This window comes from Priestia sp. JV24, assembly GCF_025910025.1.
GTDB lineage: Bacteria > Bacillota > Bacilli > Bacillales > Bacillaceae_H > Priestia > Priestia megaterium.
This window is the reverse complement of record NZ_JAPCIN010000015.1, coordinates 57,672-115,342: the sequence shown is the minus strand read 5'-3', so window position 1 is coordinate 115,342 and position 57,671 is coordinate 57,672. Positions and strand designations below refer to the sequence as shown.

Annotated in this window: 49 protein-coding genes and 1 pseudogene (2 of these 50 cut by a window edge); 11 read left to right on the top strand and 39 right to left on the bottom strand. The window is 37.7% G+C overall.

Annotated features, from left to right (window positions below; all coding sequences use genetic code 11):
* The 11 genes from OK414_RS09870 to OK414_RS09820 form a co-directional block, all read right to left on the bottom strand.
* A protein-coding gene (locus OK414_RS09870; RefSeq protein WP_205662746.1) for a heavy metal translocating P-type ATPase crosses the window boundary here: on the bottom strand, positions 1–2,390 show its 5' portion. It extends 28 nt beyond the left edge of the window; the window shows 2,390 of its 2,418 coding nt (coding positions 1–2,390); its start codon is at positions 2,388–2,390; its stop codon lies beyond the left edge, outside the window.
* Positions 2,391–2,475: 85 nt separating this feature from the next.
* Positions 2,476–2,682 carry a copper chaperone CopZ gene (copZ, locus tag OK414_RS09865; RefSeq protein WP_013082796.1) on the bottom strand — a complete coding sequence of 69 codons (207 nt, stop codon included), beginning with the start codon at positions 2,680–2,682 and terminating at the stop codon, positions 2,476–2,478.
* Between the two features lie 14 nt (positions 2,683–2,696).
* Positions 2,697–3,029 carry a metal-sensitive transcriptional regulator gene (locus OK414_RS09860; protein WP_013056612.1) on the bottom strand — a complete coding sequence of 111 codons (333 nt, stop codon included), beginning with the start codon at positions 3,027–3,029 and terminating at the stop codon, positions 2,697–2,699.
* A 113-nt stretch (positions 3,030–3,142) separates the two neighbouring features.
* Complete coding sequence (locus tag OK414_RS09855) at positions 3,143–3,823, bottom strand: response regulator transcription factor (protein WP_016763786.1); 681 nt, start codon at positions 3,821–3,823, stop codon at positions 3,143–3,145.
* A gap of 1 nt (position 3,824) precedes the next feature.
* The gene (locus tag OK414_RS09850; protein WP_263045556.1) at positions 3,825–5,201 is read right to left on the bottom strand and encodes a sensor histidine kinase; all 1,377 of its coding nucleotides are present in this window, start codon (positions 5,199–5,201) and stop codon (positions 3,825–3,827) included.
* A gap of 376 nt (positions 5,202–5,577) precedes the next feature.
* The gene (locus OK414_RS09845) at positions 5,578–5,997 is read right to left on the bottom strand and encodes a universal stress protein (protein ID WP_013082793.1); all 420 of its coding nucleotides are present in this window, start codon (positions 5,995–5,997) and stop codon (positions 5,578–5,580) included.
* A 226-nt stretch (positions 5,998–6,223) separates the two neighbouring features.
* A complete protein-coding gene (locus OK414_RS09840) occupies positions 6,224–6,421 on the bottom strand; it encodes an IDEAL domain-containing protein (RefSeq protein ID WP_013082792.1) in 198 nt (65 codons plus the stop codon).
* 368 nt (positions 6,422–6,789) lie between these two features.
* The gene (locus OK414_RS09835) at positions 6,790–8,286 is read right to left on the bottom strand and encodes a CoA transferase (protein ID WP_263045555.1); all 1,497 of its coding nucleotides are present in this window, start codon (positions 8,284–8,286) and stop codon (positions 6,790–6,792) included.
* A 242-nt stretch (positions 8,287–8,528) separates the two neighbouring features.
* Entirely contained in the window at positions 8,529–8,774 is a 246-nt protein-coding gene (locus OK414_RS09830; RefSeq protein WP_016763783.1) for a DUF2164 domain-containing protein, read from the bottom strand.
* 117 nt (positions 8,775–8,891) lie between these two features.
* Positions 8,892–10,256, bottom strand: a complete 1,365-nt coding sequence (locus OK414_RS09825) for a glycoside-pentoside-hexuronide (GPH):cation symporter (protein ID WP_263045554.1) — start codon at positions 10,254–10,256, stop codon at positions 8,892–8,894.
* An 84-nt stretch (positions 10,257–10,340) separates the two neighbouring features.
* Positions 10,341–12,296, bottom strand: a complete 1,956-nt coding sequence (locus OK414_RS09820; RefSeq protein WP_205662742.1) for a beta-galactosidase — start codon at positions 12,294–12,296, stop codon at positions 10,341–10,343.
* Positions 12,297–13,342: 1,046 nt separating this feature from the next.
* Here OK414_RS09820 and OK414_RS09815 point away from each other — a divergent pair.
* Together OK414_RS09815 and OK414_RS09810 are read left to right on the top strand one after the other, a co-directional pair.
* Positions 13,343–13,537, top strand: a complete 195-nt coding sequence (locus tag OK414_RS09815; protein ID WP_013082787.1) for a twin-arginine translocase TatA/TatE family subunit — start codon at positions 13,343–13,345, stop codon at positions 13,535–13,537.
* Positions 13,538–13,646: 109 nt separating this feature from the next.
* Entirely contained in the window at positions 13,647–14,738 is a 1,092-nt protein-coding gene (locus tag OK414_RS09810) for an AI-2E family transporter (RefSeq protein ID WP_016763781.1), read from the top strand.
* Between the two features lie 295 nt (positions 14,739–15,033).
* Here the strand turns inward: OK414_RS09810 and OK414_RS09805 are convergent, their stop codons facing one another.
* Positions 15,034–15,384, bottom strand: coding sequence for a VOC family protein (locus OK414_RS09805; protein ID WP_263045553.1), 351 nt, complete (start codon positions 15,382–15,384; stop codon positions 15,034–15,036).
* A 376-nt stretch (positions 15,385–15,760) separates the two neighbouring features.
* Between OK414_RS09805 and OK414_RS09800 the strand changes: the two genes are divergently transcribed.
* Together OK414_RS09800 and OK414_RS09795 are read left to right on the top strand one after the other, a co-directional pair.
* Positions 15,761–17,191 (top strand): hypothetical protein, encoded by a 1,431-nt coding sequence (locus tag OK414_RS09800; protein ID WP_013082784.1) that lies wholly within the window; start codon positions 15,761–15,763, stop codon positions 17,189–17,191.
* Positions 17,192–18,091: 900 nt separating this feature from the next.
* Positions 18,092–19,231: a hypothetical protein gene (locus OK414_RS09795; RefSeq protein WP_263045552.1), complete on the top strand. Its 1,140-nt coding sequence runs from the start codon at positions 18,092–18,094 to the stop codon at positions 19,229–19,231.
* A 605-nt stretch (positions 19,232–19,836) separates the two neighbouring features.
* Here OK414_RS09795 and OK414_RS29905 read toward each other — a convergent pair.
* From OK414_RS29905 to OK414_RS09745, 10 genes and pseudogenes are all read right to left on the bottom strand, one after another.
* Positions 19,837–19,971 (bottom strand): DUF3231 family protein, encoded by a 135-nt coding sequence (locus OK414_RS29905; RefSeq protein WP_317620591.1) that lies wholly within the window; start codon positions 19,969–19,971, stop codon positions 19,837–19,839.
* Between the two features lie 337 nt (positions 19,972–20,308).
* Positions 20,309–20,887, bottom strand: coding sequence for an HTH-type transcriptional regulator Hpr (locus tag OK414_RS09785; RefSeq protein WP_205662740.1), 579 nt, complete (start codon positions 20,885–20,887; stop codon positions 20,309–20,311).
* Positions 20,888–21,119: 232 nt separating this feature from the next.
* The gene (locus tag OK414_RS09780) at positions 21,120–22,334 is read right to left on the bottom strand and encodes a cystathionine gamma-synthase family protein (protein WP_263045551.1); all 1,215 of its coding nucleotides are present in this window, start codon (positions 22,332–22,334) and stop codon (positions 21,120–21,122) included.
* Positions 22,335–22,462: 128 nt separating this feature from the next.
* A pseudogene (locus OK414_RS09775) lies at positions 22,463–22,659 on the bottom strand (hypothetical protein).
* A gap of 128 nt (positions 22,660–22,787) precedes the next feature.
* Entirely contained in the window at positions 22,788–23,837 is a 1,050-nt protein-coding gene (locus OK414_RS09770) for a 2,3-butanediol dehydrogenase (RefSeq protein ID WP_263045550.1), read from the bottom strand.
* 54 nt (positions 23,838–23,891) lie between these two features.
* A complete protein-coding gene (locus tag OK414_RS09765) occupies positions 23,892–25,769 on the bottom strand; it encodes a sigma-54-dependent Fis family transcriptional regulator (protein WP_263045549.1) in 1,878 nt (625 codons plus the stop codon).
* A 264-nt stretch (positions 25,770–26,033) separates the two neighbouring features.
* Entirely contained in the window at positions 26,034–27,413 is a 1,380-nt protein-coding gene (gene lpdA, locus OK414_RS09760; RefSeq protein WP_263045548.1) for a dihydrolipoyl dehydrogenase, read from the bottom strand.
* 15 nt (positions 27,414–27,428) lie between these two features.
* Positions 27,429–28,655, bottom strand: coding sequence for a dihydrolipoamide acetyltransferase family protein (locus OK414_RS09755; protein WP_016763770.1), 1,227 nt, complete (start codon positions 28,653–28,655; stop codon positions 27,429–27,431).
* A 25-nt stretch (positions 28,656–28,680) separates the two neighbouring features.
* Positions 28,681–29,715: an alpha-ketoacid dehydrogenase subunit beta gene (locus tag OK414_RS09750; protein ID WP_013082775.1), complete on the bottom strand. Its 1,035-nt coding sequence runs from the start codon at positions 29,713–29,715 to the stop codon at positions 28,681–28,683.
* 18 nt (positions 29,716–29,733) lie between these two features.
* On the bottom strand, positions 29,734–30,726 hold the full coding sequence (locus OK414_RS09745) for a thiamine pyrophosphate-dependent dehydrogenase E1 component subunit alpha (RefSeq protein WP_034652824.1): 993 nt from the start codon (positions 30,724–30,726) through the stop codon (positions 29,734–29,736).
* A gap of 473 nt (positions 30,727–31,199) precedes the next feature.
* Here OK414_RS09745 and OK414_RS09740 point away from each other — a divergent pair, with 473 nt between their 5' ends.
* The gene (locus OK414_RS09740; protein ID WP_013082773.1) at positions 31,200–32,534 is read left to right on the top strand and encodes an ArsB/NhaD family transporter; all 1,335 of its coding nucleotides are present in this window, start codon (positions 31,200–31,202) and stop codon (positions 32,532–32,534) included.
* Between the two features lie 79 nt (positions 32,535–32,613).
* Here OK414_RS09740 and OK414_RS09735 read toward each other — a convergent pair whose 3' ends face one another.
* The 3 genes from OK414_RS09735 to OK414_RS09725 form a co-directional block, all read right to left on the bottom strand.
* Positions 32,614–33,990, bottom strand: coding sequence for an NCS2 family permease (locus tag OK414_RS09735; RefSeq protein WP_263045547.1), 1,377 nt, complete (start codon positions 33,988–33,990; stop codon positions 32,614–32,616).
* A 255-nt stretch (positions 33,991–34,245) separates the two neighbouring features.
* Positions 34,246–34,572, bottom strand: coding sequence for a Na-translocating system protein MpsC family protein (locus tag OK414_RS09730; protein WP_205662733.1), 327 nt, complete (start codon positions 34,570–34,572; stop codon positions 34,246–34,248).
* Positions 34,573–34,608: 36 nt separating this feature from the next.
* Positions 34,609–36,045, bottom strand: coding sequence for an NAD(P)-binding domain-containing protein (locus tag OK414_RS09725; protein ID WP_263045546.1), 1,437 nt, complete (start codon positions 36,043–36,045; stop codon positions 34,609–34,611).
* 390 nt (positions 36,046–36,435) lie between these two features.
* Between OK414_RS09725 and OK414_RS09720 the strand changes: the two genes are divergently transcribed.
* Complete coding sequence (locus OK414_RS09720) at positions 36,436–37,338, top strand: COX15/CtaA family protein (RefSeq protein ID WP_263045545.1); 903 nt, start codon at positions 36,436–36,438, stop codon at positions 37,336–37,338.
* A gap of 56 nt (positions 37,339–37,394) precedes the next feature.
* Here the strand turns inward: OK414_RS09720 and OK414_RS09715 are convergent, their stop codons facing one another.
* The 9 genes from OK414_RS09715 to xylA form a co-directional block, all read right to left on the bottom strand.
* Entirely contained in the window at positions 37,395–38,279 is an 885-nt protein-coding gene (locus OK414_RS09715) for an SDR family oxidoreductase (RefSeq protein ID WP_016763765.1), read from the bottom strand.
* A 346-nt stretch (positions 38,280–38,625) separates the two neighbouring features.
* Positions 38,626–39,120 (bottom strand): universal stress protein, encoded by a 495-nt coding sequence (locus OK414_RS09710; protein WP_026106550.1) that lies wholly within the window; start codon positions 39,118–39,120, stop codon positions 38,626–38,628.
* A gap of 150 nt (positions 39,121–39,270) precedes the next feature.
* Positions 39,271–39,567, bottom strand: coding sequence for a cytochrome o ubiquinol oxidase subunit IV (cyoD, locus tag OK414_RS09705; protein ID WP_013056574.1), 297 nt, complete (start codon positions 39,565–39,567; stop codon positions 39,271–39,273).
* Positions 39,568–40,167 carry a cytochrome o ubiquinol oxidase subunit III gene (gene cyoC / locus OK414_RS09700; protein ID WP_205662730.1) on the bottom strand — a complete coding sequence of 200 codons (600 nt, stop codon included), beginning with the start codon at positions 40,165–40,167 and terminating at the stop codon, positions 39,568–39,570. It abuts the gene before it with no gap.
* Position 40,168: 1 nt separating this feature from the next.
* A complete protein-coding gene (qoxB, locus tag OK414_RS09695; protein ID WP_258356159.1) occupies positions 40,169–42,136 on the bottom strand; it encodes a cytochrome aa3 quinol oxidase subunit I in 1,968 nt (655 codons plus the stop codon).
* Position 42,137: 1 nt separating this feature from the next.
* Entirely contained in the window at positions 42,138–43,076 is a 939-nt protein-coding gene (locus OK414_RS09690) for a cytochrome c oxidase subunit II (protein WP_404932067.1), read from the bottom strand.
* Positions 43,077–43,821: 745 nt separating this feature from the next.
* On the bottom strand, positions 43,822–45,243 hold the full coding sequence (gene xylE, locus OK414_RS09685; protein ID WP_263045543.1) for a D-xylose transporter XylE: 1,422 nt from the start codon (positions 45,241–45,243) through the stop codon (positions 43,822–43,824).
* A gap of 301 nt (positions 45,244–45,544) precedes the next feature.
* A complete protein-coding gene (xylB, locus tag OK414_RS09680) occupies positions 45,545–47,047 on the bottom strand; it encodes a xylulokinase (RefSeq protein WP_263045542.1) in 1,503 nt (500 codons plus the stop codon).
* Between the two features lie 58 nt (positions 47,048–47,105).
* Positions 47,106–48,443, bottom strand: a complete 1,338-nt coding sequence (gene xylA / locus OK414_RS09675; protein ID WP_263045541.1) for a xylose isomerase — start codon at positions 48,441–48,443, stop codon at positions 47,106–47,108.
* Positions 48,444–48,677: 234 nt separating this feature from the next.
* On the opposite strand from xylA, the gene OK414_RS09670 reads away from it, so the two are divergent.
* Entirely contained in the window at positions 48,678–49,835 is a 1,158-nt protein-coding gene (locus OK414_RS09670; RefSeq protein ID WP_026106549.1) for a xylose repressor, read from the top strand.
* Between the two features lie 266 nt (positions 49,836–50,101).
* Here OK414_RS09670 and OK414_RS09665 read toward each other — a convergent pair whose 3' ends face one another.
* The gene (locus OK414_RS09665) at positions 50,102–50,998 is read right to left on the bottom strand and encodes a TetR/AcrR family transcriptional regulator (RefSeq protein ID WP_263045540.1); all 897 of its coding nucleotides are present in this window, start codon (positions 50,996–50,998) and stop codon (positions 50,102–50,104) included.
* A 266-nt stretch (positions 50,999–51,264) separates the two neighbouring features.
* On the opposite strand from OK414_RS09665, the gene OK414_RS09660 reads away from it, so the two are divergent.
* The gene (locus OK414_RS09660) at positions 51,265–52,497 is read left to right on the top strand and encodes a cytochrome P450 (RefSeq protein WP_263045539.1); all 1,233 of its coding nucleotides are present in this window, start codon (positions 51,265–51,267) and stop codon (positions 52,495–52,497) included.
* A gap of 178 nt (positions 52,498–52,675) precedes the next feature.
* Here the strand turns inward: OK414_RS09660 and OK414_RS09655 are convergent, their stop codons facing one another.
* On the bottom strand, positions 52,676–53,140 hold the full coding sequence (locus OK414_RS09655) for a hypothetical protein (protein ID WP_095379508.1): 465 nt from the start codon (positions 53,138–53,140) through the stop codon (positions 52,676–52,678).
* Between the two features lie 216 nt (positions 53,141–53,356).
* Between OK414_RS09655 and OK414_RS09650 the strand changes: the two genes are divergently transcribed.
* The gene (locus OK414_RS09650; protein WP_016763757.1) at positions 53,357–53,779 is read left to right on the top strand and encodes a CBS domain-containing protein; all 423 of its coding nucleotides are present in this window, start codon (positions 53,357–53,359) and stop codon (positions 53,777–53,779) included.
* A 65-nt stretch (positions 53,780–53,844) separates the two neighbouring features.
* Positions 53,845–53,970 carry a hypothetical protein gene (locus tag OK414_RS09645; protein WP_013056562.1) on the top strand — a complete coding sequence of 42 codons (126 nt, stop codon included), beginning with the start codon at positions 53,845–53,847 and terminating at the stop codon, positions 53,968–53,970.
* A 62-nt stretch (positions 53,971–54,032) separates the two neighbouring features.
* Here OK414_RS09645 and OK414_RS09640 read toward each other — a convergent pair whose 3' ends face one another.
* Both OK414_RS09640 and OK414_RS09635 read right to left on the bottom strand, forming a co-directional pair.
* Entirely contained in the window at positions 54,033–55,088 is a 1,056-nt protein-coding gene (locus OK414_RS09640) for an aldose epimerase family protein (protein WP_263045538.1), read from the bottom strand.
* Positions 55,089–55,277: 189 nt separating this feature from the next.
* The gene (locus OK414_RS09635; RefSeq protein WP_047931954.1) at positions 55,278–55,802 is read right to left on the bottom strand and encodes a DinB family protein; all 525 of its coding nucleotides are present in this window, start codon (positions 55,800–55,802) and stop codon (positions 55,278–55,280) included.
* Positions 55,803–56,116: 314 nt separating this feature from the next.
* On the opposite strand from OK414_RS09635, the gene OK414_RS09630 reads away from it, so the two are divergent.
* The gene (locus OK414_RS09630) at positions 56,117–57,010 is read left to right on the top strand and encodes a hypothetical protein (RefSeq protein WP_034652861.1); all 894 of its coding nucleotides are present in this window, start codon (positions 56,117–56,119) and stop codon (positions 57,008–57,010) included.
* A 63-nt stretch (positions 57,011–57,073) separates the two neighbouring features.
* Here the strand turns inward: OK414_RS09630 and fsa are convergent, their stop codons facing one another.
* Positions 57,074–57,671, bottom strand: partial view of a fructose-6-phosphate aldolase gene (fsa, locus tag OK414_RS09625; RefSeq protein ID WP_034652863.1) — the 3' portion only. It continues 71 nt past the right edge of the window; only the last 598 of its 669 coding nucleotides appear in the window; its start codon lies off the right edge, out of view; its stop codon occupies positions 57,074–57,076.

Here is a 57,671-nt window from a genome sequence, read left to right as displayed (position 1 = left end):
GCATTTAATACAACCGATACAGAACTAAAGGCCATCGCGGCTCCAGCGACCCAAGGGGCTAACAGACCAACTGCTGCAATTGGAATACCAAGCGTGTTGTAGCCCATTGCCCAGAATAAATTTTGCTTAATATTAGAAATCGTTTTTCTACTCATTTCAATCGCATCTGCAATGCTCATCAAGTCTCCTCGCATCAGCGTAATATCAGCGGCTTCCATCGCTACATCCGTTCCTGTTCCGATGGCCATTCCAATATCAGCTAGCGCAAGGGCAGGAGCATCATTAATACCGTCTCCTACCATTGCGACTTTTTTACCTTGCTGCTGAAGCTTTTTCACTTCTTCTGCTTTGCCTTCTGGCAACACTTCTGCTATAACGTGCTCAATACCCGCTTGCATCCCGATAGCCTGAGCTGTTTGACGATTATCACCTGTAATCATCATCACTTCTAAGCCCATTTCTTTTAACCTGGAAACTGCTTCTTTAGAAGTCGCTTTAATGGTATCTGCGACAGCAAGCATGCCGGCATATTTTCCGTCAAGAGCAACGAGCATAGCCGTTTTTCCTTCTCGTTCTAAATTTGTCATTTCTTCTAAAGCTGTATCAATATTCACTTTATGTTGGTTCATAAGCTTTCTTGTTCCCACTAACAGCTCTCGCTCTTGTACAGTTGCTTTCACTCCATACCCTGGAATAGCTTCAAAAGATAACGGATCTTGAATCTCTATACCTTTATTTTTTATACCTGCTACGAGTGCTTGAGCGAGAGGATGCTCCGACAAACGCTCAGCCGATGCAACTAACTGCAATAGCTCATTTTCTTCGTAGCCTTGTGCAATACGTACATCGGTTAACTCCGGAGTTCCATTTGTAACAGTTCCCGTTTTATCTAAAAGAATCGTATCGATTTTGTGCGTTGCTTCTAAATGCTCGCCACCTTTAAACAAAATACCAAATTCTGCTGCGCGGCCCGACCCCGCCATAATGGAAGTTGGAGTAGCTAAGCCTAACGCGCATGGACATGCAATCACTAATACGGCAATAAGCTTTTCTAAAGCTGGTGCAAATTCGCCAGGCGCAATCCAAATATACCAAACAAAGAAAGTAAGAAGTGCAATTCCGACTACAATTGGCACGAATATACCTGAGATATAATCAGCTAATCGCTGAATAGGCGCTTTAGAACCCTGCGCTTCTTCTACTACTTTAATAATTTGCGCAAGCGCCGTCTCCCTGCCAACGTTTGTAGCTTTTATTTTTAGAAAACCATTTTTATTGAGTGTAGCTCCAATTACTTTATCTCCAATGTTTTTATCTACCGGTACACTTTCACCTGTCAGCATGGACTCATCTAAGGCCGATTGCCCTTCAATAATCTCTCCGTCTACAGGCACTTTTTCACCAGGCTTAATAAAAATAACTTCGCCTTTTTGAACTTCTTCCACTGGAATTTCAACTTCCGCTCCGTCTCTTATGACAACGGCCGTTTTAGCCTGTAAGCCCATCATCTTTTTAATTGCTTCTGAAGAACGGCCTTTGGCGTTTGCTTCAAATAATTTCCCTAAAAGAATCAGCGTAATCAATATAGCGCTCGTTTCATAGTAAAGCTGATTCGTATGAGCTGATGACCCAAGTGATTTAAGAGAAAAGTATAGACTGTAAAAATAAGCTGCGCTTGTGCCTAGTGCTACTAAAACATCCATGTTGGCACTTTTGTTACGCAGAGCTTTAAATGCGCCTACATAAAATTGCTTCCCTACCACGAATTGAACAGGCGTAGCTAAAGCGAGCTGAACCCATGGATTCATCAGCATATGAGGTAAAGGAATAAACGACGTAAACGTAAAATGACTAACCATTGCCCATAATAACGGTACGCTTAAAATAAAAGAAAACCAAAATTTTCCTTTTTGTTCACTCAGTTCTTTTTCTCTATAGCTTTGCTCTTCTTCTTTTTCTTCCGACTTTAGCTTTGCTCCGTATCCAAGCTTTTCAACTCGCTGCGTTATATCTTGCGGAGCTATTTGAGAAGGGCTGTATTCAACAGAAGCCGTTTCTAAAGCAAGGTTAACACTTGCCTTTGTCACGCCTTCTAATTTGTTTAACCCTTTTTCAATACGAGTCGAACAAGCGGCGCACGTCATGCCCGTAATAGCAAATTCGGCTTTTTCACTTACAACTCCGTACCCAAGCTTTTCGATTTTTTCTTCAAAGGCCTGTGGACTTGTTTTAGACGGATCAAATATGATAGTAGATCTTTCCAAAGCCAAATTTACGTTTGCTTCTTTTACACCTTCTATTTTTTTTAATCCTTTTTCAATTCGGTTAGAACACGCTGCACATGTCATACCCGTAATTTGCAAGGTGGCTTCTCTTTGTTTGTCACTCATCACGCTTCGCCTCCCGTTATATACCTAATAGGGGTATATATTTTTCCTAAATCAAGCGTGCGAAGGTATTCGCACGCGATGCTGTTTATGCTACGTCATAACCTTGGTCATCGATAGCTTCTTTAATATCTTCGACCGTTACTTGACTTGGATCAAATGCAACTGTTACTTTTGCATCTTCTAAGCTTACTTCTACGCTTTTAACGCCATTAAGTTCGCCTACGCCGCCTTCAACAGCTTTGACGCAATGACCGCAAGACATTCCTTGTACCGATAATGTTACGTTTTCCATTTTTAGCATCTCCTTTATTTCATTAATCGTTTAATGGTTGTTAATAATTCATCCACTACTTCTTCATCACCATCTTGCACACGTTCTACAATGCAATGCTTCAAGTGACCTTCAAGCAAAATTTTACTTACACTATTTAAAGCAGACTGCGCAGCTGCGATTTGAGTAATCACGTCGTCACAATACGTATCTTTTTCGATTAATCCTTTAATTCCTCGAATTTGTCCTTCAATTCGATTTAATCGGCTTGTTAGATTTTTTTTCACTTCTGGAGAATGGTGACTTTTTCTTTCACTATTTATCGTACAACATTTTTCTTCACTGTTCATGTGATTCGCTTCGACCATCTAACATCCTCCCTTCATGACTTCATCATACTATACCCCCCTACCCTATGTAAAGGGAAAAGTTCGCTTACTTTATCTTTTCACCAATTTCGATAGCTATGCTCATATCATTTTCAACTAACATCAACCCACTTATAGCCTATTCCCCATACGGTTTGCAGGTATTCGTCTACAGGAAAACCCGCTTTTCTAAGCTTATCCCGAACATTTCGCACGTGAGAGTCAATAGTACGATCTCCAATCTCAGCCTCATATCCCCACACTAACACAAGCAAGTCGTCCCGGCTGAACACACGATTTAAATGCTGAAGAAGTAATCCCACTAATTCAAATTCTTTAGGGGTCACTTGAATGTACTGATTTTTATATTGTAATACGTGGTCTTCCTTGCTCCATACTAAGCCTTTATAGGTGATTTCATTCTTTTCTTTTAAGGAACGTCTAAGAACCGCGCTGATGCGTGCAACCAATTCTTCTTCGCTAAACGGTTTAGTAATATAGTCGTCTGCCCCTATATTTAATCCTTTTACTACATCTAAGGTTTGGCTGCGGGCTGTGAGCATAATGACCGGTAGATCAGACATTTTTCTTACTTTTTGACAAATCTCCCACCCATCTTCGCTTGGCATCATAATATCTAATAACATCAAATCTGCTTTGTTACCTTCATAAAGATAGCGCAGCGCTTCTGTGCCCCTTTCAAATTTTATACATGTAAATCCGTTTGGCAGCAGATAAAGTTCTAGTAAATCCAGCATCCTTGCTTCATCATCTACTAATAAAATAGTGGCCATCCTATCCATCCTCTCTTAATACAATCTCTACGGTCGTTCCTTTTCCCCTCTCGCTTATGATTGTTATCTCTCCTCCATGAGCTTCTACAATCTCCTTTACAATTGATAAGCCTAATCCGTAGCCTCCGCTTTTTCTCGAGCGAGATTTTTCCACTCGATATAGCTTGTCAAATACGTAAGGCAGATCTTGTTCTGGAATGCCTATTCCTTGATCTTTAAGAGTTATTGTCAATGATTCAGCTGATTTTTTTACAATCAAATCAATTTTAGTCCCTTCTTTTGAATATTTCATTGCGTTATCAAGTAAATTGATAATCACTTGCTGAAATCTTTCAGGATCTAGTAAAATGTAAAGACCTTGAGAGCAGCTTATGTCCAGATCCATCTCTTTTTCTTTTAAAGCTAAATGAAAATGCGCGCATATGGTGTGCAAATACGTAGCCAGTTCTACTTTTTGTTTTTGAATAAAAAACGTATGCTGATCCAGCTGCGCCAGCTGAAACAAATCTTTGACTAACTGTGAAATTCTTTCCGCTTCTTCTTCCACAATAGCAAGATATTTATCATGTTCTTGCGGTGTATTAGAAGGCCTTCTAGCAACGTCTGCGTATCCCTTTAAATACATCAAAGGAGTTTGAAGTTCATGTGAAATGCTGCTTAAAAATTCATTTCTCTCTTTTCGTAACCGCTGCAGCTCATTTGCTAGCGACTGAATGGACATTCCTAATTGTCCAAGTTCATCTCTTGAATGAGCGCCAAGCTTTACAGACAAATCCCCTTGACTCAGCTTCTCTGTTGCTTTTTTCATCTTGATTAAAGGAGCGGTTATAAATTTAGACAGAGCAAAAATAGTCACAATTGAAAATAAAATGGAAACAGCTCCCGCTACGTAAAAATGATGCTGTAGTCTCGCAATCATTTCGTGAATGTCATTTGTGTTTTTGAACATATAAACCGTTCCGAACTGCTGACGGCCTTTTTTAATAGGTGATGCTGTGGCGATATAAGGTTTTCTTTTCCAGTCGCCTTGCATAATTTCACCTTTGTATGTAAGAGACTTTCCTTTCCATTTCTCTACTGCTTTTCTTGCACCTTGAATTAAAGGCCGAGACGAACTGATAATTTTTCCTGTCTTATCTGTTATGACAACATCAGTTTCTGCTTCAGATTCCATCAGTGCAACATGGTTAAGCGTAGCCGAATCATGATGCTTCTCTAATACTTCCCGGTGACTGTTTCCTCTTAAACGCAAACTTTCTAATTCCTCCGAAATTCGTGTGTTGGCAAGACCGCTATATAAGTAAAAAAAGAGAGCCGCTTCAATTAGTAAAATGAACATTAAAAACAAGAGTCCAAGCTTAATAGAAAGTCTATTCATTTATTCACATCCCTTGCTTTCATTATAGAAGTAACAATTGAAGAAACTGTGCAGAATAAAGCATATATGATTGAATAACTATTATTCTCTGACAGTTTACCACAGGTATCTGACAGCTTAGCGTATAAAGTACGTTTATCATACCGTAAATTTTGAACTCACTAAGCACGCAGCACTACATAATCCAAACGCAAAAAAAGTGGAGACATAACGAAATCCCTCCAATCCACAGCTAGAAGCACCTATATACAGGAAACCTACGTTCACCATATCAATAAAATCAACAAAAAACCCGAACGAGTTGGATTCTCCATCAAGAATCTCACTTCATCGTTCGGATTTCCTTTAACTAAAATACTTTTGTCCCAGTCTCTTTTTATTTAACAATGATAACAGGACATTCTGCGGATTGAGCAACTTCGTGACTTACACTTCCTAAAAAGGTCTCTTTAACAAAGCCCTTTCCCCGGCTTCCTATTACAATGACGTCTTGTTGATTGTCACTTGCGTATTCGATAATTTTCTTTGAAGCTGTGCCTTCTAAACCGTATGCCTCATATGGAATACCTGATTGAGTTAAATGATTGTGAGCTTCAGATAAAATATCGCGGTTTTCTTCTTCTATCAGTGCGTCTAAGTCAACGCTAAAAACAGGCTGCTGCAAGTGAATTCTTTCCTTAATATGTACAATTGTCAGCTTATTAGCATTTACGCTTTTAGCTAGTTTACTTGCATGTTGAAGAGCACGAATAGAAGGTGCGGAGCCATCAAAGGCGACTAAAATTTTGTTATACATATAAAGAACCCTCTCTCTTTTTGTTCTTTCGTGATGTATTACTATCTAGATGCTGTAGATGATAAAGCAAAAAATAATAAAGTAAGAGACTTCTTGATTTTTGCTTTATCATCCATACTATACTTTTACCGCTTTCAGAAAAAACAAAACATTTATCCGTTTTTTTCCATATAAAAAGCCTTTGCTCACTAGAAGCAAAGGCTGATTGTTTATGTTAGTAGGTTATTTAACAAACTTCTTTTAACTCTTCAGTTAAACGTAAAAAAGTTTCTTTATCTCTTTTTTCTAACGACTGATCAATTTGCAGTAAAAGCTGTGCTTTTTTAAAGTCACGAAGAGATTTGTTTAGCACTAGTTGAGCTGCTGTCGCGTCTGATACTTTTACTTCTTCTCGTGTCATTTTGCGGGACGTATAGTTTTCCATTACAAGTCAACTCCTCATCCTTTTCGCTATTATATAAGAAATCATATAATTATTCAAATATTTTTTCTTATTTTTCATTTTAAATTTGACCCCCAAAAACCGAGATTAAGACATAACGAAATCAATTCAATCTAAAGACAAACAAATTGGATACATGAGCTGAACCGCTTGTGACACCGCTGTTGATTTCCGTGCAAGGCTTCGCCTTGCCATCCAATCAACCGCTAGAAGCACCGACCCACATAAACGAAACCTACGTTCATCACAATAACAAAAAAATCCGAACGAGTTGGATCCTTTATCAAGAATCTCGATTCATCGTTCGGATTTTCTTTCCACTAAAATACTTTTGTCTCAGCCTCTTGATATCACAACCACTCTGGGCATGAAGAACCTCGAGGAACGAGAACCGTCTTATATTCCCCTGGAGTTTCCGGCATTTCGATTTGTTCTGTAAGCCCTTGGTACAATCCTAAAGGTGTTTGGGCTGTAAAGAGATCCGGTGCAATGTACTCATGCTTCTCTGACGAACCAGCTGTTTGATGAGCGTATGTTTTGTCATAGATGCCCATTGATAAAATCCATAAAGATACGCGATCTAATGATACACGCACGCGGTAGCTGCCTCCTTCTTTTGCTCTTCTTTCTAGTGCCATTAAAGCACCGACTTCAAGCAGCCAAGAAACCGCATAATCGTTTACCACTACAATAGGAGGCAGCTTAGGATTTTCTGGCGACCCTTCTAATGCCATGACTCCCGTTACACTTCCCGCTGTTTGGTCAAATCCATTTCTTTTTGCCCACTCTCCTTGCGTTCCATGCAGGTTAACGGTGCAGTGGACGATTCCTGGTTTTAATGTCGCACACTCTTCAGCGGTTAGACCGTATCTCTCTAGGAATCCGTATCGACGGTTCGCAAAAAAGATATCTGCTCCTTGTAGAAGTTCAACCATTTTTTCTTTTCCTTCTTTTTCACCGATATCCAGCGTTGAAGAGCGCATTCCGACATTAGACGTAGCGTAAATCGTATCATGCTCCCAATCCGTTGGCTTCCAAATATTTAAGACGTCGGCACCGTGTAAGGCGAGAGCTCGACCAAATCCTGCTCCTGCAATAACATGACCAAGACCTAATGCTCGAATACCGTCTAGCGGCGTTTTAGGATTCTTTGAAAAAGGAATCGGCTCACTTTCTCCAATCTTTTCAATTTCAATTAAAGGAAGCTGCGCTACTTCTTCATACACGGACTCATTCATGAACTCTTCAATTGTCCGCACAACAGGCATGATAACTCCTCGCTCCGCTGCAGCTTTTTCTAATTCTTCTGCATTCCATCCGCGAATTTCTTTTGCCACTGCATCAGGGTCTTCTATACCATTTAACAGCTTTAGCGTTTCATGCTTGGAGCGTGGATATGGATTCAGCGGCATCACCCATTTGTCATCTTTTGTTTGATAAAAGCGAAAGCCTAATGGGTTATATGGATCATTTGCTTTACTTGGTGCGTACCCATTAAGCTTTTCCCATTTTTTATCGTAAAAAGGTGATAATCTTCGGATAGCTTTTCGTAAATCCATATGAATATCTTGACCTTTTCCGCCTCGTATTCTCCAAATTTTTGAGACAGCTACTGATTTAGCAACTAGTGCAATAGCTGCTGCTGAGGCAAGGCGCAGCGTACTAGGAACAACCGGATCTTCTCCGTAAAACGTAATGTTTCCTCCACTGTCTTTTGCTGATAAACCTACTCCTTGAAGCACATTTTCAAGCTCTTGATAGATATCAAAATCACTATTATCCGTTAAACGATTTTCATTTGCTTTCACAATAGATTTTGTTAGCTGATCTTTAGTAATGTTGCTCACGTATAACCCCTTCTTTCCTCATATAATTACCTCATTATGTCCCTGCTTGCTGAAGTTATGCCCTCGTCGAGTTAAATCAAAGCACTTTAATATAACCTTTACGTTAACGTTAATATTATCTTAAAACGAATGTATCATACATCACTTAGGCGAACAAATAATTTGTTTCATAGACAAACAAAAGCGCTTTATGTTTTTTTACATAAAACGCTTTTGTCCTACTTCATATTTTCTTTTTTGAACTACTTTTCGATTGGTTTTTTTAATGCATGCAAGTTTTCTTCTGCAGAAAGCATCACTTGGTTCATAATATCTTCTGCATCTTTAATTGCTTGGTTATAAAAGTGAGGGCCGATATTTTCTTTAATAAACTCTAATACATTTTCCGCAGCAAATTCACTGATTTCTTCATCTCGTTCGTTATAAAAAAACGTTTGAATTTCATTCAGCATTTTATCTTTATCTTCTTTTGAAAAATTAATAAACATAAGCAAAACTCCTCTTTACATTGATATCTGTCTACCTGACATCATAGCAAGAGGAGCTGAGAAAATGCAGTCTTTTTTTCTTGTTGTTTTTGTGTACAATGCTTGTGCTGATTTGAATTAGCTAGGCACCTTCATAGCCGTTTTTTCTTTTATGCGGCCTGAGCGCTTTTTCATATCTTGTAAAATTTCTAAATATCTCTTTTCCGTCAACTCATATTTTGCCAGTGGGACAAGTGATAACAAGCAAAGAATCCCCGGAATGATTGTAAAGATTAAAGCGATCCAAATGAGCGTGCTGTGTGACTGAAGTTGATTTGGCACGTATCCTACTGCTGAAAGGATGTACCCGCCTACTGCTCCACCCACTGCTGAAGCAACCTTTGTTTTGAAAATATTCGTAGAAAACACCATTCCTTCCGCTCGGTTCCCCGTTTTCCACTCTCCGTATTCTACACAGTCAGCGAGCATAGATGTTTGAGCAATGTTGCTAACTCCACCGCCGAAAGAAGCTAAAAAGCTTAAAATCATTACCGGCATAACGTGAAAACCGGTTACAAACATTGTAAGAGTGGCTACAGCATTTAGGGCAATTCCCCCTATTGCTGCGCGTTTCTTTCCAAATTTGTTTGAAATGAAAGGAGACGCGATCGCTCCTACAATTTGTGCTGTAAAAAATAAGGTTAAATAAAGAGACGCGATATTCTCTGCATTTAAATTGTATTTAAAATAGTAAATAGAAAACGTAGTTCGAATTGTTAAGATCGTTTCAACTAAAAGCATCGAGAAAATTAGATAACGCAACGGTTTATTTTGAATAAATAAGTTCCAAACTGCTTTTGGCGTCTGCTTTTCCTGTCTTTTTACGGTATAGTTTTCTTTTACTCCTGAAAATGTAATAATCATTGTAATCATTAAGATACACGCATAAATAAGACTAAGCATAAACCAGTTTCCAAAATAATGAGCTAGTGGAAGAGTTAATAAACTAGCAAATAAAGACCCTACTGCTGCAATGGTTCTAGGAAACGCCACTACTTTATTTCGTTCTTTTACATCTTGTGTAATCGTTGCTGAAAGCGACCAATAGGGAATATCCATAATAGCAAAGCTTGTTCCCCATGCGATATAGGTGATATAAGCGTAAATTAATTTTCCTGTATGAGAAAGATCAGGACTAATAAAACACGCGACTGTAGCAACTGCTGCAAAAAATCCGCCTATTAAAAGATACGGCCTAAACTTACCAAATCTCGTTTCTGTATTATCAACAATCATTCCGATAATAATGTCTGCAATTCCATCCCATATTCTCGCAATAAGAAATAAAGTTCCTACGGCTGCAGCATTTAGTCCTACGCTATCCGTATAAAAAATCATTAAATATGTACTTGTTAATGCATAAATAATATTGTTTCCAAAACTCCCCATTCCGTATGATAATACGGTTTTTAGAGAAACTTTTGACTGTACCCCCATGCTCATATAACTTAACTCCCTTCTCCTATAAAACGCTTTCATATCATTGGTGACTAGAATCTCATTGCTTTTTGAGATTCTAGTCTTCTATTACGGCTGTATATTTTCCACAACTCGACTTTCGTAAGGCTGCAGAACAATATCTTTAAATACTTTTACTTCGGGCGTATGGTTCATAAGAAAGGAATAACTCTTCTCTCCAAGCTTGCGAGGATATACTTCAATTCCCTCTTCACTTTCCGTATGCTCAATATGCTGCTGTTTTACAATATCAAGCGCAATTTTTTCAAAAGTCTGCTCTTCAATTCCACAGCCTACATAATAAACCGTCCCGCGACCAAACTGATTTTTTGTTACAGCCGCTTGATTATAAAATGGATCGTCATACTCATACAGCACTTCAGCTGTTACAGGTGTGATAATGTCTCTCCACACGGACACACTTGCTTGTTCTCCTTCATACGGTCCTACCCCTTTAATAGCTGCTTTCTGAGTAGAAGATAGTGCTTCCACTTCATGAATTTCAATCCCTGTTATTTCTTTTACATATCCGGGCAGCGTCTGTTTAAAGCGAATATTATTTTGTTTGTCTTTAATGCCGGTTCTAAACGTAAAAACGATGACGCCTCCGTTTTCAGTAAATTCAGTAAATCTTTTACCTAGTTCTTCATCAATGATTTGCAAAGCCGGAACAACTAGTACTTTATAGCTTGAAAAATCTCTTGCAGCAGGAATAACATCAATAGGTGTATTCAACTTATAAAACGGTGTATATCCTCTAAGAAGCTCCTGCGTAAAGTCAAATCCTTCACTTTGCTGCTGAAAGCGCCATGACCATATATTTTCATAGTCATACAAAACGGCAACATCGGATTTAATACCAGACTCAAGTACATGTTCATAATGAACGATTTCACTAAATAACGACTGAACTTCTTTGTAGCGTCTTCCATAATGATTATCGTGACCTACAACTCCATAGCAGTATTGCTCGGCTCCTCTTGTCATTCCGCGCCAACGGAAATACAGCATATTCGTACATCCATGAGCAAACGCCTGATAAGACCACATTTTTGCCTGGTTAGGTCGCGGAAGATAACCGATGATATCATGACCTTGAGCGCCCATTAATTCCTCTACAATCCAGAAGTTTTTATGTAGCAAACCTCTATTAAAATCATGCCCTAGTGCAATATGAGCCGGGGTAATGGGCTCTGTTTGACCGCCCCATACCGGATAATTGTCATAAGATACAAAGTCCATTACTTCTAGATTTTCTTCATGATCAAACCATTTATCAAAAAAGCCCCCTGATACGTTCGTTGTCAACAGCTGGTGATCACCTTTATATTTCTTCACAATCGCTGTTTGTTCGTGAGCGTATCTGTTTAACGAAAAAGAACGAAAGCGCGCCCAGTCAAGCTTTAGCGAAGGGCTGTGTGTCGTAATTGTTTTTACGGGCATAGGCACTTCAGTAAACTCGCTATATGTTTGTCCCCAGAAAATAGTGCCATACTTTTCATTTAGCTCATTGATATCTTTATATTGTCTTTCCAAAAACTGCTGAAACTCTTTATGACATTGTTCGCAGTAACACATGTCACTGCCTTCATGGCCAAATTCATTGTCAACTTGCCATGCTACAATTGCTTCTTCTGGGCAGTAGTGCTTTACGAGTTGTTCTGTAATCTGAGCGCTATACTTTCGGTAAAGGGGCGAATTAAAACAATATTGACGTCTTCCTCCAAAGGCTCTGACCGCCCCGTTTTCATCTTTTGATAAAATAGAAGGATGCTGCTTTGCAAGCCAAGCCGGAAAAGTGGCAGTAGGCGTACCAAACATAACATCAATATTCTGTTTTTTAAGCTTATTGATAACGCTATCAAAAAAGGAGAAGTCATATTCACCTTCTTTAGGCTCCATTAGGTGCCAAGCAAACTCTCCTATTCTTACCATGTTTGATCCTAGCTCTTTAATGCCTTGGATATCTTCTTCTATCATATTCTCTGGCCAATGTTCAGGGTAATAATCGACACCGATGTACATTTTTCTCTACTCCTATCTATTTCTTTATTTCATTAAATGAACGATTTGCTGCTAACTGTTAAGGTCTACTCGGAAACAGTCATCAAAAGCAAAAAAATCACATTTATTTTCTTCATAAATAAATCTCTATTCAACTTTCAAGATACATACTTTCTAATTTTTTAAAACGCTTACAAGTTTATTTTATGAACTTTATTCAAAATATTCAATGGTAAAAATTTAGAGAAAAACATCCTTTTTTTGCTCTTTATTAAAATAAAGAATAAAACGCTTACAAAGACAAATGTTTTTATAATTCTTGTATATATCTCCCCTCACACTTACCACATCCACATTTAGGTAATAAATTGCTTATAAAACAATCAGCAAAAGTAATTTCTTTCATACATGTTATCTATCAATTAGTCAGAGTCATTTGACTTATCTATAAAATAGTAAAAATTACAGAGCAGGTTTTTACCCTTATTAACACATTAAATCTACGTTCACCATCACAACAAAAAAAGACCGCACAATTAATCAATAATCTCGATTAATTATGCGGATACTTCTGGGGCTAAGATACTCTTGTTCCGCCTTTTACTTGCAGCTGATTATAAACACACCTTTTACCGGTTTGTGTTCATGCAGCTTCCATTTATACAAAGCTCTTCAAACGCAGGATCCTTTACATTTTCCATCAATAATGATGTTGCAACATGCTGGAAATTAGAATGACGAATCGTTAGGTTTGTGACGGGAGAACGTTCATAGGCTCGAATCCATAAGCCGTATTTGCCTCCGTTGCTTTGCAAATTCTTATGAAGACTTTTTTACATAGAACTTATGCAGGGGTAATAAGGCGAACGGCTGTCTTTAATGCTATAATTAATTTCGCATACGAAATTAATTATAGCATTAAAATCATACATAGCCGCTGCACCTTATTTTCGTATCATTTAAAATAAAGGAATTTTAAAGAGAAAAGTGAATAGTATAAACATGCACTTTATTTACTATCTCTTTTTAATTTTCATATATTCATTGCTTTTAAAGGAGAGGATATCATGCCAGGAGCAACAAGCATGGTCGTAATCGGGATTACTGCCTTAATTGTATTTGGACCGAGTAAATTGCCGGACATAGGACGAGCATTTGGACATTCCCTGCGAGAATTTAAAAATGCAGCGGAAGGAATTATACAGGATGACGACAAAAAAACTCCAGAGGATACCACTGAAGATAAAGAGGAAAAATCCTAATTTTTATGTAAATAAAAGTTATACAGACTAAAAAGCCCACTTTTCACGTGCAGTGGGTTTCTTTTTTGATGTATGATAGTAAAAAATAGTAAAGAAAGAGGGTAACTTTTTGTTTAAATCGAAACTGCATTTTTGGACATTAGAACTATTAATGATTGCTTTACTGATTTACATTTGTAAACATATTTCGTTTGTTTTTCTACCAATCGGTGTGTTTATCTCCACTTTGTTTTTCCCTATTCTCGTAGCTGGTTTTCTTTTCTTTTTATTCGAACCAATTGTGTCATTTCTCACAAGAAAAAAAGTGCCAAAAACACTGGCCATTTTACTATTATACGTTGTTTTTATCGGCGTAATTGCTTCTATTGTGGGCGGTGTGGGACCTACTTTATCTAAGCAATTAACTGATTTGGCTAAAAATATTCCGTCTTACATTGTAGAAACGAGAGAGTACATAAATGATTTATCTAACTCAAGATGGTTTAACTGGCTCGTTGAACAAAAATATGTGTCGCTCGATCATATTGAAGAGTCACTTTTAAACTACGCGTCTACTTTACCTACGAATCTCACAAACAGTATTTCATCTGTTTTAAGCGTCGTAACGAATATTACACTTACGGTTGTAACCGTTCCTTTCATTCTTTTTTATATGCTTAAAGACAGCCATAAACTTCGTAAAAATACGCTGCGTATGGTTCCTGCTTCTTACCGAAAAGAAACGTTACGTACAATGAAAGAAACAACAAATACGCTAGCTACTTATATTCAAGGCCAAATGCTCGTTTGTTTGTTTGTGGGTATTAGTACATTCATTGGTTACCTCATCATAGGGTTACCCTATGCATTGATACTCGCACTAATAGGAGCCCTTACTAATATTATCCCGTACGTCGGCCCTTTCATTGGCGTAGCACCTGCTTTAATCGTAGGTTTATTATACTCTCCTACAAAAGCGATATTAGTAATTATCGTCGTCGTAATCGTTCAACAGCTAGATGGGAACATTATTTCTCCGCTGGTAATTGGAAAGAAATTAAACACTCATCCTTTAACGATTATTATTTTATTGCTTGTTGCGGGTAATATTGCAGGAATACTCGGAATGATCTTAGCGATTCCTGCTTATGCTGTAACAAAAACAATTGTGATAAATATTGTAAGAATGATTCAATTCAGAAACAAATCTGTCAAATTGTAAAATGCCGAGGCTATCCAATAGAAGCTGGTAAAAAAGCTTCTTAGTTGAAGTTAAATCCGAACTATTAATCTGATTAATAGTTCGGATTTTTTATTGTCATATTGAACATAGGGTTCGTGCAGCTGCTTCTAGCTGTTGATTGGAGGGCAAGGTGAAGACTTCTGCGTGAAAAGCGGAAGTCTTACACGAAACTCAACAGCGGTGTCACAAGCGGTTCAGCTCCTTTATCTCATTTGTTCGTCTTTAGATTGGGGTAATTTCGTTATGTCCTAATGTCTTTTATCTTCCCATGGGTTCAGCACTGACACGCCATCAGGTGATTTCCATCCGGATCTTTAAATGTAAACCAATGATTGTGTTGAATTCCTGTCGTTAGCTCTACTTTTTTCTGCTTCATATATTCATAAGCTTCTTTGATATCGTTTGTATTCAAATGAAAAGCTGGCGTTTTAAAAAGCGTATTTTTTGAATAAGTTTTGCTATCTAATACAATTCCTGTTCCATTCATAGGTATCACATATAAATGATCATATAAAATGTCTCCATCTGCTATCAAACCTAGTATGTCACAATACCAATCTCGTGCTTTTTTTATGTCCTTTACAGGAATAAAAACCGTGCCTACTTCATTTAATATAGGGTTCATTTATGACCTCCGGTATGGGTTTAGTAGTTTTACAACGTATTCTCTTTTAATCGCTAATATCCTTTTATTTTGAGATACTTTCTATCAGTCCATTAAACTCGGTAGCAGAATTAGCGGTCTTGCAGACACGTTTATCCTCCATACATAAGCTACACGGCAAATATATATGCTTCATGACCAAATGTAGATTACTAAAAAAGAAAATGAGAAAATCTCCCCCTTCCTCTGCTTTGCACGTGTATAATGAAAAAAAGACTATAGATAGTAGCCTTTTTTTGTTTGTAGCATCGAACTTTCGTGCATTACAATAGATTTAAAGCCACTATCCAGCTAAGGATTAAAATGACTAACTTAAGGTTAAGGAGGTTAGATGTGTATGGATTATTCATCTTTACTCATACGCGAAGTCATTGATAGAGTATCTAAATTACGCCTCTTATCTGTTTATAATGAAAGTATAAAAGGTGATTTAGAAAGCACCATCCTCCCTCTTTATCAGCAGCACTTTGAAAATAAAGATGTAAACGAAGCGTTGAGGATTTTAAAAAAGGACTTTCTCAATCGTACGAAACGCAGATGGTTAGATGCTGCTATACGCGACTATGAGCAAAAAAAGCCTAAGAAGAATAAAGAGCTGATTGGCGAATACAAAGCGCTAACAGCTTATTATAAAACGAATGGAAAAGAACTCTTTTGCAAACAGTTTGAAAACGTATCATCTCCGGAAGAAGTCATTGATAAACGAATTGGTATCCTACGTGAATGGAGTCAAGAAGATAGCTTCTTCTTAACGGATTATCCTTATATTCATCAAAAAACCAAGACCCAGCGAGAAAAAGCAATCCATACGGATATATCTATTATTATTGGGCTTACTATACTGGACCCAAGCTTCCAAAACGGAAATCATAGTATTATTGAGAGCCCTTTTTCAACTGTAGAGAATCCTTTTTTCTCTAACTCAAGAGCAAAGCTTCTCGTCGAGCAACCCCTATTAGAGAAAGAAGGAAAAGAATATTTCTTAAGTACTTATAACTCTGAAGACGGGACAGATTACGAATTGTTAATAGAAAAAGAATACGCTGAAGAAAATGGAAATAAAATTAGTGATTTAGATCGGTTTGATTATAAAGTGTTTTTAGAGATCATGAGCCAACGCGACGAATTGTTCGCTACACAAAAAATTATTAACGTAAAAATTGGTGACCTTGTGAAAGCACTTTATAAAACAGACAGTAAGCGCAACTATCAGATGATAGAAGAAAGAATTACAAAAATGAAGCACTATAGCATGACAAAAGTACAGCATAATAAGAAAATTGCCTACGGTATTTTTGACTTTGTGGATATTACTACCATGCCCAACGGAACGCGAATTGCTGAAATTCACGTCAATGAAGTGATATATAGAGACTATATTCAACGCCAAACGGTGCGTATTTATAAAAATAAAGTAGAAAAATTAAGTTTAGACGCCGCTTATCATTTGCTATTCGTTATGCAAAAAGAGCGTCTCATTTGCTATGAAACAAAATCTTCATACAATGTCACAAGAGATTATTTATATTTTTCGACAAGAGTCCGCTTTCGAAAAAGACGAAAAAAAGAAAACCTTGTCGAAATTGAAACAGCCTTAGATGAGCTAGTCGAACAAAAACTAGCTGTCCAATCCTATAAAAGAGTGGGCCAAGTGTTTCAGATTACCTTTATTCCTGTGGGAGAAAGTGAAGTAAAAGACTTACTAGCCGGTGATTACGAATATGCTCCCCTTTCTATTTATCAAAACGTAACAAGTTCTATAGGCTAAAAAAAGAATGCTCTTATGATTTTTATAAGAGCATTCTTTTTATCTGCCTACCATTAGTTACTGCATTTTTTGCTCCACATTTCCGTGCAAAAGTGTTTTTTTGCTCCAATTCTCCATATAAACATACTATTTCCCCTGCTGATATAGTTATTAAACTTCACCTTTCTTATCATTTTGTGAACTTTTTGTGTCTAAAAGAAGTGTTACAACTAATTTTTGCTCCAGGTTCCCGTGTAAAAGTGTCGTTTTTCTTTCTATACTGCATTTACTATAAGTTTGGCTCCAATCTTCCGTGCAAATATGCCACTTTTACATAATTTTTCTTGAGACAGCGACTTTCCCCCTCCGTTTTCTGCATTTTTGGCTCCAAATCTCCGTGCAAAAGTGTTTTTTGCTCCAGATTTCCGTGCAAATATGCCACTTTTTTAAAAAAGCGCGATTTTTTCTGCAAATGTTCATTTATTCTTTGTAAAAATGTGAACTTTCTGTGTCTAAAAAAGGGCATTTTTTTGTTTTATGTCCCTATTTTCCGTGCAAATGTGTCACTTTGTCGCCCGAATCTTTATTTTTATCATTTTTGCTCCTATTCTCCGTGCAAATATGTCATTTTTACATCAAATTTTTTTTTGAATTTGTCACATTACGTGTATTTCATCCGTCATAATACGACATTTGTCTTAAGAATGCTGTTTTATCAACGTTTATGAAATATAACGCTATTTTTGCTCCACATCTCCGTGCAAATATGTCACCTTTTAAATGGATGTCTCGTCCCTTGGTATCACTAGTCTTTTAAAAAAATGCACCATTTCCCCGTGCAAATATGTCATTTTACAGCCTATATGACTGTGTCTATACTGTAAAAGACGACGTATATAGTTTTGGAAAGGAGGTCACTACATGAGTATACAAAAGCTGTCACTAAAACGGCACACCCTTGTAGCAAATAAACTGCTGATTGTCATGAGCGGCTTAAATAGAAACACGAAACGAGACAATAGCTATTACTATGAAAAACATTCATTTGGTCTTGCGAAAAACTTTGTAGACATAAAGTGGACGGGTTCTCTGATGAAGCAAATTTTAGCTTACGTAGCCAAATGTAACAGCCAAGGTCATATTTCAATTATTTCTGAGCAAGAACTGGCTAATACAATCCAATGTTCCGTTCGGACCGTTCAAAATAATAATAAGCTTTTAGAAAACTATGACATCATTCGCTGGGATCGTTTATGGGGAGACTATATTCAAGTTTCTTTAAACAACTATTTAGAGGATTTTTTAGATTTACATATAAAAGAAGCTGCTGATGTTCAAAACATATCATATAATCCTGAAATGCTTGATGAAGATAACAATACATATACTTCAAAAGGCGGTTATACTTCTGTTTCGATGGAAGTGATTTATCAATTGCTGGCTATTAAAAATATCAACATGCTGCGTCTGGCTTTACGTGCGTTGTACGTATACGAATCTGATGTAAACGTAAAGAAAGATTCAGAAGCGCTTCTATCTTACACTGAGGTAAAACACATTCTTCCAAAATACATTGGCTATAAAGCTGCTATTAAAGAAATGGCTAGTAAATTGAGTACAATTTTCCGTATCGATGTGCTAGAAAAAGATGATTGTGTCAAAACATTATTAGAAGAAAAGCAGCCAAGAAAATCAATTATTGAAAAAATCAAGGATGGTTTTATTTTAAGCTTCAATTTAACTGGTGCTCATGATAGTAAAAAACAAAAAGAAATCGAAAAAATCCGTGGAGAGCATGCATTTGCTCAGTTTAAGAATTTCTTTAAATCTTTTGGCCATTATTCCATTAAAAAAGAAGATATTCATTCCATTGTGCATGAGTTCGGTTTAGATATAATCGAAAAATCATTAACGTCCGTTCAGCGTTACTTACAACAAACTTACATAGAAGAAAGTATGGAGGCATTTCGCCCTCTTGTGCATGAAATGGAGTCAAACTTCTTTACGTATATCCGCAAAATTGCCAACGGGTATTATCAGGCAAAAATTAACGCTCTATAATACTCTTTTTTGTTATGCCTTTTTTTACTCACCTCTACTTTATTTCCCTCCTATTCTTTCTTTCTCTTTAACTTACTAAAATATATTTGTCTATTAACTATAATAAATCCCTTTAAATGATAATGATTTTCATTCCTATGAAAAAAATCAACTAAATGAACAAAAAATACAATAAATAAACGTTATTTTCCGATCGATTGGGTAGAAAATATGGCAGTTATAAAAAAATCCTATATTTTTTCGTGAAAATTCTTGTAGTAAACTGCAGTTTTTTTGATTGCTTTATTCCCTTTAACCTCAGTCAGCAGAAGGCTTTTACCCATATAAGTTTTAGCAATGTTTATAATTTCTTTAATTTCTTTTTAATGTCTTATAAATGTCTAGTAATTTCTATAAAATAATGAGCAGCAAATAAATAATATTTTTTATACATGGAGACATTAAGCTCCTATACAAATTGTAATCATAAGTTGGGTTAGTTTAATGACTATCAAATATAAAGGCAGGATTAACAGCTTTTTCTCTCTTCAAATAAAAAACACACAAAATAGATGTCAGATTTTGTGTGTTTTTATTCATTAGAACTATAAAGGCAAATTATTTAATTAGTTGGAGTTTAAATGATCTCTGTCTACCGCATCCGGTGGTGTTTCCATCCAGCCGTTTTCCATCATAATATCCGCTGCATCTTTTACAAACCTCGAGGTATTTGTCATTGATTTTCCATATATCAGCGCCAAATCATGTCTTCCATTGACGGCTACTGAATTTCCAAAAGCCCTCATTTTTCATCGAGAACATATCCATTTTATGGAACATCATCAATTTATCCGAAAACGGTGAAAAGTCGAAGTAGTAATTAAATGATCAGGAAAGGATGGCGCTGGTAAATTATCTCGATGAAGCTTTTCAATATAGCGTTCCGTGCTTTATTTGTCAGATCTTCACCTTTTACAAATAAAGCACGGAAAATAAAAAGAGCTGTTTTATACGTCGTATTTCTCACGTATAAAACAGCTCCGCCTGTTATTCACTTATTTTCATGAAGCTCTATTGTCTGCATATTATTCACTGCGTTCAATTACTAGTTAGCTGGACTTCTTTCTTATCTTCATTTTCTTCTATTTCCGCTTCTTTTATATTCACAAAAGGTTGATCAGCAACGGTCACAAGCTCGCCGCCGCAAGCATGGCGAACAACGGTTACTAGCTCTGGAAAAGCGGGGAATTTGCCGTATAACGTTTTTAAAGGAAGTGCACCTTTACATATCTTACTGTTATGTGGTTCATACCCTTTGAGCGTATCAAGCAATAATTGTTCGCCACTTTCCGTCAATTTGATGTAGGTGTTTCTTTTATCATTTTCTCTTTTGAACAAGTGCAGATATCCTTGATTTTCTAATTTTTTCGAAAAATTAAACGCTGTAGAGATATGCATAGCTCCTAAACTAGCTAACTCTGACATAGAGATTTCTCCCGTGTTACTAGCTAAACATAAAATATGATGCTCATTTACGTTTAGTCCATAAGGTTTCACCCATTGCTCCCAGTCATCTTCCGCAGCTCTCCAGATGGCTTTACTTACCTGCATTAATTTGAATCCAAACAATGATGCATCTTTTATTGTGTATTCACTTTCTTGTTCTTGTTTCGACATACTATCATTCCTTATTTGTAGGCTGTTGTAAGTTAGTTTATTTTTAAAACGCGTAAAAACATTTTTATTTCATCTAATTTATCAGTATACCTACAAAATCAGACGAAAAAATACACGTACAGTTTAATTTATCAGCTTTATTCCACAAAATTTCTACAATTCTGAAGAAGTGCATACCAACTAAAAAGAGGTACTTACTTTATTTTCATTAAAAAAAGTAATACGCGTCTTTTTACTTACTAATAGATGATGCGGATTCCAAGTGAGCAAATGCTTGTTCTAAGTCTGCAATTAAATCTTCCGTATCTTCAATTCCTACAGATATGCGAACCAGTCCTTCGGATATGCCAAGAGCTTTACGTTCTTCAAGCGTACATTCTACGTGGCTAGTCGTTCTTGCTGGTCCATAAATTGTTTCAACCGCTCCTAAATTGCCGGCTTTATTTGCATACGTTAACTCTGGCAGCAAAATTTTAATAGCTTCCATTTCTCCTTTTAAAACAAAGCTTAATATTCCGCCAAAGCCTTTCATTTGTTTTTTGGCAATATGATAATGAGGGTGTGTTTCCAATCCAGGATAATAGACGGCTTCAACCGCTTCTTTCTTTTGAAGAAATTTAGCAATTTCCAAAGCGCTTTGCTCTTGTTGACGTATACGTAATTTTAACGTTTTCATTCCTCTTAAAATAAGATACGCTGACATGGGATCCATGGTCGCGCCATTGATCTCACGGTAGTGATACACATGCTTCATTAATTCTTTAGAGCCGCATACTGCTCCTCCTAAGGCATCCGCATGTCCGCTTAAAAATTTTGTTGCGCTGTGAATGACAAGATCTACCCCTAATTGAAGAGGGTTTTGATTAATGGGTGTTGCAAACGTATTATCAATAATGACGACTGCCCCTGCAGATTTTCCTGCTTTTGTTATTCTTTCAATATCAATAATTTTCATCGTAGGATTTGTAGGTGACTCTAAATATAGCACTTTACACCCTTTATTTACTTCCGCTTCAATTTCTTCACGATTTCCCGTATTGCATAAGGTTACATCAACTCCGATGTTAGGAAGGAACTCAGTGAAGATTTTATTTGTTCCTCCATATGTATCTTTTACCGATACGACGCGGTCTCCAGGTTTTAAAAACGTGTATAATGTGCTGCTAATAGCCGCCATGCCGGAGGAAAATGCGACCGCTTCTTCTGCTTCTTCAAGTATCCTTACTTTTTCTTCAAAAGCTTTAACTGTAGGATTACTCATGCGATTATACGTATAGCCTGGTTTGTTTCCTAAAGCAACTTCTTGCCATTCGTCTACATCATCATAATTGTAAGCTACGCTGAAGACGACGGGAACTTGAGTGGCATTGTAAGCAAGGGATTCTTTTTCTCCTGCCCATACCGCTTTTGTTCCGTCTTGTACATTTTTAAACTGTTTGTCTGTCATTCACTCATCACCTCTGATTTTATTAATTAGATAATGATTAGATTATATATTGTATACAATATACTGTATATAGTACAGAATAATCTGATAATAAAATAACCATACTTACCTTATTCAATTTAAAGAGGTTAAGACATAACGAAATGAATCCAATCTAAAGACGAACAAATAGGATAGATGAGCTGAACCGCTTATGACACGGCAGTTGATTTCCGTGCAAGACTTCGCTTTACGCGGGCGCTGAGCCACCTCGTCGCATACGCTCCTGTAGGGTCTCATTTGTTCCGCTTTTCCCGCAGGAGTCCTCGTCTTGCCCTCCAATCAACTGCTAGAAGGACCTAAACAAAACGAACATATGTTCATGTTAACAAAAAAACGAACCACTAATCAAAAATTTTGATCAATAGTTCGTTTTTTACTTCGTCTAAAATATTTTTGTCCCAGCCTCTTTTTTTATTCGGCTTTCACTAAAATTTTCACTTGTTCTTTTTCTTTTAACAATGTCTCAAAACCTTCTTCAATCATATTCTCTAGCTTGATACGTTTTGTCACCAGTTTATCAGCCGAAAAATAGCCTTTTGCCATTAAACTAATAACCGCTGGAAATACATCGCGGTAGCCAATAATACCTGTTACTGTACGCTCTTGTAAAACGATTGTTTGGGGATGAATGGACGCTTCTTTTTCAAATATGCTAACAATCATTGTCTCCCCGCCACTTTTGGTAGAATTAATAGCTTGAGTTAAAACTAAGGGAACACTTGTCACTTCATAGGAAACGTCTACACCTCCGCCTGTGCGCTTATGTACTTCTGCTACGGGGTCGTATTCTTGCGGGTTAATGGCAATCGCCCCAAGTTCTTCAGCTTTCTGTCTGCGCTGTTCCGATAGTTCGATCGCATAAATTTCAGATGCACCAGATGCTTTTAACGCTTCAATAACTAGCAAACCGATTGGCCCCGTCCCAAATACGGCGGCTTTATCTCCTACCTTTAGTTTGCTTTGACGCACAGCATGAAGAGCCACAGCTGAAGGCTCTACGAGAGCTCCTTGCTCGTAAGACACCACTTCCGGTATTTTATGAATCATTTCTACCGGTATGGAGGCATACTCAGAAAAACCTCCGCCACCTCCGGCAAGACCATAAAACCCCATTTTATTACAAAGATTATACTTTCCTTGTTTACAGTTTTCACACTCTCCGCATGCATAGATAGGTTCTACCACTACTCTGTCTCCGACTTTTACATTCGTAATACCTTCTCCGATTTCTACAACGTGTCCAGAAAATTCATGCCCCAGTACAACCGGCGCTTTATCTTTGCTTAATGGATGGAGGTCTTCTGTAGGAATAAAAATGGGTCCTGCCGTGTACTCATGCAAATCACTTCCGCAAATTCCACACCATTCTACTTTAATTTTCACTTTTCCTTGAGAGACAGTAGGTTCTGCAATATGTTCTAACCTTACATCTTTAACGCCATGCCATCTTAATGCTTTCATTCTACTCAGCTCCTATCCTTATTTAAAAATTTAAAACAGCTACGAACTCTCAGCTTACAAATTGAATTTTTTTAATCTGTTATAAAATGTACTTCTTGGTATATCTAACAGCTTAGCGGCAAGTGACACATTTCCCTGTGTTTTACGTAAAGCATCCATCATTAAGTCTTTTTGAACTTTTTCACGAAATGTGAGTACGGGGAGGGACGTAAAATCATTGTCTTCTATTTCTTGTGAAGTATCAGAGTTAGAGATGTTCTTTTGGCCACCAAGATTTAAAGAACTCAAGTAATTCAATATCTTCTCTTTTTCTGCTTCTGTTTTAAGCGAGATCTTCAAGCGTTCAAGTACATTAAATAATTCTCGAATATTGCCGGGCCACTGATAATCTATTAATTTATCTACTAATTCCTTGGGGAAATTCATATTCCAAGCATTCTTTTGACAAAAGTAGCGCATCAGATGTGGAATATCTTCTTTCCTTTCTCGCAAAGGCGGAACATGCACGGGATACACGTGGAGCCGGTAATATAAATCTTCGCGAAACTTCCCTTCACTGACAAGTTGACGAAGATCTCGATGAGTAGCGGTAATAATCCGGATGTCTACCGGAATTTCCTGATTACTTCCAACAGGCGTTACCTTGCGCTCTTGCAATACTCTTAACAAAGAAACTTGCATAGAATGAGGAAGTTCACCTATTTCATCAAGAAAAATCGTACCGTGATTAGCCTGCTCAAACTTTCCTTGATATCCTTGACGCCGTGCTCCTGTAAATGCTCCATCCACATAGCCAAATAATTCACTTTCCATAAGTTCTTTCGGAATAGCACCACAATTAAGAGCAATAAAAGGCCCGTTTTTACGCGAGCTGTTTTCATGAATTGTTTGAGCTATTACTTCTTTTCCGGTACCTGTTTCCCCTAAAATATAGACAGTTGTATCCGTAGGAGCCGCATGCTTTATTTCTTCTAGTGTTTGCTGAAAGGAACGGCTTATGCCTGCTTCTCCTTTAAAAGAAAATGATTGAGCAGGGATCTGTGTAGTTGTTTGGTTGTGGTGCGCTTCTTCTGATAAATAAATAATCTTTCCAATAGAATGACCGTGTCTTTTTGAGGTTACAGGCACTTCCATCACTATACGAAATCCCTCTTGTACAATCGTATTTAACTGCAGACCTGACCATTTTGGTATACATTCTCGCACGGTTTTGCTTGCTCCCACAATCACTTCTTTGTAATTGCAAAGCAACAAGAGCTGTTTGCTATCAACAAAATTCATAGAAGCGTGAACCAACTCAATTTCGTCTTTGTGCATTCGAATGCTTAACTCCCGCTCAATTGTATACGCAATGGACGTAACCATCCCAAGTGTATAAGGGTGAGCTCTGTTTACAGGACAAGAAATATTAATAATCCCAATTAAATTTCCGTCGTCATTTCGAACAGGCGCTGCCGAACAGCTCCATTGATGCGAAGCAATCGAATAATGTTCTGTACCCGTTATCATAATAGGCTCTTCCGTTTGCAGAGCCGTACCGATTGCATTTGTGCCTACTTCTTTTTCTGTCCAACAGGCACCTTCCACAAAATTAATTTTCCTTGCTTCATTCAGTGTAAGTCTATTTCCTGTAATAGATAAAATATAGCCTTCTGGGTCAATTAATAAAGCAACCATTCCTAAGTCCGCCGCTGATTGTCTGATTCTTTCTAAGTGTGGCAAAGCCGTCTCAAGAAATAAAGAGTTCATTTGTTTTCGAGAATGAAAGTCTTCATTTCTTAAAATCGATCTGCCTTTATCTAGGTAAGGATTAACATCTGCGCTTTTACAACGATGCCATGACTTTACAATAATGTCGTTTAATCTTGAAGATTCAAGTGCTCCTTCGTTTACAAAACGTTTCCATGTGTTTAAAGAAAGTGTGGATTCCATTTCTGACCTCTCCCCTATAAACTTAATTGAATATAGTAAATCAAGGCTTGTTACCATTATTATAAATCACAAAGAAAACGTTATCATTACCAAATGATAGATTTTTAACCTCACGTTATGTAAAAATTAATAAAGAAACTAGACGAGGATGCAGGAAAACTACTATACCGCTTCCGTGATTCCTTCATCCTCTAGTTATCTTTTTGAATCATTCATTTTTACTTTTCATCCTCAAAGAGTTTAATAACTTGGGCACTTGCGTAATCAGGAGTGAACGGCCTGACCCGCCGACTGCAAAAGAGCTTCGTGAATGGCTTCAGATAATGTAGGGTGGGCAGCGATAAAGTCTTCCATTATATCTGTGGTCAGCTCTCCGTGCATCATAATGGTTCCTTGTCCAATTAATTCTGTAGCATATGAACCTACAATGGAAAGCCCAATAATTTCATTAAACTGCGGTTCTACGATTACTTTCACTTTTCCAACGGACTCATTTGCAATCATTGCTTTACCATTTGCCGTAAACGAGAATTCTCCGACGCGAATATCGCCGTATTCGCTTCGAGCCTGCTTTTCTGTCATACCGACACTTGCAATTTCAGGGTGAGTATAAATACAGCGGGGTACAGCTCGATAATTTACGCTCTTATCTTTGCCGCATGCGTGCAAAGCAGCAACTGTGCCTTCATGAAAGGCGACATGAGCAAGCTGAATTCCGCCAACTACATCTCCACAAGCATAGATATTAGGTATATTCGTTTGCATATGCTCATTAACATCAATTCCTTGTTTTGAAAAATGTACGCCAACCTGTTCTAAACCCAAACCTAGCACTCTAGGTTTTCTTCCAATTGAAATTAATGCATACTCAGCCTTCAGTTCATGCAGCTCTTCTTTATGTTTAAATAGAGCTGTTTTATCTTTTGGCTGCATTTCTGTTAACGAAGAGGATGTATAAATTGCCACGCCTTTTTTCTCTAATTCTTCCTGTAACGTAAATGCGATGTCGGCATCTTCACCAGGAAGCAGCTGATCTGCCGCTTCCACAATCGTTACTTTTGTTCCCATTTGGCTGTAAATGCTTGCAAATTCACATCCAATTACACCCCCTCCTACTATTAAAAGAGATGAAGGGATAGCAGGCAGCGACATTGCTTGTTTACTGTGAATGATCCACTTTCCATCAAAAGGAGCAAATGGCAGGCTAGCAGGTTCTGAACCCGCAGCAATAATAAACTGTTCAGCCTCTATCTCTTCTACGTGATTTTCGTTTCGCACGGCTAGACAATGATTTGTCAAAAAAGAAGCTTCTCCTTTTATGACTTTAATACTGTTCTTTTTCATCAAATAGCTAATTCCCTTGACCAAGTTTTTAACAATGGTTGTTTTATGATGCTGAACGCCATCCCAGTTAATTTTCACTTGTTCTAAAGGAAGATTGATGCCGAATTGCTCAGCTTGCTTGATTTTCTCGTAGGCTTCCGCGCTTGCTAATAATGACTTTGTTGGCATGCAGCCCTCATTTAAACAGGTTCCACCTAAATCTTTTTGTTCGATTAACGTAACTTGTTTTCCTTGCCGGGCGGCAGTGATTGCCGCCACATATCCTGCTGGACCGCCGCCAATGACAACTAAAGGTTTCACGGAATGCACCCCTTTCTATAAGAGTAGTAAAATAGGTTGCTCTAAGTATTGTTTAATAGTTCCAAGGAAATTAGCTGCAGGTGCTCCGTCCAGTACGCGATGATCAAACGTCAGGCTTAAAGGCAGCAAGTTTCTTTTTTGTAATTCGTCTCCTTTATACATCGGTACATCTTCAGTAGCTCCAACACCAAGAATTCCTGTTTCAGGCGGGTTTAATACAGGTGTAAAATACTCTACTCCGTAAGCACCGAGATTAGTAATAGTGAATGTAGAACCTTGCATCCTATCAGTGCTCAGTTGACCTTGCCGAGCATCTGCTGCTCGTGTTTTGATCTCTGCAGCTAATTCAACTAACGACATCTTTTCAGCATGTTGCACAACAGGGACTACTAACCCATTCTCTAAGGCTACGGCCATTCCAAGATGAACATGGTTATAGAGATGAATTTCGTTATCTATATAAGCACTGTTCATTTGTTTATGTTCTTGAAGTGAAAGAACAACAGCGCGAGCAATAAAATCAGTTAGAGATATCTTCACCTTATGGCGTTGTTGGATCACATCTTTGATTTCCCGTTGCAGAGACAGCAAATCCGTCACGTCAGCTTTCATATTAATCGTTAATTGGGCACTGTTTAATAAACTATTATGCATTCGACTTGCAATGACTTTTCTCATACCCGCTACTGGAAGCGTTTCTTTTTTTATAGCTTTATCTATTTCTGCTGGTGGACGACTCGCTTCTGAAGCTCTTTCCGCCAGCACTTTCTCTACATCCGCTTTGGTGATTCTTCCTTTTGGTCCTGTGCCTTTAATCGTTTCAACATTAAGGTTTTCAGATTCTGCTATTTTCCGTGCAATTGGTGAAATAAGCACCGTTTCTTTGCTCTTCTTTGATGAAGCTGCGTTTGCTGGCGGCTCTTCTAAAGAAATAGTGGCAGCTACTTCGTTTTTGGGAGCCTGGAGCTCATTTGCTAAACTGTTTTGCTCAGTAAGCTGCTCGTTTGGCTTTCCAACATAACAGATAATCGTTCCAGGAGGCACCCCTACATCTTCTTGCACAAGAATATCAAGAATCACACCGTCCTGCGGAGCTTCAATTTCCATTTCTATTTTTTCAGAATTAATGCTTGCAATCATATCTCCTTTTGAAACGGAGTCTCCAACTTTTTTATTCCATGTCGAAACGGTTCCTTCTTTCATTGCCATACCTAGTTTTGGCATTACAACCTCTGCAGCCATTTGATTCATCCTCCTTTCTCTTTACTTACACGCTTAAAAGCGATTTATCTCCTAGTAACTCCGATACAACTTCAATTACTTTTTGCGGTGTTGGCAGATAAATATCTTCTAATGGAGGTGAAAATGGCACAGGTGTATGTGGCGCTGTAATTCGTTTAATAGGTGCATCAAGCATGTCGAATCCTTTATCAGCAACTAGCGCAGCAATGTCTGTTGCTATGCTGCATCTTGGGTTGGCTTCGTCAATAACAATTAATCGATTCGTTTTTTCTACAGAAGAAAGAATCGTCTCTTCGTCAAAAGGGGATAGACTTCGCGGATCGACTACTTCTACGTCAATTCCTTTGTGAGATAATTGATCTGCTGCTGTAAGTGCAGTATTTACTTGTTTGCCAATCGCTACAATAGTTAAATCCGTTCCTTCGCGTTTCACGTCCGCTTTTCCTAATGGAATCGTATAGTAGCCTTCAGGAACCTCACCTTTCATGTTGTACAATGTTTTGTCTTCAAAAAAGATAACCGGATCATTGTCTTCAATTGCTGCTAATAATAAACCTTTTGCATCGTAAGGATTAGAAGGGACCACTACTTTAATGCCAGGAATGCTAGTGAACAAAGCGTACAAGCTCTGAGAATGCTGAGCTGCAGCTCTAAATCCAGCTCCATGAGTCGTTCGAATTGTAACAGGCACTTCTGCTTTTCCTCCGAACATGTATCTAAATTTTGCGCCTTGATTCAGCACTTGATCTAAGCAGCATCCAATAAAATCATTAAACATTAATTCTGCAACCGGTCTTAACCCCGTAGCTGCCGCTCCCATTGCAGCTCCTATATAAGCTGCTTCTGAAATAGGCGTATCAAGAATTCGTTCACGTCCAAATTCTTGCACAAGCCCCTTTGTCACTCCAAGGACCCCGCCCCACGCCTCATCATCTTGCAGGTGGTCAATTTCCGCTCCGCCAGCTACATCTTCTCCCAGCAGAATCACATTCTCATCTTTTCGCATCGCTAGTTTCATTGCTTCATTGATAGCTTCAGACATGCTTAATTTTCTAGTCATCTTCTTTTCCCCCTTTAATTAGTAAGATACATAAACATCTGTTAATAGTTCGGAAGCATCAGGATAATCGCTTGTTTCTGCTAGCTCAACCGCGCGTTTTACTGCTTTTTCTACATCACCTTCAATATCTCTGAGCTCTTTTTCTGTTACTACTTGTTCTGAAAGCAAATAGTTTTCAAAAAGAGCAATAGCATCTTTTTCTTGGAGATGTTCTTTCTTTTCACTGCCTGATTTATACGTTTGTGCGTCTCCTTCGAAATGCCCGTAATTTCGATACGTTACACATTCAATTAACGTTGGGCCTTCCCCTCTGCGAGCTCGTTGAATAGCTTCTGCAGCTGCTTCATAAACAGCCATCACGTCTTTTCCATCCACTCGTACGCCTGGAATGTTGTAAGCTGCGGCACGGTCTGCAATCGTGCTGCAGCTTGAAGCATAAGAAAATGGAGTTGCCTCTCCGTAGCCATTATTCTCAGCAACAAAAACAACAGGCAGTTTCCAAATGGCTGCTAAGTTAATTCCTTCATGAAACGTTCCTTCATTGCCCGCTCCGTCTCCAAAAAAGCAAACGCTTACATCTTTTGTCTTTTTATACTTAGCAGTTAAAGCAGAACCGCATGCAAGCGGAAATCCTCCTCCTACAATTCCATTTGCTCCTAAAATTCCTTTATCTAAATCCGCGATATGCATAGATCCGCCTTTTCCTTTGCCTAACCCGGTTACCTTCCCAAATAGTTCAGCCATCATCCCATCCAAATCGCCGCCTTTAGCAATACAATGACCGTGTCCACGATGAGTGCTCGTAATACTGTCATTGTCATTAAGGTGAGCGCACATTCCAACCGCTATCGCTTCTTCACCTGCATACAGATGAACAAAACCAGGCAGTACACCTTTTGCAAAAATTTGATGTACTTCATCTTCAAACTTTCGAATTTCTACCATTTTCTGATACATCCAGCTGGCTTTTTCTTTCGTAAGCTTTTCTGTTTTATTTTGAGCAGTTTTCATTATGGTAAGCCTCCTCATTTGATTATCAAACTTCACTTAATTACTCTTGCAAGTACCGTGCCAACATGAAAACCGCTTTATCTTAGCAATCCATTGTTTTATTTGCTCTCACAAAGTTAGACAAAATTGGACACTGTTCCAACTTTGTCTAACTTTGTCCCATCTTAGAGGAATCAATTATGTAAACTGAATTTAAGGTGCATAATAAGCGTGTGGGTTGAAAATCACATGAATAATTAGCAAGAAAGCTTTTATGTAAATATGATATAATGCTGAAGGAATCGTCTTCATTTTGAAGAACACCAAAGCTTTTAAAGGAGGTTGGTTAAAGGAAAGCGGATTTTATAGAAGTTTCACCGTAAAGTTGGATGTAAATTAAACGATGAAAGATGAGGTGAAAACCTGGAAAACATCCAAAGTTTGCGTCATCTACACTTCGCGACGTCTAGATGACATATCGCCAGGTTACAGTTATGCACAATGCAATTCAACACATTACAAGTTTCCATGTATACGCAGCCATTATTATATTTATCATTACATATTTTCTGATTATGACTGAAAAGATCAATCGCGCTTCAGCAGCTCTTTTAGGTGCTATATTAATGATTTTGTTAGGCATTGTCGATTTTAATAATGCTATTACCGAACATATTCAGTGGGAAACAATTGTCCTTCTTATGGGTATGATGATTTTAGTTGGCATTACAAATAAAACAGGCGTGTTTCAATACGCAGCCATCAAGTCTGCTAAAATTGCTAAAGGGGATCCGGTTCGAATTCTAGTTATTTTATCGATTTTAACAGGCGTCGGCTCAGCTTTTTTAGACAATGTGACAACCGTGTTATTAATTGTTCCCGTTACATTTTCGATTACTACTATCTTAAACATTAATCCTTTTCCGTTTCTTATATCAGAAGTGCTGTTTTCAAATATTGGAGGAACGGCAACTTTAATAGGCGACCCGCCTAATATCATGATTGGGGCAGCGAACCCTCACCTTGATTTTAATGCTTTTTTATTAAATTTAACTCCTGCAGTGCTGATTATCGGTGTTGTTACACTGGGGATTCTTGTTCTTATCTATCGTAAAAAGTTAAAAGTAGAAGATAGTAAAAAGCAAGAGCTAATGAGTTTAAATGAAAAAGATTATATTCAAGATTCTGTTTTAATGAAAAAATCGTTAACTGTATTAGTATTAACGATTCTAGGTTTTACCCTGCATTCTGTTTTGCACATTGATGCGGCTATGGTAGCCATTACGGGTGCTGCTGTACTACTGGTAATTGGATTAAGAACTCATGATGAAGTAGAAAGCGCATTTGATTCTGTTGAATGGACAACGATTATTTTCTTTGCAGGTTTGTTTGTTCTTGTCGGAGGCTTAATTGATGTAGGCATTATTAAAAAGCTGGCTGCTGGCGCGTTAAACGTTACAGACGGCAATATCGCACTGTCAGCTTATCTGATTTTGTGGATTAGCGGAATTGCTTCAGCTGTTATTGATAACATTCCTTTTGTTGCTACAATGATTCCACTTATTCAAGATATGGCTCATGGAATGGGAATGAGCCCTGATTCTGCTCAAATCAATGTACTATGGTGGTCATTGGCTCTAGGAGCATGTTTGGGAGGAAACGGTACGTTAATTGGAGCATCTGCCAACGTCATTGTAGCTGGCATGGCTGTAAAAAAAGGACATAAATTTTCGTTTATGGATTTTTTGAAAATTGGAGCTCCAATTATGCTTGTATCTCTTTTGATTTCAACGTTATATATCTTTCTTCGCTATCTTTTATTCTTGTAAGAAAAGAGCAATTAAAATTTACATGAACAGTAAAAAGACTTCTCAGCTGAGAAGTCTTTTTTGCTCTAGATATATGCGTTCAAGCAGCCCAAACGAAGTTGATAATAAAAGCGGCGCTAATCATATACATAATCCAGTGAATTTCCTTCGCCCTGCCGGCTAACAATTTAACGAATGTATAAGATAAAAACCCTAGCGCTAAGCCTTCGCCGATACTAAACGTTAACGGCATCAAACTAATAGTACAAAAAGCAGGCACAGCATCTGTTATCTCGTCTAAAGGAATGTTTTTTATTTCTGTCAACATGAGAGCTCCAACCATAATTAAAATAGGCGCTGTAGCAAAAGAAGGAATAATACTAATTAATGGCGTAAATAAAAGACTCACTAAAAACAATATGGCAACGACCAGTGCTTTAAGGCCCGTTTTGCCTCCTTCTGCAATTCCCGCAGCGTTTTCTACATATGCGTTCATTGCAGTAGATCCCATAGCAGCACTGGCTACAGTCGCAAGAGAATCTGCCACAAGCGCTTTATCTAACCCCTTAATTTCTCCTTTTTCATCCATTAATCCAGCTTTTTTAGATAATCCAATCATCGATCCTAAATTATCGAATAGCTCCACAAGCGTAAATGAAAAAATAATAGAGAAAAGACCGTAATGGAGAGCAGATTTAATATCCATTTGTAAAAAAGTTTCTGACATGCTCGGCATTGAAAATGACACAACGCTGCTGATGCTTTTAGGTGCTTCTACTATGCCCAGCACCATCCCGGTAATTGATACTAGCAAAATGCTAATCAGGGCAGCTCCTTTAATTTTTCGAGCAGTTAATACAGTTACCGCGATAAAACCTAATAAAGCAAGGAATGGACCCGGTTTTGTAAGCTGACCAAGAGCTACTAAATTTTCTTTGTTGCTTACAATAATGCCTGCTTGCTTAAAACCGATAAAAGCAATAAATAGACCGATTCCAACAGAAATAGCACTTTTTAAAATAGCGGGTATCCCTTCAATAATCTTCTTGCGTAAGCCTGTTATCGTTAAAATAAAAAATACAACCCCTGAAATAAATACGGCTCCTAAACCTGTTTGCCACGTTAGCCCTTCACCCAATACCACTGTATACGTAAAAAAAGCGTTCAGCCCCATTCCTGGTGCTACTGCAATAGGCATGTTCGCCCATAATGCAAACAAAAGAGTAGCAAAGACAGTGGCAAAAATCGTCGCTGCAATTGCCGCTTCTTTTGGAATGCCTGCGTCTGCTAAAATCGTCGGATTAACAAAGATAATATAGCTCATCGTCACAAAAGTAGTAATTCCAGCAAGAATTTCTGTTTTTACATCTGTTTTGCGTTCGGTTAAATGAAACAGCTTATCCAACCATGAAGGGTTAGGTGCTGATTTTTTTATTAGTTCCATATGCTGAGTTTCAACTTTTTCATTTATCGCCACTTGCTTTTCACTCCTTTAATGATCGATTGGATTTTTTTAACTAGTTTTTACAGCCCCTTTATTAACAAGTGTATATGTAGCCATTTTTCCACTCCTTTTTTATGAAAATATCTATAAAAAGAGCCGTGAAAACAGAAGGAAACCCTTCTATCTTCACGGCTCTTTGCTTCTGTAAACAGAAGATAAGCATCCGTCTTTTACGTGTTTTGCGAAACAAACGATTTCATCGAACGTTTTGCCATTTATATAGAGAAGTTATTTAAAGCAAATAACTGTACAAGAATTCTCTGTAACAGGATCATAATCTCTAAATAAAGAAGTGACCTCGATATCAAATAAAAGCTCCACTTTTTGCTTTAGCATTTTTTTATATTTAGTCGACAAAGCGGCATCAAGAGACATCACTAATTCTCTATATTCTTCACTAAGGGCTTCTAGTGCCGGCATTCTTTTTGATTGAGCTAGAATAAGAATTTTATTATCAATAATATCTACTTTTTGAGTATTCACACCTACATTAAAAATCTCTTGGCTAATTTGAGTATACAAAGTAGCTATCTTCTTTTTAGAGATCGGCTCCATATGCTTCACCTTTTTCATTGTTAAAAATGTGTTTTGCTATATTGTTTTCACTTGATTATTGTCCTTTGACCAGCTGCCGATAAATTCAGGCTCATCATAGTCAAAGAAATTAGTTAAATTCTCATGGCGATTATCAATAAAAAGCTGATTGGCGACTTCTGAGACGAGCTTTGGTATCGCATATTTTAGCCCTGAAAGAGCGGATGCAGAAATTCCACAGCTAATTAAAGCGGAATAATTAAAAGCAAAAAGGCCATATACCATTTTTTGACCTTCCCTATTACGACTTAAAAAAGCAAAGCCGTTACTAAGGTAAGGATGGGCGTCCAATACTGGGTTGGCAATTTCATGCGGTGCTTTGTAATGATCGCTCCAGCGGGCGATGTGTTTTTCAACAAGGCGTAATTCTGGACGAAGAGCCGGATCAGTTAGAAGCCCTGTGCTAATAATTAAATAGTCAAATGTAAAGATTCCCTGAGGAGTTGTTACAACTGCTTTGTCCTGTTTTTCTTCGACATCCAGCCACGGTGCATGTAGGTGTAAATGAAAACCTGGCCATGAGGAAGCGCGTCCAAATGTATCATTCGTAGGCGGCTGGTTGTATTCGAAAAAATGAGCCATCACTTCATATTTTTCAGCATCTGACAAAGCGTGGAAACGTTCAATCATTCCTGAAGCTTCCATTTGTCTGATTGGGTTAATACGCGGAAGTTCTTTTCGGCGAACAAATACATGAGCTTCAGCAACCCCTTCAGAAAGCGCATAGTTGGCATTGTCAAACGCGGAAGCTCCTCCTCCTAAAACAGCTACTTCTTTGTTCTTCAACGTAGTAAAATCAATGGTTTGGGAAGTGTGAGAATAAAGATGAGGCGGCAATTTTTCAGAAATCATAGGCGGGACATGCCACTCTCCTCCTCCTTGAATTCCTGTAGCTAGTATAACTTTACGTGCCATCAGTGTAGGACATGTAGCTCCATTCCCTTCAATATGCAAGCGATGAATACCTGTTTCCGTCGGCTCAATTAACGTTAATTTTATTTCATTTGCCACAGGAAGGTTAAGAATGCTCCGGTACCAGCGTAAATAATTCATCCACTCTCCTCTTGGAATTTTGTCAAGAGCTTCCCAGCCCTCTGAGCCAAATTGTGCTTCCCACCACGCTTGAAACGTAAGCGAAGGCATACCTAAATCGATAGATGTTAAGTTTTTGGGTGTTCTCAGCGTAATCATTCGTGCATACGTTTCCCACGGACCTTCTAAACCCGAACGGTTTTCATCAATAACAAGAATATTTGACACGCGTTCTCGCAGCAAGCCAAAGGCCGTTCCTAACCCGCTTTGACCTCCTCCAATAATGATTACATCGTATACGTGTCCACTCTTAGGGATAATTGGCTGTACTTCTGTTAGTTTCCTGAAGGAAAGGTAAGAAAGATCGGTTTCTACTCTTTTATTTAAAGCTTCTAAGCTCATCGTTATCTCTCCTTTCAATAAAGTTTCTCCGTGATAAAAAGTTCATTTTATATCTAACATAAAATGATAGGTTTTGTAACATCATTTGATTTATATTTATATTATCACTTTTGGAATATGATTGTATCTCCATTCTCTCTAAAGTTTTTTTTGCAAATTGTATAAAATCACTAATATAATTTTTTATATCTTATGTATGAAAGCATATTTACATTGTTTAAAAAGAAAAAACCATTACAAAGCTTAGTGAAGAAAGCTTTTCTGACATCAAATTTAAGGGAAACATGTGCGAGTTTGTGACAGTTATTTGTTAATTACGCTCTACTACTTGACTATCCTATTCATCAAATCTATAGTCATAATTAGTAACTCAACAAAGGGAGTCAACGTATGAGAAATTTATTTAAAATAACAGCTATATTTACAACGATTGTTATGTTTATTTTAATGATTGCCGGCAGTCTGGTCACAACCACAGGATCTGGATTAGGGTGCGGAAACGAGTGGCCATTGTGTAACGGGCAGTTAATACCCGAATACGCAGTAGCAACAATGATTGAATATACGCATCGTTTGATTACCGCATTTGCAGGTCTTCTTGTTTTAGCATTTTCTATTTGGGCTTGGATTCGTTATCGCAGAAACCGTGAAGTGAAAATTTTAGCGATTATGAGTATTGCATTTATCGTTATCGAGTCATTGCTCGGGGCTTCTGCAGTTATCTGGCCTCAGTCAGCTGAGGCGCTAGCACTGCATTTCGGTCTTTCGCTTATTGCGTTTACCGGTGTATTTTTACTTTCAATATTTGTTATTCAAAAGGATCGTTCGGATCATTTTATTAAAGGAGCGGTTACAGGCAAATTTAGATGGCTCGCATGGTTTACGCTTATATTTACCTATTGCGATATTTATTTAGGTGCATATGTGCGTCACAAAGGTGCAAGCTTAGCGTGTACAAGCTTTCCTGCTTGTTATGGCAATACTTTTATTCCAAAGCTTTCAGGAACAACGGGCATTCATTTTGCCCACCGATTTGCTGCTCTTGTGCTGTTTGTTCTTATCATTTGGATTATGGTATCTGCCATCAAACAGTATAAAGAAACCCGCCGTGATATTTACTACGCGTCCATCATTGCGGTTGCTTTAACCATTGCTCAAATATTTAGCGGTATATTTGTTGTCATGTCTCGTTTAAATGTCTTTGCTACACTGTCTCACTCGGCATTTATTACAGCGTTATTCGCTACCCTTAGCTACATTTGTGTACAGACTTTAAAAGGAAGAAGACATTAAAACAGAAATAACTTAAAAAACACGTGCAGTTCATAACTGCACGTGTTTTTTTTGAGTTAAGCTAGTTCTATTCCGCCTGTAATTCCGTAAACTTGAGCTGTTACATAGCTTGCATCCGTTGAAGCTAAAAATACGTATACATTTGCTAACTCTACCGGCTGACCAGCACGCTGTAGAGGTGTATCTTGTCCAAAGCCTGGAATAGCATCGCTTGGCTGCCCTCCAGAAATTTGCAGCGGCGTCCAGATAGGTCCTGGAGCAACTGAGTTGACGCGAATACCTTTTGGAGCTAGTTGCTTGGCTAGTCCGCGAGTGAATCCGTTAATGGCAAACTTTGTAGCTGCATAATCTAATAGATTAGGACTTGGGCTATAGCCTTGTACAGAACTTGTGGTAATAATCGAAGCACCTGCTGGTAAATAAGGCAGCGCTGCTTTTACGGTCCAATATAAAGAGAATACATTTACTTCAAAGGTTTTGCGCAGCTGGTCCGTTTCTAAATCAGCAAGATCTTCTACTGCCTGCTGTTTACCTGCTACGAGTGCTAAAACGTCTAATCCATCTAATTCTTTATAAGCTTTTTCTACTAGCTCCTTGCAAAAAGATTCTTCGCCTACATCACCAGGTATGAGTACTGCTTTTCTTCCTTCTGCTTCAATAAGCTTTTTTACTTCTTCTGCATCCGCTTGCTCTTGTGGCAAGTAATTAAGCGCAACGTCGGCTCCTTCTCTTGCGTAAGCAATAGCTGCTGCTCGGCCAATACCTGAATCTCCGCCTGTCACAAGAGCTTTTCTGCCTTTTAATTTACCTGCACCTATGTAACTGTTTTCCCCGCAGTCCGGGATGACGTTCATTTCTTTTTGTACACCAGGCGGTTCTTGATACTGTTTTGGATAGTCTTCATGGAAATATTGAGTTAATGGATTATTTAGTTTTGACATATTCGTCACTCCTTTATTAATGAATCCTTAACCAACTAAGGGAAAGTTTTCTATATACTTGTTCTTCCCGTCCTCTTCTTTAGTAAACATGCTTGATGTCTATTATCCTCACTTTTCTTTCATTACCTTTTCCCTTCAATCAACAGCTAAAAACAGCTGCATACGTGAAACCTACGTTTACCATCACAATAAAAAAATCCGAACGAGTCGAATTCTCTATTAAGAATCTCGATTCCTCGTTCGGATCTTCTTTCAACTAAAATACATTTATCTCCCCTCTTTAAATAAATGGTGAGAGCTTTGTATTTTGCTGTGAACAATAATCTTTCTTTCTCGTCTGTGCCCGCTACTCTGTTAGTTCCACTTGTAAAGGCTTTGATTCTTCTTCGGCTTCTTTAGGAGTGCGAACGATTAACACATCACATTTGGCATAGCGTAAAATATGCTGAGATACGCTTCCAATTAAAATGCGCTCTACTGCATTTAACCCCGTTGCACCGCATACAATTAAATCAACGTGCTTATCAGGAGCAATTTTTTTAGATATTTTTGTTTTAGGAGAACCATGTTCAATTAATGTTTCGACTTTCGTTACTCCAGCCTTAATGGCTAGGTTACTATAGTTGGTTAAAAGTTCTTCAGCAAATTTCTCTGCGTCTTGAAAGCGTGTATCCGTATAGAATGCATAAGGTGATGGACTTAGCGCCTGTATGTCGATAACGTGACAAATTATCAAATGAGCGTTATTTTTTTTCGCACTGTTAACTGCTTTTTTGAATGCCCACTCCGCTTCTACGGAACCGTCTACTGCTACGAGGATGTTACGATAAGCCATATTCATCATAATCTCTCCTTTGTCTTTCGTTTATAAAGAACTTTCTTTGCTACACTTTTATTGTACTTCTTGCGCAAACGAAAGTATGTGATTTTTATCACAAGTTAGAGGAATTAATAAAAAATAGAGCCGTGCACATCGTACACGGCTCTATTTTTATTGAACTTGAGAGTTAAAAGTCATGATCCAAATAGATCCTGCTACAATCGTAATAACAAAAACGATTCCAAGTATTAAAGCCATCACATTATAACGGGGCTTCTCTCCGTCTTTAATATGCATGAAGAAAAACAGTTGAATGAAAAATTGAAGCACGGCCATTCCTAGAATACTGGCTAATAATATATTTTTAGCAAATACATGGTTTAGTACCAGCATCAGAGGAATAACGGTTAAAATAATCGAGAAAATAAATCCTATTGTATAAGCTTTTAATGACCCGTGGTTCTCCATCTACATTACCCCCATTAAATACACAACCGTGTAAAGGAAGATCCAGACGGCATCAAGAAAATGCCAGTATAAGCTGATAATCGTCACTTTTCGCTTTGTTACAGAGGTAATTCCGTATCGTTTTAACTGGATTGTAATTGAAATCATCCAAATGATGCCGACAGAAACGTGCAGCCCGTGCGTACTAACTAGCGTATAGAAAGCTGTAAAAAATGCGCTGGTGGAAATGGTTGCTCCTTTGTGAACCATTGTTTGAAATTCATGAATTTCAAGGCCAACAAAGCACATACCTAAAAGCAGAGTTACGATTAGCCAGCCAATTAAAGGCTTTATTTTTCCCTTGTGCATGCTCAGCACAGCTAATCCGCTCGTAAAGCTGCTCGTTAATAAGATAAACGTTTCAGAAACAAATCCTGGAACTTCAAAAAATTCCTTTCCTGTAAGGCCTCCCGCAGTATGATTAACAAGAACGGCATACGTAGCAAATAATGCTCCAAATAAGATGCAGTCCGTTACGAGGAAAAGCCAAAAACCTATAACTTTGATTCCTTCATCATGTTCATCATGATGTTCTTCGTGGTGCGCTGTCGCATATGCCATGTCAGCCAACCCTCCCTACTGAATCTTCTGTATGTCGAATTTCATCCACCGGAATATAATAGTCCGAGTTGTATTGAAAAGAACGAGCTAGTAAACAAGCTCCGACTCCTGTCAAACCGAATATCGCCATCCACACCCAGTGGAACGTTAAGCCAAAACCAGCAATGAACCAGAAAACCGACATGATAAATGGAATACCTGAATTCTTAGGCATATGAATCGGAGAGAAAGTAGCTGTTTCCTTCGCTTTTTTCTTTTTTCTTTCTTCTTTTATTGTCCACCACGCATCTTGCCCCGTTACTGTTGGAATCACTGCAAAATTGTAGTGCGGCGGCGGTGAAGGGATGGACCATTCTAATGTACGTCCATTCCAAGGATCCCCTGTTACATCTCGTTCTCCGTACTTAATGCCATGAAGAATCTGCCATGCTTGAAAGATAAACCCTATGCCCATAAAGAAAGCTCCGACTGTAGAGATAACGTTCAGCGGTCCCCATCCCATGTCAAAGTCGTACGTATAAATACGGCGCGTCATTCCCATAAACCCTAATGCGTATTGAGGCATGAAGCATACGTAAAAACCAATATTCCACGTCCAAAACGCCCATTTACCAAGACGGTCATTGAGTTTAAAGCCAAACATTTTTGGCCACCAATAGTACAAACCTGCAAAAAAGCCGAATACAACGCCTCCAATTAACACTTGGTGAAAGTGTGCAACTAAAAAGTAGCTATTATGATACTGATAGTCTGCAGGAGCTGCTGAAAGCATAACACCCGTTGCTCCTCCCACAACAAAGCACGGGATAAAAGCAATTGTCCATAGCATTGGCTGCGTCATTTGAATACGGCCGCGGAACATCGTAAATAACCAGTTGAACACTTTAACGCCCGTTGGAATTCCGATAGCCATCGTCGTAATAGCAAAAAACACATTCACATTAGCACCTGCACCCATAGTAAAGAAATGATGTACCCATGTAAAATAGGATAGAACGCTAATAATCATCATTGAAAAAACCATAGATTTATAGCCAAATATTTTCTTTTGAGAAAACGTTGCAACGATTTCAGAAAAAATGCCGAATGCAGGAAGTACAACGATATACACTTCAGGATGTCCCCACATCCAAATTAAGTTAATGTACATCATTGGATTTCCTCCGCCGGTCATAGTAAATAAGTGTCCGTCAAAGAACCGGTCAATAAACAATAAAGCAAGCGTTACGGTTAATACAGGAAACGCAAAAATGATAATAATACAGCTTGCTAGAACGGACCACGTAAATAGCGGCATATGCATAAGTTTCATACCGGGTGCACGCATTTTTAAAATGGTCATAATGAAATTAATTCCAGAAGCCAAGCTGCCAATACCCGATATTTGAATGCCCCAAATATAAAAATCTTGACCTGGTCCAGGACTGAACTGCATGCCAGAAAGCGGTGGATAACTTAGCCACCCTGCATCTGGCGAGCCTCCGATTACAAACGACAAATTGAAAAGCATGGCGCCAAAGAAAAATAGCCAAAAGCTTACCGCGTTTAAAAAAGGATAGGCGACATCTCTTGCTCCAATTTGAAGCGGCACAACAATGTTAAAGAAAGCAAACATAAGCGGCATTGCCATAAATAGAATCATAATGGTTCCGTGCGTAGTGAAAATTTCGTTGTAATGATTAGAATCTAGAAAATGCCACTGAGGGAATGCTAGTTGCATACGCATTAATAATGCATCTACTCCGCCTCGAAACAGCATTAATAATGAAGAAAGCATATACATAATGCCAATTTTTTTATGATCCACCGTTGTGAGCCACTCACGCCATAGCCACTTCCATTTTTTAAGGTAAGTAAGAACAAAAATAATACCGGCTAGTGTTAATAAAATGGCGACATCTGCTCCGTAAATCATCGGTTCTCCTGTCACGAAAAAATGAGTTGAAAAATCTTTTAATTTGTCTAACAACTTAGTTTCCTCCTTCCTGGTGCTCGTGCTGTGCATGTACTTGTTCTTCAGAAGCCACATTCATAGTCTTCATGTCTTCATTTTTCATATGATGATGCTGACTATAATATTGACCGCCGTTTTTAATGACAATTTCTTGGAATAAGCCTTTAGGAATGGTAGAATACGATTTTTCTAGAGAAAGACCTTGTTGGGCAAGGTTGCTATAATCAGCTTTTGTTAAAGCTGGTGATGTTTCTTTCACTTGCTTTACCCATTGATTAAATTCTTTTGTCGATGTAGATTTAACTTTAAAGTTCATATGAGCGAACCCTTCACCCGTAAAATTAGCACCCGAACCAAAGTATTCTCCCTTGTGATCAGCTTGCAGCCACAGCCCCATTGCCATTCCCGGCATGGTATATAATTGTCCTCCCAGCTGAGGTACCCAAAAAGAATTCATAGGTGCATCTGACGTTAGCACGAATTGAACAGGCACACCTTTTGGAATTTCTACATAGTTGACTGTCGCAATATCTTGATCCGGATATTGAAATAACCATTTCCAATCAAGAGATGTTACTTCAATTGTTAGCGGCTTTACATCTTTTTTCGGCGGATCTACTAAGTCATACGTCGTCTTGGCCGTAGCAAAACCTAAAATGCCGATAATAATAATGGGGATGCCCCACCAAATAAATTCAAGACGCTTGCTATCGTCCCAGTCTGGCCGATACGGAGCTTTGTTTCCAGGCTTATCACGGTAGCGTAAAACGATATACACAAGCAGACCTAAAACAGGAATCACAACAATTGTGCATAAAATTATGGAAAAAATAATTAACTGGTATTCTTTTTGAGCCACCGCCCCCTGCGGATTTAAAATCAAATAACGACTATCACATCCTGCTAAAAAAATTGTAATGAATACGGAGAGAATGATTAACCTGCTAATATGCATTGATTTTTGCTTTCTCACCTAAGCTCAGGCTCCCTTCCTCTAAATCTCTGTACATAATAATGGTATATAAACGTTCATATTAAAGATGCATCTCAACAGATCAAAAGGCTAAAAACCTCCTAACATATTGAAGTTTGTCATGACATATTGCTTACTTCTAAAAAATTATCATGTTGTATGTTTAAAAGGTGTGATATTTATCACACTTGAAGCGATTTTTATCTATTTTAAATGGCTTTACCATAATTTCGTCACATATTTGGTTAAATGTGGTGTGTAAGAGGAAGGTCAGCATTGCCTTGTGACTAGCCTAATAAAAGCAAAAAACTCTTCCAGTTTTTATTAACTGGAAGAGTTTTTCGTAAGTACTAGATGAAGTATTAAGCTTTAACATTTACTAATTTGCTTATTTGACCTGCTGAAACATCCAATCAATCATTTTTCGATTCTGATACGCGGGAACCCAGGAAGCATGCTCACACTTTAATTCTTTAGGATATTCCGTATATAGCGGATGCCCCCAGATTTTTTGTGAATTCATTGCACCGTTATTTATATTTACGATGAAACACCCCTCATAAAGAAAACTATATTTCTATTTTCAAAGAGACTTATCACTATAGCAATATCTTTTAAAAAAGCTATCCACTTTCTTCATAAAGATTACATATTAAAAACACCTAAACTATTTTAGGTGTTTTTGAAAGTTTTATACTCACCTTTCCTCTAAGTAAAAGCTCAATGGTTATATGACTTTCTTACTCTTTGAAGCCCCTTGTTTTTTTCTCCACATATTTTCCATTTGTTCGAGAGTTCTACCTTTTGTTTCAGGAACAAATTTCCAGACAAATAAAGCAGAAAGTACACTCATTAAACCGTAAAAACCATATGTTAATCCTCCGCTATATTCCATCATCACGGGATATGTAGAGGAAATAAAATAGTTAGCCGCCCACTGAGCAGCTACGGCAATAGCTACAGCACGACCTCTAATTTTATTAGGAAAAATCTCTGAAATGAGCACCCAACAAATTGGTCCCCATGACGTCATAAAGGAAGCTGTATAAATAATGATAAATACAAGCGTCCCTATACCAATGATGTTTGAAAAAGCCATGCTTGCTACACCGAACATTCCAATGGCCATTCCGATAGACCCTGTTATTAATAAAGGTTTTCTTCCCAAACGATCAACTGTCAAAATTGCAATTACTGTAAAAATAACGTTTACTAATCCCATAATAATGGTTTGCAGCATAGAAGAACCTTTAGCTGCTCCCATGCTTTCAAAAATACGCGGAGCATAATATAGAGCTACATTGATTCCTACAAACTGTTGAAATACAGAAAGCAGTATACCTACAACGATAACTAATTTTCCATATGCCAATAATTTTTCAGACGAAACATTGGTAGAAATTGTTTGTTTAATATCTTCTAAAATTGCTTTCGCTTCTGAAGATCCATTAATTTTAGTTAGTATGGCTAAAGCTTTTTGATCTTGATTCTGTATAGCTAAGTAGCGAGGCGTTTCAGGAACTAAAAACAAGAGTGCTGCAAAGAGTAAAGCTGGAATAGCTCCTGAAGCAAACATGTATCTCCAACCTACATCATTAATCCATTCTAAGGTTTCCCCATTTGCAATACCCCAATTCACGAAGTAAACGACTAACATTCCAAAAATAATCATAAATTGATTGAACGATACCAATCTGCCGCGAATATCTGCCGGTGCAATTTCTCCTATATAGATGGGACAAATGGCTGATGCTAAGCCAACACCAATCCCACCTATAATGCGGTAGAAGTTAAAAGCTAGTAACAAAGAAAGTGTCGGTTCCCCTTTTGTGAAAAATAAAAACTCAGGATAAGAAGCTCCTAACGCTGAGACTATAAAAAGAATAGCTGCTAGTATAAGTGATTGTTTGCGTCCTAGTTTCGTCGCAAAATAACCAGATACCAATCCTCCAATAATACATCCTATTAAAGCACTTGATACAGTAACACCGTGTGCTAAAGATCCTAACCCTAAGCTGTCAATAAGATACACCTTTAATGATTCTTCAGCTCCAGATATTACAGCTGTGTCATATCCAAACAGTAACCCTCCGATAGCGGCAACTAAGGTAATAGAAAAAATATATAATGAGTTTCGATTTTGTTTCATGCGTTGTTAAAAGCAGTTAGTTAAGAGTAACAGTAGAAGTTCTATTTCTAACTGAGTTCACACTTATTTGAATGCGTTTTCAAATTCTTGGAGCCCAAAAGAAATATTCTTCGTCCATTCAACTAACTGCTCTTATCCTCCCCTCCAATGTACGTATTTTTCTAGTGAATCAAATCTTACTACAGCATTTTCTATACTTCCTTTTGTGTCAGGTATATCGATATACAACCATAATCAATTGATACAAGCTACTTTCATATGAAGTTTCTTTTTAAAGTAAGGTTGCATATTTTGCAACCTATTATTTCCTTTTAAATTCGCCTAGCTTTTTACTTAAGTCGTTTGTTTGAAGGTAGACTTCTTTATATAATTCATAAAGCTGTTTATAGACTTGTACATGTTCTGCGTTAGGATAATATGTTTTCGAAGACGTAATAAATACGTTTGCACACTCTTCCAATGAGTTATACCAGCCACAGCCATAAGCTGCTAGCATGGCTGCTCCTAACGCTGGGCCTTGTTCAGTAGACAACTTTACGATTTTTGCATTAAAAACGTCTGCTTGAATTTGAAGCCAATGATCATTTTTTGCTCCGCCCCCAATGGATACAATAGACGTAATTTCCTTTCCGTTTTCTCGAAAGATTTCAATTGACTCATTTAAAGAAAACGTAATACCTTCAATAACTGCTCGCGTAAAGTCTCTCTTTTTATGAGAGGCATCCATTCCTATAAAACTTCCCCGAATCGTAGCATCTGCATGGGGTGTACGTTCCCCGACTAAGTAAGGGGTAAATAAAAGGCCGTTTGATCCGATTGGTACATTTTTTAGGTCAGCCAACAATTCTTCAAACGTGTCGTTTTCTGCGAAATTTTCCTTAAACCAGCTTAAACTGTGACCCGCAGATAGCGTAACGCCCATCGTATAAAAGGCATTTTCTTTTCCATGATTAAAATAATGGACTTTTCCATTAAAGTCTCTATCGCTTCGTTCCTCATAAGAAAGAACAACACCCGATGTCCCAATGCTACATAGTGTTTCCCCTGGCGATAAAATGCCGGCGCCAATTGCTCCGCAAGCATTATCAGCTCCACCTGCAAATACTTTTGTTGAAGTGACTAACCCCGTTTTTTGAGAGAATGATTCACTAATATTGCCTATGCATTCACTAGATTCGACTAGTGGCGGACAAAGATTAATATTGATTCCTGCTAATTGGCAAAGCTCACTATCCCATTTTTTCTTGCTGATGTTTAATAATAATGTACCGGCAGCATCTGAATATTCACTATGAATAAAGCCGGTCATTTTAAAGCGTAAATAATCTTTAGGCAGCATAAATACAGCTGTTTTTTCAAATATCTCCGGTTCATACTCTTTTACCCACAATAACTTAGGAAGAGTAAATCCTTCTAAAGCCTGGTTTTTTGTTATTTCTAAAAGACGTTTTTCTCCAATCACTTTATAGAGATGATGACATTGTTCTGTTGTTCTTGTATCATTCCACAAAATAGCGTTACGTAATAGGTTGTAGTTTTCATCCAGCATCACAAGGCCATGCATTTGTCCAGAATAACTAATTCCTTCTATATCTTCGGGTTTTATATTAGCGTTAGCAATTAATTCACTTAAAGCACTAGCCGTCTGCTGAACCCATTCTTCTGGATTCTGTTCACTATACCCTGTTTTTTCATGAAGGAGAGGATAATTCTTAGAAACCACAGCGCAAATCTTGCCTTTTGTATCAACTAAAATCGTTTTTACGGCGCTTGTTCCTAGATCAATTCCAATTACATATTTCATCTTGATACCTCCGCGTTTATAAACGAGAGTAGAAATCGTTTCTACTCTCGTTTGTCCTTTAAACTTCCAAAATATATTGATTTAAAATGGCCTTTAATCGTTCTTGTCTTCCTGATTTATTCACAATATTCGGATTTTTAAACGCGTACTGCTCCAGTGTATGGAAGTTAGCTTTTCCTTCCACAATCTCAAGCCCAATTCCCTCTTTAAAGCTGCTGTAGCGCTCGTTGATAACATTTTCGAAAACACGATCTTCTACTAATTTATGTGCTACTTTCAATCCTCGAGCAAACGCATCCATTCCTGCTACATGAGCATAGAGTAAATCGTCTTGTTCAAAAGAACCTCTGCGCACTTTGGCATCAAAGTTTAATCCTCCGCTGCCCAGCCCTCCATTTTGCAGAATTTCATACATCGCTAGCGTTGTAGAATATAAATCCGTTGGGAATTCATCTGTATCCCAGCCTAAAAGAGGGTCACCTTGGTTTGCATCCACTGATCCTAATAAGCCTTGTACTCTAGCTACTCGTAATTCGTGTTCAAATGTATGCCCAGCTAACGTTGCGTGGTTAGCTTCTAGATTAAGTTTGAAGTATTTATCTAACCCGTATTGTCTTAAAAATGAAATAGTTGTTGCTGCATCGGTATCATACTGATGTGTCGTAGGCTCTTTAGGTTTAGGTTCAATTAAAAACTGCCCCCTATATCCAATTTCGGTTGCGTAATCTACAGCCATATGCATAAATCTGGCTAAGTTATCTAACTCTAACTGCAAATTTGTGTTAAGCAGTGTTTCATATCCCTCACGGCCGCCCCAGAATACATAATTTTCTGCGCCTAGTTCTTTTGCTGTTTCAAGCCCCTTTTTTACTTGAGCCGCCGCATAAGCAAATACATCTGCATTACAAGAAGTAGCTGCACCATGAACGAACCGGGGATTTGTAAACATATTCGCTGTGTTCCATAATAACTTTACGTTACTTGTTTGCATGTATTCTTTGATCATAGTGACGATAACATCAAGATTTTTATTTGTTTCTTGCAACGTACTGCCCTCCGGAGCAATGTCTCGATCATGAAATGCGAAGAATGGAACATTTAATGTTTCAAAAAGTTGAAAAGCTGCCTCAACTCTCGCTTTTACTAAATCCATTCCATCATATCTATCCCAAGATCTTTGCATAGTAGCTGCGCCAAAAGGATCCGTACCATCTGCTGTAAACGTGTGCCAGTAAGCAACAGAAAAACGCAGCTGATCTTTCATCGTTTTACCGCCTACTACTTCTTCAGGGTTATAGTATTTAAAAGCTAAAGGATTTTTAGAATCTTTACCTTCGTATAAAACTTTGTTTGCGCTTTCAAAATAATTAATTTTATTAGTACTAGTTTGGACCATTTGTCATTTCCCCCTTTGATTTAAGTGAACAAGTTTATCCATCAACTATCTTAATTGAGTTAGTTTGTTTATCCAATAAACTAACTTTATCTCATCATATACAAAATAAATGTTTATTTCAATGTTTTTTTTAGAAAATTTAGTTATAATATTAGATATGATACTTTTAAATATCTAATTCAAGCTTCAAAAAACACCAACTTAGTTCGATAGATAAACAAAGGAGTGGTTATTATTCAAATTGCAGATCAAGCTTTAGTAAAAAAAATGAATCAAAAATTAATATTAGATGAAATTTTAAAGAACTCCCCTGTCTCCAGGGCAACTCTCTCTGAGATTACAGGATTAAACAAGTCTACTGTCTCCTCTCAAGTAAATACACTGCTTGAAAAAGATTTTATTTTTGAAATTGGCGCAGGGCAATCTAGAGGCGGCAGAAGACCTGTAATGCTTGTTTTTAATAAGAATGCAGGCTACTCGATCGGTATTGATATAGGAGTCGACTATCTTAACGGAATTCTAACCGACTTAGAAGGAAATATTATTCTCGAGAAGACTTCTGACTTGTCTAGTTCTTCCGCTAGTGAAGTAAAAGAGATTTTATTTGCACTTATTCATGGTTTTGTAACCCATATGCCTGAGTCCCCTTATGGTCTAGTCGGAATAGGAATTTGTGTTCCAGGTCTTGTAGATCGTCATCAGCAAATTATTTTCATGCCTAACTTAAATTGGAATATCAAAGATTTGCAGTTTTTAATTGAGAGTGAGTTTAATGTTCCGGTTTTTGTTGAAAATGAAGCTAATGCAGGAGCATACGGTGAAAAAGTATTTGGTATGACAAAAAACTATGAAAACATCGTTTACATCAGTATTAATATCGGAATTGGAACTGGACTTGTTATTAACAACGAATTGTATAAAGGTGTTCAGGGTTTTTCTGGGGAAATGGGTCATATGACGATAGATTTTAATGGACCCAAATGCAGCTGTGGAAATCGAGGCTGTTGGGAATTATATGCTTCTGAAAAAGCGTTACTGGCTTCGCTCTCTAAAGAAGAAAAGAATATTTCTCGAAAAGAGATTGTGGAACGCGCAAATAAAAATGATGTAGAAATGTTAAATGCACTTCAAAACTTTGGCTTTTATATCGGAATTGGATTAACCAATATTCTTAATACATTTGATATAGAAGCTGTTATCTTGAGAAATCATATAATTGAATCTCATCCCATTGTTTTAAATACGATTAAAAACGAAGTTTCTTCTAGAGTCCATTCTCATTTAGACAATAAATGTGAACTATTGCCTTCTTCGTTAGGAAAAAATGCACCTGCTTTAGGAGCGGTTTCTATCGTTATTGATTCTTTTTTAAGTGTTACCCCTATAAGTTAGTTAAGTGAACGTAAAGGTTAGCAAACTATATCACGTTTGATCTTAAGAATGAAGGAGCTACTTTCGATGAATTGATTTTCTATAAAAGGGAAAGAATTACCCTCTTCTATTAAGAGTGTTATGTCTGTCTCCACCCTTACCTTTTCATCTCATGCAGCCAGTCACCTATCATAACGGCAACTGGCTGTTTATATGTTATTAGCAACCTGCTCTTTTCTAAACTACGGAGAGTCTTGCCTTTTGGGTTAGTTTACCTGCTTTTCAAATTATGAATCATGTCTTGTCAGAGTAGTTATGACTTCTTTATATTCCTCTACCTCTTTGGTCTGTGCGAGAGTATTGATTTTCTCTAGCGATAAAAGAGAGTTCTGAATAATAAATGTGCGAGGCTCCGTATCATTTTGCAGTAATTCATCCGATATAAACGTAACAAATTCTAGACTTCTCTTTCGTTCCTCTTCATTTGTTAGTTTATTTTCAATCACCCGTTTTAACTTCGCAGTTACACGCGTCAGATCTGTCGAAAAATGACTTTCTGTTTTCTCATTAAATACCGCAGAGTAAACGGAAGGGTTAAATAACTGTTCTTTTTGTTCTGCTACTTCGATTATGATTTTCTCTGTACGCTTCATGCAATAACGGACAATTTGTTCAATAGGTAATGGATAGTTCAGCGCTTTGTTCATTTTAAACATATTGTTAAGCATTCCTTCTAGCAGCACAGCTCCATCAAATAAATAAGGAGAAGTCTTAGACGGAAAAATCTGCTGAAAACGTTCATATATCCAGTTGAATGTTGCAGCTTTTAATTCCTCTATATAATGAAATGTTTTAACTTCATTTAAAACGAGTGTACTTTCAATCATTTCAGGAATTTTGTTTTGCTCTGCAAAGTTCAGCATAAAGATCATCTGTTCTTGAAATATCTTCTGATTATCCCCTCTATATTCAATGGCTATTTTTTCTCTTTGTAGAATAAGTGATTCTTGCAGAGACGAAAGTAATGAGAGAAGCAGTTCGCTTTTAGATGAGAAATATTTATAAAATGTTCCTTTTGAAATACCGCTTCTTTCTAATATATCTTGTACCGAAGTGTCTATGTATCCTTTTTCTATAAAAAGCTGGTGTGTATGCCCTAAAATATCGAGCTGTTTTTGATTCATTGCTGTTACTCCTCTGTTTACAATTTACTTTTTATTTAGTATAACTTATCTGCCTTTTCCTACGTGAACTTTATCCTTTTTCCTTGATAAACAAGTAAAAATAATTATATACTATTAGTACATTTTTATACACTTAGTATAAAAATGTACTAATAGTATAGGTTATTCGACAAAGTAACTATTTATCTAGCAAGTGACAACTACTGAGCGCTATGTAGCTAGTAAATTCCAAATCTATACCTATTCTGAAGGAGGAATAAGATCATATGAACAAAGAAGTCATTCCCGTTACAGAAATTCCAAAATTTCAATCACGTGCAGAAGAGTTTTTCCCTATCCAATGGTATAAAGAAATGTTGAACAACTCCCCCGTTTATTTTCATGAAGAAACAAACACATGGAATGTATTCCAATACGAACATGTTAAACAAGTCTTGAGCAACTACGATTTTTTTTCAAGCGATGGACAGAGAACCACTATTTTTGTTGGAGATAATAGTAAGAAAAAAAGCACATCTCCAATCACCAACCTTACAAACTTAGATCCTCCTGACCACCGGAAAGCGCGATCTTTGCTTGCTGTTGCCTTTACTCCTCGCAGTTTAAGGAACTGGGAACCGCGAATCAAACAAATTGCAGCAGACCTTGTAGAAGCGATACAAAAGAATTCAACTATTAATATTGTGGACGATTTATCTTCTCCTTTTCCTAGTCTAGTTATAGCAGATCTATTCGGCGTACCGGTAAAAGACCGATATCAGTTTAAAAAATGGGTAGACATTCTGTTTCAGCCTTATGACCAAGAAAGATTAGAAGAGATTGAACAAGAAAAGCAAAGTGCAGGAGCTGAATATTTTCAATACCTCTACCCGATTGTCATTGAAAAGCGCTCCAACCTTTCTGATGATATTATCTCAGACTTAATTCAAGCTGAAGTTGATGGTGAAACATTCACAGATGAAGAAATTGTACACGCTACCATGTTGCTTCTAGGTGCAGGCGTTGAAACCACAAGTCACGCCATTGCAAATATGTTTTATTCTTTTTTATATGACGACAAGTCGTTATACAGCGAGCTGAGAAACAATAGAGAATTAGCTCCAAAAGCAGTAGAAGAAATGCTTCGATATCGGTTTCATATCTCCAGACGAGATCGCACGGTTAGACAAGATAACGAGCTATTAGGCGTTAAGCTAAAAAAAGGAGATGTCGTTATTGCGTGGATGAGTGCATGTAATATGGATGAAACTATGTTTGAAAATCCTTTTTCTGTAGACATTCATCGTCCAACTAATAAAAAGCACTTAACATTCGGAAACGGACCTCATTTTTGTTTGGGCGCCCCTCTTGCCCGACTTGAAATGAAAATTATCTTAGAAGCATTTTTAGAGGCCTTTTCTCATATTGAACCATTTGAAGACTTTGAATTAGAACCGCATTTAACAGCTTCAGCTACGGGTCAATCTTTAACATACTTGCCCATGACGGTGTACAGATAAAGTTTATGTGCATGACAAAGCAGAGAAACGTGAAAGAGGTTTATCTTCTCTCATGTTTCTCTTTTCTTTTATTATCTCGTTTAACTACTTATGTACCAAGTTTAGGAGGGCTTTAATATGATTTAAAGCTGACAGTACCGAAATATAAGTGGCGATGAGCTGGTTAACGAAATATCAGCTATTGCCTTCTCTGCCTTAGTACATCTTCTATAAAATAGTGATACAAATAATTAATAAGAGCAGTGGTAATCGAGATGAGAAAAAGTTGAAAGCGCGTCATGTTTACCATTTTGTATACCTTCAGTTTTTCTGCCAGACTGGTCAAAGGATAAGCAAATAGATAGTCAAACAGGACGTTAATTAACAAATATTTTTTGAAATTCCCATAGGTCAGTTTGAATACCCAAAAATTAGCTACAAAAAACGGTCCAAATATAAAAGAAACGTCGCTTGAAAGTTTAGGGAAAAGAGGTTTCTTCACTTTCCACCATGTAAAGCTTTTAGATAACTCACTGATAAAAGCAATAACTAATGAACTAAATGTCAAAACAGGTAGGTATCTTTTAAAGACAAATTTATCAACTTTTACTATAGACAGCCAAGGCAATAAAAGTACTGCCAAAAGCGTTAACTTTCCTTTCATTATGTACCCAACTCCTGCCGTTACGAAAATCTAAGCTAAATCATATTCTCTTTAGTTTGTGTAATAGGCTCTTTTTTATGTGTTTATTACACTGCGTTAGTTCTTTTATTCGCCTTTTATTACAAGATTTTTTGCTTTCAGGAAATTATTGATTCTCATATTCTGCATGTGCATGGAGAAAATACGGAGGTGAATGTTTAAAAGGAGGAATTAAAAATGACTACAGTACGTGAAGTTATGACTAAAGATGTGAAAGCTTGTGCACCGCACGACCCAATAACAGCAGCTGCAAAATTAATGCGTGATATTAATTGTGGCTCTGTGCCGGTGTGTCAAGAAAATCGAGTAATGGGAATGATCACAGACCGTGATATCGTGTTAAATTGCGTGGCGGATGGAAAAGATTGCAACACTGTGCATTGCCATGATTGCATGACTAAAGATGTAATTACTTGTTCTCCGGATACGGATATTCATGAGTGTGCACGTATGATGGCTGACCATCAAATTCGCCGCATTATTGTAGTGGAGAATAATAATATGGTTGGAATCTGTGCAATCGGCGACCTTGCGACAGTAAACGTATATGTTGATGAAGCCGGTGCAGCATTAAGCGAAATTTCTAATCAAGTTCATTAAAACTTTTTAGCATATAAATCCTTAATGCTTGTACAAAATAACCTTGTCTGCAAGGAGGTGCTAATATGCCAAATTTAAACGATAACAAATTTAAAAAGATTCAGTCTGAGAGTCAAAAGCAAGGAAAGTCTCAAGAGGAATATGCGGCTGAGCTTGACGCTAATCGCGCAAAAAGCCAAAAGAAAAAATAACAATAAAAAAGGATTACAATCGGCAGAGGCTCGTTTGTAATCCTTTTTATCATCCCGCTTTGTTACAGGCTGCCATCAGTTATAAATGTATAGTGAGTATATGCCTTATACTTCTCACCAGGCTTTAATACACAAGAAGGAAAATGCTTATGATGAATAGCGTCTGGCAAACCTTGTGTTTCTAAGCAAACACCGAGGTATTTCTCTGAGTGAACCCCTCTAATTTCGAACTCTTCGTTTAGATGATTTCCCGTATAGAGAACGACTGAAGGCTGATCCGTTTTGACTTCTATTTTGCGGCCGCTTGCAGGATCAAATAATGACATCTGATTTTCAGCTTCTGCTTCTAAAAGAAATGGATGGTCGAACCCTTTACCCACTAATATATTTTGCGGATGTGCAGAGTCCACACCTTCCTTGAGACTATGTCCTTCTCTAAAATCAAATGGGGTATCTGTGACGTTTAACACTTCTCCAGTAGGTAAAAGATCATCATTTAACTCTAAGAATTCGTTACTTTTCATCTTCAAAACATGATCTAAGACCGTTTCTTTTAGATTTCCGCTTAAATTGAAATACGTATGATTTGTTAAATTGATAAGAGTGTCTTGATCTGTTGTTCCTTCATAAGAAATATGGAACTCATTTTTATTCGTTAATGTATACGTAACTTTCACTTCAAGGTTGCCGGGATACCCTTCTTCTCCGTCTTTACTTACATATGTAAATTCAACACCTACATGATCAGTTGTCTCAATAGTTTTGGCATTCCATATTTTATGACTGAATCCTTCTTTTCCACCATGCAAATGATTGTTTCCTTCATTTTTCTCTAGACGATAGGTTTCATTATTAAGCTCAAACGATGCTCCACCTATACGCCCTGCTACGCGTCCGACCACAGCTCCGAAATAAGGAGAATACTTTTGGTATTCTTCTATTGAATCAAATCCCAATACAACACTTTCAATCTTCCCTTCAGAATCCGGCATTTCAATATTTGATATTACACATCCATAGTCAAGGCAGGTGATTTTAAGCCCTTCATCATTTAATAAGGTATAAGCATGTACAGCTTGATTGTTTAGTTCGCCAAATTTCTCTGAGTTCACTTTCACTTTTAATCAGTCCAATCCTCTTTTTATTCGTAAATTGCTTAACGGACCCTACATGTTATAAACATCGGATATGTTGTTATAGTTCCCTCTGCAATCCTTCCTGAATCTTCATTATTCTCATTTTATTGTAATCGTGTACATTTCTTAATTCAAGCTTGAATGATAAAGGCTGGCCACTGTGTGTCATTGCTATTTCTTTAGTATTCCTAAGTATTCTTCCCAAGGTCCTACATCTTCTCTATATCGTTCTGCCATTACTCGAACAATTTGCGCAATATGGGTTAAATCATGAGCAACCCAAGTCGAGAGCAGCTCTCTGACTTTTACTTCCCCAAACTCAGGGTGTTCTCCTCTCACTTCAAGGTGCTTTTCATGCTTAACTAGCAGCTTTAGTTGATGTAAATTCTGTATTCTTACCTTTTTGAATTCAAGAAGCTTCTCTTCAATAGAATTAGCAGATTCCTTGTTTAAATGGGCATAGCGGTCAAACGGAGGAAAAGCTCCCTCTTTTCCTTCTTGAAGGATGAATTCTAGCCTTGGTATCCAATTGTTTTTTTCTGCTTCTATTAAATGTTCTATGACTTCGGAGGTATTCCACGTTCCTTCGCCTTCATTGCATTGCAGCCACCCTGCAGATAGACCAGAAAAAAGTTTTTCAAGCGTTTGTGGCGTATTCTCAAGTATTTCAATCGCTTCTTTTAAATTAAAATTCATGTAAATTCCCCTTTCGACAAATATGACTTTCAACGTAATAATAAGAGCTGTCAGTTATGTGAAAATTCTTTCGATTATAGTCAATTTTACCACAATTGACTGCTATTAAAGGAAGAAGCTAATCTTCTACTTACTTTAAGATTTACTAAAACAAAATCAGAACACATGTTTGGTTTTTGTTTAGAAATATGATAAAATATACATAGGCTAGAACGCAGTGAGTATCAGTCTGGATGGGTACTGCTCATTGGTAAAATAGATTGCTAGCGACTTTTTCATCTTGAGCTTTCCGTTTGAATTGGAGTGAGACAACAGTGAGTAAAAATCAAAAGCAATGGACACAAGAAGAAGATAGATTTCTCATTGAACATTACGGCGTGATGACGCTTCAAAAAATGGGTGAGCATTTACATAGAAGCAAAGAATCAGTTAACAAACGGCTTACTCGATTAAATCTTCGTGATTCAGATACAGCTTTACGTAAAAAATGGACGCTTGAACAAGATGCTTTTTTACAGGAGAACATTGATCTCATGAATAACCGTGAAATGGCACACTCCTTAGGCAGAAGTCCTTCTTCTATTGCTACGCGCATAAAAGTTTTGGGACTAACACGAAAAACTGCGATGCGAAGATGGACAGTACAAGAAGACGAATATTTGCTAAGGTATTACGGAGTAAAATCCCTTTCGCGCATATCAGCGAAATTGCAGCGAAGTGTGCAAGCACTAGAATCGAGGTTAAGTCGTTTAGAGGTGTATGGAGCTAAATCACACGTAGGACATATTACAGCGTGTGAACTAGCAGCCTGCCTTGAAGCAGATGTTCATACAATTTACAAGTGGATTCATAAAGAGAATCTACCGTATAAAATGATCATCGCCAAGACAAGAACATTCATGGGAATTGACATTCAATCTTTTTGGAAGTGGGCTGAACAAAATAAATCGTGCCTTAACTTTTTTAAAATACCTAAAAATACGCTTATTCCAGAACCAGCGTGGGTGGAGGAACAAAGAAAGCTAGACTATGTAAAGCGCCCTAAATATGAGCATAAAAAGTGGACAGCAGAAGAAGATGCCAGGTTGTGGGGTATGTTCTATCAGGAAAAGCGCAATCAGCGAGAAATTGGAGAGTTGCTCGGGCGTTCGAGAAATAGCGTGCAGCGACGCTTAGAGCGTTTACGTAAAAAGAAACTAGCTAGTTAAAATAAAAACAGCTTGGAGTAAGCATAGCTTATTCCAAGCTGTTTTTATTGATATGATTTTTTGTTAAGCTTTAACTGCTTTTTTCCAATCTGCTGCAAATTTTTCCATTCCTTGGTCAGTTAACGGGTGTTTTGCTAATTGCTCAATAACAGCGTATGGAATTGTGGCAATATGAGCCCCTGCAAGTGCTACGCGCGTTACATGATCCGGATGTCTTACAGATGCGGCGATAATTTGAGAATCGATGTTTTGAACGCGGAATAACTCAGCAATTTTAGATACTAGCTGTACCCCGTCTTCTGAAATATCATCAAGACGTCCTAAAAATGGAGAAACATACGTCGCTCCAGCACGAGCTGCTAAAAGTGCTTGGTTTACTGTAAAGATTAGGGTTACATTTGTTTTTACGCCTTTTTTTGCAAGATAGCGCGTCGCTTCCAAGCCAGCCAATGTCATAGGCAGCTTAATCGTAATATTTTTATCTCCGTCGTTAATTTTAATCAGTTCTTCTGCTTGAGCGATCATGTCTTCAGCAGAAAGTGCGTCAGGCGTTACCTCAGCGGAAACGGATTCAACTTCCGGTACCATTTGAAGGATTTCTTCGATGCGGTCTTCAAATCTTACGCCTTCTTTTGCTACTAAAGATGGATTGGTTGTCACA

Coding starts and splice junctions, on each gene's coding strand:
- copZ (WP_013082796.1), bottom strand. CDS start 2,682: ATGGAAAACGTAACATTATCGGTACAAGGAATGTCTTGCGGTCATTGC.
- OK414_RS09860 (WP_013056612.1), bottom strand. CDS start 3,029: ATGGTCGAAGCGAATCACATGAACAGTGAAGAAAAATGTTGTACGATA.
- OK414_RS09855 (WP_016763786.1), bottom strand. CDS start 3,823: ATGGCCACTATTTTATTAGTAGATGATGAAGCAAGGATGCTGGATTTA.
- OK414_RS09850 (WP_263045556.1), bottom strand. CDS start 5,201: ATGAATAGACTTTCTATTAAGCTTGGACTCTTGTTTTTAATGTTCATT.
- OK414_RS09845 (WP_013082793.1), bottom strand. CDS start 5,997: ATGTATAACAAAATTTTAGTCGCCTTTGATGGCTCCGCACCTTCTATT.
- OK414_RS09840 (WP_013082792.1), bottom strand. CDS start 6,421: ATGGAAAACTATACGTCCCGCAAAATGACACGAGAAGAAGTAAAAGTA.
- OK414_RS09830 (WP_016763783.1), bottom strand. CDS start 8,774: ATGTTTATTAATTTTTCAAAAGAAGATAAAGATAAAATGCTGAATGAA.
- OK414_RS09825 (WP_263045554.1), bottom strand. CDS start 10,256: ATGAGCATGGGGGTACAGTCAAAAGTTTCTCTAAAAACCGTATTATCA.
- OK414_RS09820 (WP_205662742.1), bottom strand. CDS start 12,296: ATGTACATCGGTGTCGATTATTACCCTGAACATTGGCCAGAGAATATG.
- OK414_RS09815 (WP_013082787.1), top strand. CDS start 13,343: ATGCCAGGAGCAACAAGCATGGTCGTAATCGGGATTACTGCCTTAATT.
- OK414_RS09805 (WP_263045553.1), bottom strand. CDS start 15,384: ATGAACCCTATATTAAATGAAGTAGGCACGGTTTTTATTCCTGTAAAG.
- OK414_RS09800 (WP_013082784.1), top strand. CDS start 15,761: ATGGATTATTCATCTTTACTCATACGCGAAGTCATTGATAGAGTATCT.
- OK414_RS09795 (WP_263045552.1), top strand. CDS start 18,092: ATGAGTATACAAAAGCTGTCACTAAAACGGCACACCCTTGTAGCAAAT.
- OK414_RS09785 (WP_205662740.1), bottom strand. CDS start 20,887: ATGTCGAAACAAGAACAAGAAAGTGAATACACAATAAAAGATGCATCA.
- OK414_RS09780 (WP_263045551.1), bottom strand. CDS start 22,334: ATGACAGACAAACAGTTTAAAAATGTACAAGACGGAACAAAAGCGGTA.
- OK414_RS09770 (WP_263045550.1), bottom strand. CDS start 23,837: ATGAAAGCATTAAGATGGCATGGCGTTAAAGATGTAAGGTTAGAACAT.
- OK414_RS09765 (WP_263045549.1), bottom strand. CDS start 25,769: ATGGAATCCACACTTTCTTTAAACACATGGAAACGTTTTGTAAACGAA.
- OK414_RS09755 (WP_016763770.1), bottom strand. CDS start 28,655: ATGGCTGCAGAGGTTGTAATGCCAAAACTAGGTATGGCAATGAAAGAA.
- OK414_RS09750 (WP_013082775.1), bottom strand. CDS start 29,715: ATGACTAGAAAATTAAGCATGTCTGAAGCTATCAATGAAGCAATGAAA.
- OK414_RS09745 (WP_034652824.1), bottom strand. CDS start 30,726: ATGAAAACTGCTCAAAATAAAACAGAAAAGCTTACGAAAGAAAAAGCC.
- OK414_RS09740 (WP_013082773.1), top strand. CDS start 31,200: ATGCACAATGCAATTCAACACATTACAAGTTTCCATGTATACGCAGCC.
- OK414_RS09730 (WP_205662733.1), bottom strand. CDS start 34,572: ATGGAGCCGATCTCTAAAAAGAAGATAGCTACTTTGTATACTCAAATT.
- OK414_RS09725 (WP_263045546.1), bottom strand. CDS start 36,045: ATGAGCTTAGAAGCTTTAAATAAAAGAGTAGAAACCGATCTTTCTTAC.
- OK414_RS09720 (WP_263045545.1), top strand. CDS start 36,436: ATGAGAAATTTATTTAAAATAACAGCTATATTTACAACGATTGTTATG.
- OK414_RS09715 (WP_016763765.1), bottom strand. CDS start 38,279: ATGTCAAAACTAAATAATCCATTAACTCAATATTTCCATGAAGACTAT.
- OK414_RS09710 (WP_026106550.1), bottom strand. CDS start 39,120: ATGAATATGGCTTATCGTAACATCCTCGTAGCAGTAGACGGTTCCGTA.
- cyoD (WP_013056574.1), bottom strand. CDS start 39,567: ATGGAGAACCACGGGTCATTAAAAGCTTATACAATAGGATTTATTTTC.
- cyoC (WP_205662730.1), bottom strand. CDS start 40,167: ATGGCATATGCGACAGCGCACCACGAAGAACATCATGATGAACATGAT.
- OK414_RS09690 (WP_404932067.1), bottom strand. CDS start 43,076: ATGCATATTAGCAGGTTAATCATTCTCTCCGTATTCATTACAATTTTT.
- xylE (WP_263045543.1), bottom strand. CDS start 45,243: ATGAAACAAAATCGAAACTCATTATATATTTTTTCTATTACCTTAGTT.
- xylB (WP_263045542.1), bottom strand. CDS start 47,047: ATGAAATATGTAATTGGAATTGATCTAGGAACAAGCGCCGTAAAAACG.
- xylA (WP_263045541.1), bottom strand. CDS start 48,443: ATGGTCCAAACTAGTACTAATAAAATTAATTATTTTGAAAGCGCAAAC.
- OK414_RS09665 (WP_263045540.1), bottom strand. CDS start 50,998: ATGAATCAAAAACAGCTCGATATTTTAGGGCATACACACCAGCTTTTT.
- OK414_RS09660 (WP_263045539.1), top strand. CDS start 51,265: ATGAACAAAGAAGTCATTCCCGTTACAGAAATTCCAAAATTTCAATCA.
- OK414_RS09655 (WP_095379508.1), bottom strand. CDS start 53,140: ATGAAAGGAAAGTTAACGCTTTTGGCAGTACTTTTATTGCCTTGGCTG.
- OK414_RS09650 (WP_016763757.1), top strand. CDS start 53,357: ATGACTACAGTACGTGAAGTTATGACTAAAGATGTGAAAGCTTGTGCA.
- OK414_RS09645 (WP_013056562.1), top strand. CDS start 53,845: ATGCCAAATTTAAACGATAACAAATTTAAAAAGATTCAGTCTGAGAGT.
- OK414_RS09635 (WP_047931954.1), bottom strand. CDS start 55,802: ATGAATTTTAATTTAAAAGAAGCGATTGAAATACTTGAGAATACGCCA.